Genomic DNA, 57,671 nt, shown 5'->3' on the forward strand with positions numbered 1-57,671 from the left:
TGTGCAAATATGCGAAAGCTCATTCATATATGTTTTGGTGTAATAAAAAACCAAGAAGCGTTTAAGCTTCAAGAAAGTTAAATACGGCCTTGAAGCTTAAAATGAGAGATGGTATCTACAGGTAAATTAAACTGCTGAGTGTAAGTTTTCCACGTAGGCGCAGAGCTTGCTCGCGCGAGAAGCGCAGCTTCTAATTACTTAATCAACCATCCTAAAAATTACGTTTTTAACCGCCTGCAAGCAGCGCGTCTACAGGTAAATTAAACTGCTGAGTGTAAGTTTTCCACGTAGGCGCTAAGCTTGCTCGCGCGAGAAGCGTAGCTTCTAATTACTTAATTACACAACAAAATTTACCTTTAAAAACAAAAAAAGGGCCAAGGCCCTTTTTTATGGTGTTGCGCCTAATCAAACAGGCCAAATTCTGAGTGCTTAAACAACTTCACCAGCCACTATCGTATTAAAGCTGTCGTTGTCATGCAGGCTTGCAAATGCGCTCTCGTGTAATAATTCATTACGTAAGTTTGGAGAGTATTCAAGTGCCATTTTAATATCGGCTAATGCATCAGCATGCTTATGTGTTAGTGCATAAGCACAGGCTCGTTGCCAATAGGCATAACCATAGTCACTATCTATATCAATAGCTTGATTACACAGCTCAATGGCTTGTGCTGTTTCATTAATTTCTAGTAGTGCATCGGCTTTATAAGCAATGGCTTCCACATCTTCTGGTTTGCGATTGAGTATTTCATCAAAAATTTCAATTTTATTTGCAAAATCACTTTCTAGGTTTGCGCGCATCCACAACGAATGAACTTCGTTAGTCACCGATATGCGTTCTTGGTTGCTGAGTATTTCTTCTGAGCGGACGCGTAGTTTTTCTTCAAGAATTTTTAATCGGTCTTCATACTCGTCTGTAATTACACTCACACGCGTATTTACTATATCTTCTACTTTGTTTTTAACATCGCGCAACGAGTTCCAACCCACTAAAACTAAAATCGACGCCGTAGCGGTAATTATAAAAAACACATTATTAATGGTATCTGTAGTGTACGTTAATGCGCGATCGGCAGTATCAAGCTGCGCATGAGTAACCTGCTTAGTTACATCTTCACGAAGCTTTTGCTGATCTTGCCTAACTGCTTTTAGCTCATCTAATATGTAACGCTCCATTAGCGGCTTATACATAGGCTCTTTGAGTTGTTGAAGAGCTTGTTGCTCTTGTTGTGCTGTAGGTGAAGCTGGTTGCTTTTCAGCAGAGTTCACTATGCCCGAAAACAAAGTTAAACAAACAAAAAGTACAGATAGGTAATAACGCATTGGTACGCCTAATTAAATTAATTACTGTAATAACTTTAACATGCAGGGCTTAATGGCACTAGGGCGTGTTGTTCTTTGTGGATTAAAATTGACCTAATTTAGATAGGAGCAATAGTTGTGAGAATTTTTTAGCCTAGTGAGCTTAGCAATAATAGGGTTAAACCTGAGCATATTACCCATGCTCAGGTAATTTGAGTAAAAATAGGCAAAAAAAAACCAGCTCAAGGTGAGCTGGCAAAAACTGCTTAAAACAACAATATGTCGTAGGGGTTCACAGGAGAACAACTTCATACTAACTGAATCTTTATGAACAAATACTTAATTCAATTCAACTAGTTAAAAATATAAGAATACTCAAAGTATTCGGTTTATAAAGTAAAGGTGCATTGGGCTTAAGTAATGCACCTTTATCATTATAACTATCTAACTACAATTTCATGGTGAAGGGGGGTATTCCAATGTGCGCTTTAGTAAACTAAAGCCACTTTCAAACCCTTCAAATACCATTACGCCGAAATTTTTCAATTCGATCACAGGTCTAGTAAAAAGATTAAGGTTAATTCACCGATTTTGTATTTTATTTTGCGTAATACTTTATATGAGCGCCATCTGACTTTTTTACTATTATTTTAAACGCGACTTTAAGCCTATTGTTAAGTACATCATTAACGTAAGGGCAATCAAAAATATAAATTGGAGCAATCGTTTTAAATAGTATGTTGAGGCTGGCGTAGCATAATTTATACGCCTATATTAAGGATACGTAAGCACTTAGGTAGGCACGCTGAGTAAAAAGTAAGCCTATTAAATAAAAATAACCGTTACTTTTTAAAAAGTTATAAACATATAAGCAATAATACTGATTGATTAAGTATTTTATTTTTCTATTTTAAGGATTTCACAATGAGCAAGCCAACAGCGGGTAAATGCCCTGTTATGCACGGTAGTAATTCAGTTGTTTCTAAAGTAAACACCGATTGGTGGCCAAACACACTCAACTTAGACATTCTTCATCAACACGATACTAAATCAAATCCATACGGCACTAATTTTAACTACGCAGAAGCATTTAAATCTCTAGATTTAGACGAAGTAAAAGCCGACTTAAAAACCTTTATGACCGACAGCCAAGATTGGTGGCCTGCCGATTGGGGCCATTACGGTGGTTTAATGATTCGTATGGCATGGCACTCAGCGGGTACGTACCGTTTATCTGATGGTCGTGGTGGCGCAAGTACCGGTAACCAACGTTTCTCGCCTTTAAATTCATGGCCAGATAACGCAAGCTTAGATAAAGCACGCAGACTTTTATGGCCACTTAAGAAAAAATACGGTAACAAACTTTCATGGGCCGATTTATTTATTCTTGCTGGTAATATGGCATACGAATCAATGGGTCTTAAAATTTATGGTTTTGCGGGCGGCCGTGAAGACATTTGGCATCCAGAAAAAGATATTTACTGGGGAGCTGAAAAAGAATGGTTAGCACCAAGTGATGAACGCTACGACAATGTAGAAAAACCAGACACCATGGAAAACCCATTAGCCGCAGTACAAATGGGCCTAATTTACGTTAACCCTGAAGGTGTTAATGGTATACCCGATCCACAAAAAACGGCAGATCACGTACGTGAAACATTTGCTCGCATGGCGATGGACGATGAAGAAACCGCAGCATTAACAGTGGGCGGCCATACAGTGGGTAAAACTCACGGTAATGGTAAAGCAGAGCACTTAGGTCCAGAGCCAGAAGCAGCAGACGTACACGAGCAAGGTTTAGGTTGGAACAGCACCAAAGAAGGCGGCTTTGGGCGTCATACTGTAACTTCAGGCCTTGAAGGCGCATGGACCACACACCCAACAACATGGGATAACGGATACTGCCACTTACTTTTAAATTACGAATGGGAACTCACTAAAAGCCCAGCTGGCGCTCATCAGTGGGAACCTGTAAATATTAAAGAAGAAGACAAACCAGTAGACGTAGAAGATCCATCAATTCGTTTAAACCCAATGATGACCGATGCCGATATGGCCATGAAAGTGGACCCTGCGTACCGTAAAATTATTGAGCGTTTTTATAACGACTTTGAATACTTCTCTGATGTATTTGCACGCGCATGGTTTAAGCTAACTCACCGCGATTTAGGTCCTAAAGCATGTTACTTAGGTAAAGATGCACCAAGCGAAGATCTAATTTGGCAAGATCCTATTCCAGCAGTTGATTACACATTATCAGACGATGAAATCACAAGCTTAAAAGCACAGCTACTTGATTGCGGTGTAAGCGCGAGTGATTTAATAAATACAGCGTGGGATAGTGCGCGTACGTATCGTGGTTCTGATAAACGCGGTGGCGCAAATGGCGCACGTATTCGTCTAGCACCACAAAAAGATTGGCAAGGTAATGAGCCAGAGCGCTTAGCAAGTGTGCTTAGTGCTCTTGAAAAAGTACAAGCGGGTTTATCTAAACCAGTAAGCATGGCCGATTTAATCGTATTAGGTGGCACAGCGGCTGTAGAGCAAGCTGCAAAACAAGCCGGTGTTAATGTAACAGTACCATTTGCACCAGGACGAGGAGACGCAACAGACGAAATGACTGATGCAGAATCGTTTGATGTACTAGAACCAATTCACGATGGCTTTAGAAACTGGCTGAAAAAAGATTACGCAGTATCAGCCGAAGAGTTATTACTAGAGCGCAGCCAATTAATGGGCTTAACAGCACCAGAAATGACTGCACTTATGGGCGGCATGCGTGTACTAGGCACAAACTACGCAGGCACTAAACATGGTGTATTTACTGATAATGTAGGCACGCTATCTACCGACTTTTTTGTAAACCTAACCGACATGGCTAACAACTGGAAGCCACTAGAGCCTGGTATATATAATATTGTTGAACGCAAAACAGGCACCATTAAATGGACTGCCACACGCGTAGATTTAGTGTTTGGTTCAAACTCTATTTTACGTGCCCTAAGTGAGTTTTATGCACAAGACGATAATAAAGAACGTTTTGTACATGACTTTGTAAATGCATGGGTAAAAGTAATGAACGCAGACAGGTTCGATCTTAAATAATCTGTACGCTAAATAAAAACGGGGGAGTATTGAATACTCCCCCGTTTTTTATGCGTTTTAATTTCACGGCTAGATAAGCCCGCTTTTTCTAAAGCAATAAAACTTATAAAAGTGCAAAAAGCTTTTGTAGTTGTGGCATATATTCGCTCACAAGTTCAAGGTTGTTTTCGCTTACTAAAGATTCTGTAGACTCCTCAGCTGCGCTTGATGACTTACCAAACGAACCCATTAACGAGCTAGCGCCTTTATCTTTAGCACTTTTCATACTTTGAAAACCGCCCATTACTTTATTAGCAGTTTCTTGATTATCAGCAGAAAGGCCCGACTTAAGATTTTCGATATAAGCCATTGATACTTCAGAACCTACAGTTACTAGCTGCTCTGGCGTAAAACCGTAACGGTTTGTAACACTCGCAAAGCTTTTGTATAGGTCTTGTTCTTTAATCATGCTTAATGCACTGTTAGCTAAAGAGCTTTGTTCGCCAACACTTTGATCTGCAGAACCACCTAGCATACTTGCTAAATCTAAGTCTTTTAACGACTCTTGGCTGCTTGCCCAGCTAGTCACAGCTGGCAGTGCTTTCATATAGCTTTGAAGTTGACCCTCGTTAATATCCTCTGCAAGGCTTGAGAAACTCATCGCTAATAAGCTAAGTGATACAAGTATTTTTTTCATTGAGCATTTCCTAGTATTAAAGTAGTGCCAATTAGAAACTAATAAGCAACACTTGCCAATACAAAATAAAATATTGGCTGATTTATAGTACAATTTATGAGAATTTATTTAAGTTCTAAGAATTTAGTCGATTCACCACAAGCTAATGTACTGATGATATAATGTATTTTTGACAAATAGAGCTGAACACAATGTTAACAATTTCAAATGCTGTCACTATCGATGAATGGGAACTAGAGCTCACAGCTATTCGTTCGCAAGGTGCCGGTGGTCAAAATGTTAATAAAGTAGCAAGTGCAATTCATTTACGTTTTGACATTAACCGCTCTAAACTACCTGACTTCTACAAAGAACGCTTACTTGCATTAAATGATACAAGAATTACCAAAGACGGCGTCTTAATCATTAAAGCGCAAAGCCACCGTACCCAAGAGCTAAACAGAGAAGATGCCCTTAAGCGTTTAAAGGATTTAATTCTTAGTGCTACGGTAGTTAATAAAGCGCGTCGAGCCACCAAGCCCAGCCGTAATTCACAGCGAAAGCGCATGGACAAAAAAACCAAGCATGGGCAAAACAAAGCGCTACGCGGCAGCATAAAGTTTTAGCTTTAAATGATATTAATAAAGTAGATAAGGGGCTTGATGTTTACATGCAGGCACTATTTTTACACCGTATTGCTTGTATAAAAATATAAGTGAGGGCTAGCCTCACTTATAATAACTATTAATATTTACTTAGCCATCTCTAAATCAGATTCTGCATCTGCCAACATTGCAAACTCTTCATCAGCGCTTTTAGCAACTAAGTGTTTTGAGCTGTAGCCAAAGTAATATACGGCGCCCACAATAAACAGCATCATAGTGTATAAAAATGCACGAGGGTCGAACGCATACACACCGGTTAATGCTATAAGCGAAAGCACTAAAGCAATACTTGACGTTACTACACCACCAGGGGTTTTATACGGGCGAGGTAAATCAGGTTGTTTAACGCGTAGTAAAATATGGCTCAGCGCCATTAATGCATACGATACCGTTGCACCTACTACAGCCATTGCAAGTATTAAATCACCCTCGCCACTAAGTGATACTAAAAAACCAAATACGGCAGGTACAATCAACGCACGTGCTGGCACTTTGCGATTAGTTGTAATCGACAACGAACGCGATAAATATCCGGCTCTAGATAAAGCAAACACTAAGCGACTATAGCCATAAATAATAGAGAAAAACGAAGCAACTAAACCCGCAAGCCCTAATATATTTACTACAGTTGCTAAGCCCTCACTACCCGATGCATTTAATGCATCAACCAAAGGTACAGCACTTGCGCCCATTGCAGCAGCGCCGCCAGCGCCAGGCACTAAAACAACAACTAAAAAAGCAGTAAATAACAAAAAGATCATTGCACCAATAATGCCTTTTGGCACATCTTTAGCGGGATCTTTTGCCTCTTCTGCAGCAAGCGGTACACCTTCCACCGCTAAAAATAACCACATGGCAAACGGTAATGCAGCCCAAACCCCGTACCAACCTAAAGGTAAAAACTCACTGGCTCCCACTGCATCGGTTACGGGGACGTCAAATAAGCGTGATGCATCAAAATTTGTAATTAAAACAAAAGCCGTTGCAATAATAGCTAATACTGCTAAACCACTTATTACCATCATTACTTTAAGTGCTTCTCCTACGCCTGCTAAATGAATTCCCACAAATAGTAAGTAAAATAATGCATATACCCATGGTCCATTAAATCCAGTGAGGGCTTCAACTGCAGAGCCTATAAAAATAACAATAGCAGCGGGTGCTAAGGCGTATTCAATTAATACCGCAAGCCCAGTTAAATAGCCTCCCGCAGGCCCCATAGCTTGGCGCGCAAAACTATAACCACCGCCTGCTGCAGGTATTGCAGCTGACATTTCAGCAAGCGACAATACCAGCGCTAAATACATAACTGCCATTAACACTGCAGCAATGGCAAAGCCACCCCAACCCGCTTCGGCAATACCAAAGTTCCAACCTGCAAAGTCACCCGATATTACATACGACACACCCAAACCTGCGAGTAATAACCACCCCGCAGTACCTCGTTTTAACTGTCTTTTAGCAAGGTACTCTGTATTATTAGTAGACATAACCCTTCTCCGTTGATGTTTAGTTTTTATTGTTTTATTTCATGTGTTTTTAATTAAAATTACTCAGCAATTAAAAAGTTAGTAGTTGAAACCTGATGCTCAATTACATCGTCTTGTGTACGGTCTTTTAAATTAACCCCAGTTAGTTTTAGTTTTTTAGCTTCACGTAATAAGTACAGCGCACGCCTAGCCGCTTCTGTATAAGGTAGGCCAGCAGGACGAATATTCGATATGCAATTACGACATGCATCGTTAAGTCCTGTTTTAGGCTCCCATGTTAAATACAAGCCAAGGCTATCTGGCGAACTAAGTCCTGGGCGCTCTCCTATTAACACCATAACCACCTGCGCATTTAGCAGCTCACCTATATCGTCGCCAATTGCTACTCGCCCTTGCTCAACCAAAGTAATGGGGGCAATTTTAAATTGCTTGTCTGTTGTAAGGTGCGCTAATAGCTCTGTTATAAATGGACATGCATTTTTTTGTACCGCCAACGAGGAGAGTCCATCAACCACTACAATCGCTAAATCGTATTTAGCCTGCGTAGTGTGCTTTTGTTTATTCATATAGCTGAGAAGTATTTGCCTACCATTTTCATCAAGCTTGCGGCCTAAATCGGGTCGCTGAAGGTAAGTAACCCTGTCAACGGCTTGGCTGTGTAAATGCAGGGGAGGGGCAACCTCTTTTAGAGCACTAATACTGCCTAGTTGCTCAGTCATTTTGTTAATATCAAGCGGAAAACTCACCGCATCGCGTGCTTGTGCATGAGATAGCTGAAAAGCAAGCATTTCTGAGGTTGGTAAACTTATACCTGCACGACCAAGCCCAATACGCGCATCGGTAAAACGCCGTAAATCACTCCAAGGGTTGTGCACTACATTACCGTTATTTTTATGCTCGTTTACTGAGTTATCTAATGTAGTGCTCTGTTTTGAACGTGAGTTCATGAGCCACCTCCAGCAATTGCACCCAGAGATTTAGCAAAAGCGGGAGGCAAGGTATCTGAAAGTGTAATATCGGAAGTGTTTTGCATTATTTTCATTTTGCTTAGCCATGCTTCAAACTCGGGGGCAGGTCTAGAGCCAAGTACACGGCGAACATATAATGCATCATGAAACGATGTCGTTTGGTAATTAAGCATAATATCGTCAGAGCCCGGTATTCCCATTACAAACGAGCAGCCTGCAACACCTAATAGCGTTAGCAAGTTATCCATATCGTTTTGATCAGCCTCTGCATGATTGGTGTAACACACGTCGCACCCCATCGGTATGCCCAATAACTTAGCGCAAAAGTGATCCTCAAGTCCTGCTCGGGTAATTTCTTTACCATCAAACAAATATTCAGGGCCAATAAACCCCACCACGGTATTTACCAGTAACGGGTTAAACTTACGAGCAACGGCATAAGCGCGAGCTTCGCACGTTTGCTGATCAAGCTCATGATGCGCATTTGCTGAAAGCGAACTGCCTTGCCCAGTTTCAAAATACATTACATTATTGCCAACAGTGCCACGCTTTAAACTCAAAGCGGCATCTTGCGCTTCAGCTAAGGTATTTAAATTAAAACCAAAACTTGAGTTAGTAGCCTCCGTGCCGCCAATCGATTGAAATACCAAATCAACCGGTGCGCCAGCTTCTATACATTCAATAGTGTTAGTAACATGGGTAAGCACACAGCTTTGCGTCGGTATGGCGTACTTTTGAATAACATCATCCATTAACGTCATTAACTTAATGGCTTGGGCAACGTTATCGGTTGCAGGGTTTATACCTATTACTGCATCGCCATTACCGTATAGCAGCCCATCAAGCATACATGCAGCAATACCATTAATATCGTCAGTTGGGTGATTTGGTTGTAAACGTGTAGATAAATGTCCAGGGAGGCCAATAGTATTTCTAAAAGCACTCGTAACATGGCACTTTTTAGCAATTAATATGAGATCTTGATTGCGCATTATTTTGCTAACAGCAGCAGCCATTTCCGGCGTAATACCTTGCCTTATACTTGCAAGTACAGCAGGTGTTGCAAAGTCACTTAAAAGCCAATTACGAAAATCGCCTACGGTTAAATGTGCAATAGCCATAAAGGCATTTGCATCGTGCTCGTCAATAATTAAGCGTGTAATTTCATCATCTTCGTAGGGAATAAGTACCTCATTTAAAAATGTTTTAAGAGGTACATCGGCCAATGTCATTTGTGCCACAGCACGTTCTTGTGCTGATTGTGCAATTACGCCCGCTAAGCGATCACCCGAACGCTGAGGTGTAGCTTTAGCCATTAACTGGGCTAAGTTCTTAAATTTATAAGTATGTGTACCTAAAGTGTAACTGTACGCTTGCCCCATGATTTACTCCACATAACTAATATGATCAACCTTGGTATAGGTTTTGCTGCATCTTTAGCTATAAATCAATTTTGAATAGTTACAAGACAGCTTATTTTGTACCAAGTAACTATCGAATTTCGGCAAAAGATTATTTATTAATCCAATTCAATTGGTTACATACGTAAAGCGGTGTTAACTTAACCATAATAAAAGTGTAACGAAAAAGAGCATCCCCTATATGGCGCAGCAAAATAGCTACAATGCACCACTAAAGAGCAAGGTGCAAACACACGATATAGACGAGCAAGCGCATAGCCTTACTCAATGGCAGCAAAAATACGATCAAATGAGCGACGGCAGCTTTTATGGTTGTATTGAAGAAACGGATTACGTCAATATTCATGTGTTTAAAGAATACACTGAGCGAGCGCTTCGTCAGCAATGTAACATAGCCCCTAATTCGGTTTGGCTTGGCATTCCTTGTCTGTCGCAGCAAAGTAAAATTAATGGTTTAGGTGTGGCAAGTAATCAATTTATGTGCCGTACAAGTGATAACGACTTTGAGCTGATAACCCCTGAGCAATTTAATATTTATGGTTTGGTAATCGATTGGAACTCAATTGAATATATGGCGCAGCTTCAAGGCGTAACATTGAAAAACCTCGTATCTGCACAATCAGCTCGTTTATCAGTGAGCAACTCATCTTTGCAAACGGCAAGACAAATAATTAATAGCATGGTTGTAGGCAAGGGCTTCGGACTTAGAACCGAATCACAGCAAGATATGCTAAACATGTTGGCACTACACTTATTACAAGCAGACAATCCGCAGCAAAATATTGCGCCAAGTTATAAACACCGAAAAGCCGTAGTAGATAAAGTAAAAGATTACGTGGCCACAAATCCACAAAACCCAATAACAATAACCGAGCTGTGCGAGCTTTCCTTTGTAAGTAGGCGCACACTTCAGTATAGCTTTGAGAGTATTTTAGGAATTAACCCTTTGCGGTTTTTACGTTTAACACGCTTAAATAATGTAAGGCGAGAGCTAAAAAAACCAAACCAAGATAAGCCCATTTCAGTAATAGCAGCCAATTGGGGATTTTGGCACGCGGGACAATTTGCTAAAGATTACACGCAACTATTTGGTGAAAACCCATCACAAACAGTTAAAAATAATAGTTTTAAAGGTTAAAAATGACACTTCTAACTTGAGTATAAGCACCTGTAGACGTGCAGCTTGCTGGCCTTTAAAAGCACCGCTTTTGCATTTAGTCGGCTGCATTAGTAACAAGTAACTTAATCACCACCGAAAAGTGAAAGAGAAAACAAGGACCAGTGACTAACATTACTCGTGTTTTCTTTGTGTAACGCACAGCGCCTCGATGGTGAAATATCATATAGCTTAAAAAAATGGACTTTGTCTGCTCATTTACTCCTCTTTTTCTTCTCTTTGTGCATTCATATTTTAAGGGCTGTTATTCACAAAGAGGTTTAGAGGCGCTGCGTTTTTAGAGGATTGCTTGGGAGTGAAAATAATAAAGAACTAAAAGTAAAAGCGAGGTATAAAACCTCGCTTACTATATTCAAAAGCCCTATTTGATCGGTGCTAATTAAGCCGCGATTAAATAGGACTCTTGTCCTGAATGCTTGTTGTTGCGTTTAAACGAGCCTTTGCCTTTTTTAGCTTTAACCACTTGTGGTTTAAATAATTTAGAGGTGACCATCGCCGCTAGTGCATTGTGGTTTATAACGCCTCGTCCTGTGTCTACCGCGCTGGTGTTTACGGTTTTTGCTTTAGATTTTTTAGTCATATATTTCCTATCAACTAATGGTTATTTTAAGTTAAATAATAAAGAGGCTTTTATATTGGCCTATTTAAGAGATGGCGATTGTAGGCTTAATTTTCAACCGCGCAAGTATTTTTAACATCCATTTGGTAGTTTTTTAATAATAAAAAAGCATAAAAAAAGCGCAGTTAATAACTGCGCTTATAATTACTTAGTTTACTTTATAAATTAAAAACTAAAGCTTACTTTTGCATAGTACGTTCTGCCGTCAAAGCCGTATGGCAATGCACGTACAGGGTATTTAAATGCGCCGTTGGTGATAAAATTAAGTACTTCGTCGTCGCCTAATTCATCTGGCGTTTCGTCAAATACATTATCGGCACCCACCGAAAGCGCAAACATGTCGTTAATTTGGTAGCTAACATTTAAATCAACTAACACAGCAGACTCAACCGTACTTGTTGGTTTAAATGACCCCGTAGGCGAAAGCTCACCAGGTAATGAAATATGGTCGTTACCAAAGTATTTTACATCTGTTTCGCCAAAGTAGTTAAAGCGAATGGTTGATGTGTAGGCATCGCGTTCGTAGTCAAACGTAAGCGTTGCACGTTCGCTCGGTTGTCCGTCGGTAAAAAAGCTGCGTTGTAAATCATCAAAAGCAACCGCTTCAGGAATACCGTCTTCAGCGTTTACGCCGTCAATTTTGGTATCGTTTAGGTTACCTGCAAAAGTTACTCCTAAATTACCGCCTTCAACTTCAGTGCGGTACGATGCAATAATATCAACACCTTGCGTAGTAGAATCAACTGAGTTTGAGAAGTAGTTAGCTTGCACAGCTCCCGTTGCTTGTAGCGCTGCAACTGCATCACCGCTAAACGATACGTCGTCAGCGGTAAGTAAGCTGCCAAGCGTTATACGGTCTTCAATTTCTACACGGTAAAAATCAACCGTTAACGAAAGCTCGCTTGTTACATCGTAAACAAAACCTGCACTGTAGTTTGTTGAGGTTTCAAGCTCTAAGCTATCTACACCTAACGCACTTGGGAAAGCGGTCCCTGTGTTTGCAGTGAACGACTGCGTTAAGGTACCGTCTGAGCCTAAGTTAGTTGTAAACGCTGTATAACCACTTTGTTGAAGTGATGGTGCTCTAAAACCAGTAGATACTGCACCACGTACTGCAAAGTCATCTGAAAATTCATAACGTGTTGCTAATTTACCAATTAAATCATCCCCAGCATCTGAGAAATCTTCATAACGTAGTGCACCACTTACGTTCCATGCATCGGTGATCATAGTTTCTACGTCTACATAAACTGCGTAGCTGTTACGGTCGCTGTCGTTAGCTGCTTCAGGGCGTAGGCCGTTATAAGCCTGAAAACCACACTGTGCAAATTGATCCGGATCGTTTACTGATGGGTACGATGTATCCATATTTGCTAAACCACACGCGTATGATGCTTCATCGCCAGGCACTATTTCGTAGTTTTCTTTACGGTATTCGGCGCCTACTGTTACATATAAAGGTTCACTACGGCCAATATTTACAATACCGTTTACATCAAGGTTAACCGTTGTTTGATCGAATCTAAAACCACCTGAGTAACCGCCAGTAGGCCCTGAGTTTGCTGCAATGTCGGCGTCGCTTGCATTTGGGTTATTAAATAAATACTCAGCCGCGTAAGAAGCATTTAATGTATTGCGTGATGTAAAATCGTATTGGTTTTCACCATAAACGGCCGATACATCGTAAGTCCAGTCTGTGTTTATATCGCCTTTAAAACCAAGCGCTACTGAAATATCTTGTGCTTCGTTATATATGCGCGGTAAAAAACCATCGCTGTATACTTGTGTTACGTTTTTAGAGGCTTCGTTAAAGTTACGGTAAAAACCATTACCCAGCGCCGTGCGCTCAGAGTAGCCACCAAACGAGTAAAGCTCGCCGTCGCCCATTGGTAATGCCATGTTGTAAAATAACGACGTAAATTCACTTTCTGAGTTACCTTGGCCCCAGCGTACATCTTCACTTAGCGTACCTGGTTCAACATTAAGCGAACCACCCGTATCGCGCTCTGCACGGTTAGTGCCGTCGGCATCACGGTACTCAAGCGATAGGTTAATAAAGCCGCCTTCGTTACCTAATTCAAAACCACGGTTTAAACCTGCTGAAATAGTGTCGCCGTCACCTTCACTTGTGCCGCCGTATTGTACAAAACCCGTTGTAATACCGGTTGAGTTATTAAGAGATAAGTTAATTACGCCTGCAATAGCATCAGAGCCATATTGCGCTGCTGCGCCATCGCGTAATACTTCAACGCCTTTAAGGGCCGTTAGCGGAATGGCATTCATATCGGTACCCGCAGCGCCTGCGCCTACTGTACCGTTAAGGCCAAAAATCGATTGGTTATGACGACGTTTACCATTTACTAATACAAGAGTTTGATCTGGCTGTAAGCCACGAAGTGTGGCGGGTCTAAATAAATCAGAACCGTCTGATACTTGTGTACGCGAAAAGTTAAATGAAGGCGCTGTCGCTTGCAGGCTTTGGCCAAGCTCGGTAAAGCCACCTTTGGTTAAATCATCTGCGTCAATTAAATCAATAGGAGAAGAAGACTCAGTAGAAGTACGGTTAGATACACGCGATCCTAATACAGATATTTGCTCTATGTTTTTAGCAGCTTGCACTGGTGCTTCTTCAGCGTTAACAATGCTTGGTGCGCTAAACGCGAAAGCAACGGCTACAACAAGTGTGTTTAAACGGTATGTTGGCATAGTGACGACCCTGTTTTTTTGTATTCTTAATAATATGTGTGTGGTTATGATGCTCATAACCTGTTGCAAACATCCTAGCAACATATGCAAACAAAAAGAAATGAAAAAAACTAAATATTTGGTCTAAGTATGCAAATAAACTTCAAGATAAGAAAAAACCACATCAAATCGGTTAAAATATATTCTAAGAAGGGATTGAACATCAAAAAATAGAATGTTTAACACTTTATTTACATTGTGGTTTTGTTCGTTAGTTTACGCTTTTAAAGGTAATAGGCAGCGAATGGTCGTACCTGTGCCTAATGTACTGTTAACTTCTATTTTTCCATCGTGATCGCTCACCATAGCGTATACAAGTGTCATACCCATACCGGTGCCTTTTCCGACTTCTTTTGTTGTGTAAAAAGGGTCAAACATATGCGCTATTGTGTCTTCACTCATTCCACAGCCATTATCTTTTACCTCAATACAGATATTTGTGTCTAGTTCAAAAATATTGACTTCAATAATGCAGCCTTTTTCTAAATCAAGCTCGCATGCTTGCCAAGCATTCATTAATAGGTTTACAAAAATCTGATTAATTGACGATAAATTGCACCAAATAAGTGGTAGTGGTTCAAACCGCGTTTTTATCTCGCATAGTTTGAGTTTGTTACTTAATAATCTTAAAGCATTATTAGCACCCGTTGTTACATCGGTTAGTTGCTTATCTTGCGAGGAGGATGGGTGGGCAAAGTTTAATAAGTCATGCACAATTTGTTTTATTCGTTTGAGTCCTTCAACGCTGTCGTTAACTTGTCCCTGCAAATTGTTATAAAGCCACGCATACGGATACTGTAAATTGAGTATGTCTATTTCGTGTTTAAAACGGCTATCTTTAATTTCATTGTTTAAGTATTGCTCGTTAAGTTTTAGCAACGTGATAAGCAAAGGGGTAGAATTTTGTAAGCTTTCTATATTACTCATTGCATAGGCAAGCGGGGTATTTATTTCGTGGGCTACGCCTGCACAAAGCGTTCCTAAGGTTGCCATTTTTTCGGTTTGCACAAACAGCATTTGCTGGTGTTCTAAATCGGCTACTTTTTTTTGTAGTTCATTATTTATGGCAACTAAAACGCTACTTTTATCTTTGAGTAATTGCTCTGCAGCTAAGCGCAGCTTTTGTTCGTTTAAAAAAGCACGTTCAAAATTACCATCTGATCCATCCATTCCCTTCATCCATATAGATAACTTTATACTTAACGTTTAGTCGTCTGTATGCAAATTTGCAACTTTAGTGCAGCCAAGGCCTAATATTATGCATAAGTAATTATCCACTTATTGCTAATAACCCCATTATATAAATACCACTTAATATAAAGGTAGTCACAAACACACCATAGAATATTTTTTTAAGCTATTATTTAACCTGAAATAATTTAAAGGCGATTCAATGACTCAAGTAACACCAAGCACACCAATAAATCAGGTTGATGTACTTTGCATTGATGATGATGAAATAGTACTACGCACGTTAACACGGCTACTTGAAGTAAATGGCCTGTCGGTTATTGTTAGCGATAACCCGCAAAGCGCACTAACGCTTTTTAAAAATCATGAGTTTGGTTTAATTATTAGCGATATGCGTATGCCGGTAATGAACGGCGCCGAGTTTTTAGAAAAAGCACGTGCGCTGGCACCCGACACTCAACGCATTTTATTAACCGGCTACGCCGACATACAAACCACTTTAGCGGCTGTTAATCAGGGCCAAATAAATGGTTATATTCAAAAGCCTTGGCAAAACGATTTATTACTTCGTAGCATTAGAGATAGCCTAGAAAAATTTGCACTAAAAAAACAAAATAAAAAATTAGAGGCACAAGTTAAAGCGCAAAACCAAGAGTTGCTAGAGCTTAATAACTCGCTTGAACAACGAGTAGAAAAACGCACCTTACAAATCAAACAGGTTTTAAAAAAGCTTGAAGACGCCAACGAGCGCGAAAAACAAGAGCATAAATCGACCGTAGAGCTGCTATATAATTTTGTTAACGCAAACCCTTACCTAGATGGTAACAAAGCACAAAATATTGCTAATACCTGTACACAAATAGCACTTTATTTAAACTTGTCGCAGAAAAGCATTGATCTTGCCCCTATGGCTGGTTACTTGGCGCAAATAGGCTTGCTTGCTATGGATCCTGATCTTTATAAAAAACCAGTTAACCGCTTAAACGAGCAACAACGCAAAACCTTTTATACTCATCCAAGTACTGCACAATTAATGTTAATGCCAGCAATACATTTACATGACTTGTCGGATGCTATTTATTATCAGTTTGAGCGCTTTAACGGAAACGGAATGCCCAAAGGCCTTGCCGGAAACGACATACCAATAGGCGCTATGGTGCTAGGTTTAGCGCGCGACTATTGGGATGCGTTTGAGCAGAGCAATGCAAGTGATGAAAAGCAGCGCCACGATGACGCACTCGAAAGTGTAAAACTTTATAGTGGATCGTTTTATCATCCTAAAATTGTACGTGCACTTGAAGCAAGCCATGCAAAACTACACGAACAAAAAAGTTCAGCAGGATCAGTGCTAATTTGTAACGCCCATGAACTCAAAGATCAAATGGTACTAGGCCATGCTCTACACAGCCATACGGGCATAATGTTGCTGCCCAAAGGTCATGTATTTGGCAGTAAATCGATAGAAAAACTCCAACAGCTAGAATCGAAAAAACCAACTCCGTTCAGAATAATGGTGAAAACTGCTAAATGATTGATCTAAACCGCAGTTTTTTTCGTTACAATGTGCATAAAATAGATTATTGAATTTGCTTGAAGGAGCACTCTGTGTCGCGATTTTCTGCGGTTACTGACAACCCCCATGATGGGCGTTTTAACCAAAAAACGGGAATACTGCTAACTAACCTAGGCAGCCCTGATGCACCAACAGCGGCTGCGCTTCGTACATATTTACGCGAATTTTTATCAGATCCACGCATTGTAGAAATACCACGCTTGGTATGGATGATAATTTTACATGGCATTATTTTACGCGTACGCCCAAAACGTTCGGCTAAATTATACGAGAGTATATGGACCGAAAACGGCTCACCACTGACCCACATTACTCGCCAGCAAAGTGTAAAGTTAAATGCCTTATTAAAAGAGCAAGGTTATACCAATACTGAAGTCGTAATGGCAATGCGTTATGGCAACCCTTCAATAGAGGCAGGCCTTGAAGAGCTTCGTGATAAAGGCTTAACGCGTATAATTATTTTACCAATGTACCCGCAATATTCTAGCCCAACTACGGGTTCTACGTTTGATGCTGTATCGAGCGTACTGCGTAAATGGCGCTGGGTGCCAGAACTACATTTTATAAATGGCTATCATAAAAACACCCGTTATATTGAGTCGCTTGCTAATAGTATTAGTGAGGATTTAGAAGCGAATGGTATGCCACAAAAAATTGTTTTTTCGTATCACGGTATGCCTAAATTGTTTTTAGATCGCGGCGATCCGTACCATTGCCTATGTTTACAAACCACGCGTTTAGTTGTCGAAAAACTAGGCCTTGATAAAGACAAAGTAATTAGTACTTTTCAAAGTCGATTTGGTAAAGCAGAGTGGTTAAAGCCTTATACCGACGCAACTCTTGCAGCCTTACCTGATGAAGGTATTACCGATGTAGCTATTATAAGTCCTGCTTTTAGCGCCGACTGCCTAGAAACACTTGAAGAGCTAGAAGGTGAAAACCGTGAAATATTCGAAAACGCAGGCGGCGAAAAATACCGTTACATAGCGGCACTAAACGACAGAGACGACCATATAGAAGCTGTGTTTGATGTTATAAAACCTATGTTGTAACCCAAGCTTACTAAAGCTAAATATATTACGCATTAAGCGGTGTTAAAATTAACACCGCTTTTTTGTTTTTAATGCTTTTAAAATATTTAGTTAATTAATTCACAAAGAGGTTAAGAGGCGCTGCGCTTTTAGAGTAGTGATAAAACATAAAAATACTGGTTTTGGCTTTTCTCATTTATCCCTCTTTTACTCCTCATTGTGCAAATAAAGGCTTTTAAAGAGCTAATTATTCACAAAGAGGTTAAGAGGCGCAGCGCTTTTAGAGTAAATGATACATATTGGCTGATCTGGTTTTTCTCAGTTATTACTGATTACCTTATCTTTGTGAAAGAAATTATTTATATTTTTAATAGTAATTAAAATAAATAAAAATGTACGTTTAAGGGGAGGCAATACCTAAGCTACAGCAATTAAACGCTATCGCTTAAAGTATAAATCAATCGCTTTTGTGAGGAGCTCGTCGAGTTGTTCTTCAAATTCTTCAATATTAATATCAAAGTGCTTTAAGTAAGCCCGAGCTTGAGCAAGTGATAAATTGCGGCTGTTAACGCTGTATTGTCGCTCGTCTATGGTTTTATCGTAACGTGGTAAAAATACAAATTGGCCATAAAAGGGGGATTTAATATGCTTGTTTGCAAAACGACAAAAATCTTCAATATGCTCAGCACCCTTAGGTCCAAGGCAACCTGGCTCAATGCGATACATTAAGCGAATTTTTTTGTCGTCATTTATTTGCATTTAAAGCCTTTATCTAAAAAACAGTACGCGTACTATTTTCCCATCTTTAATTTGATAACTCGAAATAAGTTCTGAGCGTTTATCAACTACGTTTTCGTCAGTTGAACAGGTTTCTGAAAGTTCGTGATCAATCACTATATCACCGTGCACTATGCGCTTAATTGGTGATGAGTGAATACACTTTAACTTTTTAAACATTAGCCCGTAACGTTCTATTAGTTTTTCTTTACCTTTAAATAATAGCTCATTAGGGAAAATATAAAACTCAACATCTTCGGCATATACACGAAGAAACTCTTCAATGTTACGTGCGTTATATGCTTTAACTAGCTGCTCTACCACAGCAAGTGATTCGCGCGATTGTTTAGCTTTAGTCTGCTGCTTAACTGTAAGTGCTTCTTTTGCTTGCGTTACTGCTTTTTCAGCTTCCGCTACAGCCACTGCTTTTTCTATTTTATTTTTAGGCTTTTCAGCAGGTTTAATTTGCTCGTCACCTAATACTTTTGAATCGTCTGGTTTAGTCGCATCAATTGTTGGCTTTTTAAGCTCTGGCGCTTTGTATTCAAGCGTATTTACTTTGTCGTCAGTGTTGGTTTGAGTTACTGATTGCTCATTTTCAACTTTTGGCTTTTCAACGCTTGCTTGAGCTTCAACTTGCGGCTCTTTTTGCTCAGGCTCGCTTTGCTCTGCGGCATAAGTAATTAGCGCAACGGTAGTGACTAATGAGGCTAAAATAATAGATAACGGTTTCATAACTTTCCTAAAATGAACACTAAATACGTGTAATACCAATTACATTAAATAGGCGATCTATTATAGCGTTAAAAAATAGCACAATAACAAGGCGAAAATTGTGACATATAGTTGTTCTATATGAATAACCTTTAACGCAGTTAGTGAGTTATTTAATACGATAGAATGATCATATTTTTGATAAAATTGGTATAAGGGTGCAACATAGCAAATTTTAACGTTATCGGGTAGTTAATACCACTACTGAAGCCTACCAGTACTGCTCTACCGTAATATTGCCGGGGTTTTTACGGCGGTTACGCGTAAAGTTTTTATCGAGAAGTAGCGCGGTTGTGTCTTTTACCATTTGTGGATTTCCGCAAATCATAAATTGCGCGTTACTGGGCTTTGGGTTTAACTTTACATATTCAAACAAGCGGTTGCTCTCAATTGCGTTAGTAATTCGCCCACTTAAGCCTTGTAATGGCTCCTCTCTACTTACAACAGGAATATAGTTGAGTTGTGCTGGGTACACTCTTAATAGCTCGTTAATAAGTGCCTGATAGCTTAAGTCGTTATTAAACCGTACGCCATGCACTAAATTTATAATTTTGTATTTTTTCCATACATCGGGCTGTTGTAATATCGATAAAAAAGGGCCTATGGCAGTGCCAGTCCCTAACATCCAAAGCTGATCACTTTGTGGTATTTCATCAAGGGTAAAAAAGCCGGTTGCGTGTTGTTCTATTAATACGGTGTCGCCAGGTTGTAAGGTAGCTAAACGAGGAGAAAGCAAACCGTCAATTACGTTAATAAGATAAAACTCGAGATCGGGGTTTTCAGGGGCATTCACATATGAATAAGCCCGAGCAATACGTTTGTCGCCATCCATTATTGAAAGCTTTGTAAATTGACCAGCTTTAAACGGCTCTACGTTTGCATTAACGGTTAAGCTAAAGAGTGTATCGCTCCACCACGTGACATTTTTTACTGTTGCTTCAACCCAATTAGACATAGTTACCTCTTGGTTTAGCTATTAAAGTTTTAAATAATTCACTCCATCAACATTAGCATTAAGTGACAAAGACTTACAGGAGAATATGACTAGATTTAAAGCAGTGATGTGTGCAGTAATTACCAATAAAATAATGTGAATAATCAGCTCTGCGATAAGAGTCATTAATTGTATAAGAGAAAGCGATGCTGCAGTAACTAAGAAAAATTAAGTCAAAAAACAGTGTTTTTTATTTTATCACTTACTTTAAAAGCGCTGCGTCTTATATCACCATTAGTGAACTATTTACTTGAAAAACTATTGCACTAGGAGAAGCCAAAGAGGAGTAAATGAGAAGAGCCAAGCCAGAAAACGAGTATTTTATCACTGACTCTAAAAGCGTAGCGTCTCTTAACCTCTTAGTGAATTATTTATTTAAGCCTTTATTAATTAATTTTATAGTTAAACTCAAATTCCACACATAAAAAAACGGCGCTAAATTTAGCACCGTTTTTATAAGTAATAAGAAAAAGTTTACGCTTTTTTCTCTTCACAACTTGCTAGGTATTCGTCAAACGTACCTTGGAAGTCGATTACTTTTTTATCTTTAATATCAATGATACGTGTAGCTAATGACGAAACAAACTCACGGTCATGGCTTACAAAAATAAGCGTACCTTCAAAGTCTTTAAGCGCGTTATTAAGCGCTTCAATAGCTTCCATATCCATGTGGTTAGTTGGTTCGTCCATAACAAGCACGTTAACGTCTTGCATCATTAACTTACCAAATAACAAACGGTTTTTTTCACCACCAGAACAGTTACGCGCTTTTTTGTTTGAATCGTCTGCTGTAAACAATAAACGGCCTAACATGCCACGAACCATTAAATCGTTGTGCTTAGCTGTACGCCATTGCGACATCCAATCAAACAACGTTAAATCGTTATCAAAATCTTTAGTGCTGTCTTGCGGGCAATAGCCAAAGCTCGCATTTTCAGACCATTTAATTTCGCCTTCATTACTTTTAAGCTCGTCTACTAAACAGCGTAAAAATGTAGTTTTACCCACACCATTTTCGCCAATTACGGCAAGCTTAGCGCCTGCTTCAAGTAAAAAGTCGCCGCCGCTAAATAACGTTTCGCCATCAAAACCATGGCCAAGCTTATTAACTTCAAGCGCCTGACGATACATTTTTTTACCTTCGTCAAACGAAAGCGATGGGCTCATACGGCTTGAAGATTTAACTTCATCAAGCTTAATTTTATCCATTTTTTTAGCGCGCGAACTTGCTTGCTTAGCTTTAGAAGCATTAGCACCAAAACGGTTAACAAAGTCTTGTAGCTCGTCAATTTCAGCGCTCTTTTTAGCGTTTTCAGCTAAAAGTTGCTCGCGTTGTAAGCCCGCAGCTTCTAAAAATTTCTCATAGTTACCAGGGTAAATACGCAGCTCACCGTAATCAATATCGGCCATGTGTGTACATACCGAGTTTAAAAAGTGACGGTCATGCGAAATAATAATCATCGTACATTTACGTTTGTTAAGCTCGTTAGCAAGCCACGTAATTGTATGAATATCCAAGTTATTGGTAGGCTCATCAAGTAGCAAAATGTCAGGGTTTGCAAATAACGCCTGCGCTAAAAGCACACGTAGTTTCCAACCTGGAGCAACGTTTGCCATTAAACCGTAATGAAATTCTTTATCGATACCCGCTTCAAGCAAAATTTCTTCAGCGCGGCTTTCTGCCGTGTAACCGTCCATTTCAGCAAATACACTTTCAAGATCGGCAACTTTCATACCGTCTTCTTCGCTCATTTCTGGTAACGAGTAAATACGTTCGCGTTCTTGCTTTACTTTCCAAAGCTCCACGTCGCCCATAATTACCGCGTCTACAACGCTGTATTGCTCAAAAGCAAACTGGTCTTGGCTTAGGTTACCTACTTTTAACCCTGGAGTAATAGACACATTACCCGCACTTGGAACAAGCGCACCGCTTAAAATTTTCATGAAAGTCGACTTGCCGCAGCCGTTAGCGCCAATTAAACCGTAACGGTTACCGTTACCAAATTTAGCTGAAATGTTTTCAAACAACGGCTCTGCGCCAAACTGCATCGTAATATTTGCGGTGGAGATCAAAAAAGGTAATCCTAGATTAGTACTGACAGGAGTACGCTGCAGCAAAACGCCACAAACAAGAACCAGACAATAGGGTAAATTAGCTGGCGAATTATACAGATCAGCCACAACGAATGAAAGATAAAAGGCAGCTAATTTATAACCAAGTAAAAATAACGGCAATTCTCGGTTTTAAGTCACTATTTTTAACGTATGTAGCGTTGAATGTGCTTACAGCCACAATGTAAATAATTACTAATGCCAAGCAATATTAAAGAGGGGGCGCCAAATAGCCAAGTTATTAGCCATGCTTTAATGCACAGGTTGATAAATTGACTTTATAGCCGCCGCATTTTTAGTAATTAATTGATTAACGGTCGCCACGTCATCGAGTGTTAGCGACTCCTTGCTTAGCATAAAGTGCACATTGTTAACGTTAATCGGTGTAATAGTTTTTACCTGCGAAATTGAGGAGTGTTTTTTTACAAAGTACTGCGCAACCACCGAGTCTTCAATAACATAGTCGATTCGTTTTTTATCTAACATGCTAAATCGATTATTTGCTTGAGCAGTAAGCACGACCTGTTTTGAATACTTGGTTGTGAGTTGTTCAAGCTCATCACCAAAAAAGCTTCCTCGGTTAATACCTGCTGTAAAATCTTGACTAAAAAGATCAGCCAAGCTGGTTACATCAGCCGAATCTTTATGTTTATAAAGCTGCATTATTTCTTCGCGATAAGGCAAACTAAAGTGCGCATATTGAGCACGTTGCTCTGTATAGCTTGCCGCGTAGGTTATATCTACTCGACCATTTTCAAGCTCAGCTTGAACACGCGAAAAACTCGGAAAATAAGTCCATTTAATACAAAATTTTGAATCTTTAAAAATAGCGTTTACAGCATCCACTTCTGTGCCTAAAAATGTATCACCTTGTTTTACAAGGTAAGGCGGCCAATTAGTTTCGTTAGTGCCCATTACCAATGTTTTTGAACACGCAAGGGCATTAAAGTGAGTAAATAGCAGTGTAGTAAATGTTAAAAATAAAGTTTTCATTACACTCTTAGTATTTAAACAGCGCATTAAGTGCTGTTTTGTTTTTGTTTATGTGCTCATTAATTATTGCAAGCTCAGTAACCGACACCGTTTGTTTGCTAAACATTAAATAAATATCGTCTTTATTTACATACTCAATGTTGGTTACTAATTTTATATTTGAGCCCTTTTGGCCAAAATAAGCACCCACTAACTCGTCTTCAATAGCAAAATCAATACGTTGTTTATTAAGCATTTCAAAGCGTTTACTGGTTGCACTGGTGTATTCAATCTGCTTTTTATATTTAGTTTTATATTGCTCAAATTCCTCGCCGTAATAGCTTCCAAAGTTAGCGCCAACCATAAAGCCTTGTTTAAAAATGTCTTCGAGGTTTTTAACGCTATGCTGATTATTTTTGTTTTCGTATAAGCGCATAACCTCAGTTCGGTAGTTATCACTAAAGTGCACATATTTAGCGCGTTCATCTGTATAACTTGCAGCCCACTCCAAATCAATACGGCCGTATTTAAGCTCAATAAAAGCCCGCTTAGAATTTGGTAGCAACTTAACTTCAAAACAAAAAGGGGAGTCAGCAAATATAATGTTGAGTGCATCAACCTCCAAGCCTTGCAGCTTACCGTTAATACCCATTACATAAGGCGGCCAAAAAGCATCGTGCGATGCCACGCTAAAGGTTCTTTCACAAGCAAATACATTAAATGGAGCCGTAAACAGCAAACATAAAAATACGGTAATTAATTTATTCATTACGCCTCATAGTTATTATTTTGCTCATTATTACAACAGTATAAACCAGGTTTTGTATTTTAGCGGCACGGGTTTGTGTGAATATGTAAAAACCATCCGTAATGATGAGAATGCCCAGTATGCAGGTGTTTATAGAGTGGGTATTACATTCGCGTTTACTGCTCAAGTGAGGTTGCCGAAGTTTGAACTTATGTTTTTAAATATATATTAAGAGCTTGTACTTAGCGTTTGAAAATTAAAGTAAAATTACATAATTGTTAAACTAGCCATACATTAATGCTAACTGCATCGTTTTTGTTAGTTATATAACTAATAAGCCTATATTTATTTTTAACAATCATGTAGATTGTTTCTATATGAATACTAACTTAACGAAAGTTGGTTATAAACAGATAAACCAAGGATCGGTATTATTGAGCCGTTCCATATGGAAATACTATTATGCGGTTGAAAGAAGCCCTCAGCGTTTTATCAAAGTCATCTCCTTATGCTGTATCTACAGAGCGCAGCACAAAGAATCAGAATGTTTTAGATACTATAAAGTCTTATTTATATATCCAAATGCCAATTGAATTAGCAGTAAATAAAGTTATCTCCTCGTTTGGTGCTAACGATAAAAAAGTGCTTTTTCTATGTGGCAGTAGTGGCGATGGTAAATCTGAATTACTCACAAAAGCCAAAGTTGACTTTGGATCGCGCGTTAAATTCCATTTAGATGCAACGCATAGTTTTGATCCCCATGGTACAGCGATTGAAACATTAGACAAAGTATTTAATGAGTTTGAAACAGCAAACACATCCTTAGTGGTAGGAATAAATGCCGGAATGCTAGGTAATTACGCTGAGGAAGGTCAAAACTTATTAATTCGTAGCAAAATTAGTACTTACCTTAATAATAAAAATGAGCCAGATGAAGCCGTAACTTTTATAAATTTTGAAGACTATCCAAAATTTGAAATTAGTGACGAAGGCTATAAGTGTGATTTTGCTAAAAAATTATTAGAAAGAATCACGCAAAGAGAAAACAATATAATTCGCCAGCTCCTTGAAAAGGAAAAGCTAGAACAAAGCGATCCTGCATCTTTACGATTAATTGCTAACTTTGAACTGCTTAGCTTACCTTCCGTACAAAAAGTAATTATAGATTTGCTATTTAAAGCTCGCTTAATGCGAGATCAATTTTTAACAGCTCGTGCATTACTCGATTTTGTTCACGAGCTTTTATTAGGTAATGGGTATTTATTCGATAATTTATTTGCCGGTGGTGACAATGAGCTAGCAAATAAAATTGAAAACTTTGATCCAGCTCATCTGCGTACTAAAGAAGTAGACCGCTTTATTCTTGCTTATGATCTAGGTTTGCCAGATATCGAGTTTATGGGTTTTAAAAACGCATTACATACTTTCGGAATTAAGCATATAAATAGTGGTGCCCAGTATCTTCGTTTGTTTTATCTGCTTAAATACGATGATTTTGCTAATAATTACCATAAAAAGTATTTAGAAGATTATAACGAGTCATTAATCGAAAGCTATATCAAGGTATATCAGTTACATAAATCTTATAACGGAGATAGTAAGCAAAAAATTAGCTTAAAAGAGTTTTATAGAGATACTTTAATTTCCGCTATAAGAACCTACATAAATCGGAATGCACCAAAGCTGGGTAAAAAATTCTACTTACTCTCGGATTTCGGAGATTATCAAATAGCAGCTCCAGCTGAACTAGCAATGGATATCAAATCTATCATTGCTTCAACGACGACTAATAGTTCGTTTTTTAATGCGAAACTAAAGTTACAAGATAAACAGTTTAAGCTACCAATTAATATAAATCTGCTTTCTCTACTTATTAATATTAACAATGGCTATCGCCCTAATAAGCACGATAAAAACTCCGTGATACTTTTAGACGAATTAGCTTCCGAAATAATTCAACAAGCTAAAGCTGCTACAGAAATAGTTATTACAGGCTTAGATGGTAAATACCACTTAGAGCTTGATGATGACGATATTATGGTAAGTGAGGGGTAATAGATGCCATTATTAGAAGAGTTAAAACCAAAAAATAATAGTGCCGCTAGTTATTTTCCTGTTTCAGCTAATAGCGCGAATAATAAGTATGACTGGGAAACCGTAGTTGGCTTTTTCATTAAGTCTTTGCATAGCCTTAAGCTTGAAAAAAATATCGTAGCACTAGACGATTTCAAAAAGTTATGTAAAACGCATTTTGTAGATAAATTAGACGGCGAACCTTTTTGGCATGTCATTGAAAAAATATATTTTGATAACTTACAAGTTTTAAATATAGCACCTGAAATGCAAGTGCTAAAAGTGTTAGACAGTGACTCAAGTAACTCAGGAGATGAGCGTTTAACGTCATTGTTTAATGGTTTAATGGGGGAAGTAGAAGTAAGTAACGCACCAAATGCGCAACTCAACTTTTTAGAGCAAGAAGTAAAGAAGGTTTTTGACTCACCACTCGTTACTAATCGCAACCAAAAAGTACGTAAACAACATATTGCTTATCTGCCATTTTTGTCAGAGAAATTTCAGCAAGACTTAAAGTTTTTAGTTAGCTACCCAGAACATTTTTTACAAAATATCAAAGCATTTTTAAAACTGTATGGTTTTTTATATACAGCACAATTATCTCTAAATATAAAAGGTTGGGCACAAACACCTGAGGTAAAACCTTGTTACTTTATTTTAGATAGTGAAAAAGCGAGTAAAGAGCGAACTAAACTGCAGCTTCATGGACACAAACAAGTTGTTGAATCTAGCTATGCATTATTTCCTTACTTGGCATTAAACGAAAGCTTACAAGATACAAAAAAGCGAATTTGCCCATTATGGAAATTAATTAACGAGTTAACCGATACCGATATTGAAATCTTAAATAACTACGCCGTTGCTTTTCATGATGATAGAAATTTAACGAGTCAACAACGCTTTGGATCTACAAGAAGTGAGTCAATTAATAATTTAATAAACCTATTTACAGAGCAATTTAAGAAAGGAGCCACTCGTGAGACTGCTTTTAACAATTTTGTAAAAGCGACCAGAGAAACTCTTATTAGACCATTTGAACAAAACCGACGTCGAGCAGGCTCATTTTTAGTATTAAACCAAGACTACCTCCTGTTGCTTACTAATTTGTGTATTGGTGAAAACGAAAAATTAAGACTCCATGAGTTACTAATCGAGTTTCAAAAACGCGGCATATTTTTCGATAAAAGTAGTGAAGAGTGTTTAATAGAGTTGTTTGAAAGAATGGGTAATGTAGAAAGAATGAGTGACAGTGGAGATGCAGTTTATGTCAAAAAAACTATATGAAGACTTTTTAGTTGAACACTTTTGTCAGTGGGCAACTAAAGGTTTTGAGGGCGAAAGCCGTTTTCAGTTTCGCTCGCCAGATAGCGATAACAGTTTAAAGCTTTATGAAGCAATGCTTCATAAAGCCGATACAACCGTTTCATTAGTAACAGATGACATAAATCAAATGCTTCCAGCAATTACGTTTGGTAATACAACGCTAATACCTGTTGTACATGGAGATAGTGACAAAGCATTAAGTGAAAACTTCATATCACACTTGCGTGATTTAGTATCAGCGCAGGATGGTCCTCTAAAAGATTGCGTGCTGTTAGTTATACACAACTCATACCTAGATACACTAATAAACTCAGCACGGGATTTAGGTAAAAATGGAGAAGTGTGGCACCCCTCTACAATAAAAAAATCGTTAAGTGAGCTTATTTCGTCAATTAGTGGTACCGATAAAGTATCGCAGTGCTTACTTGATCACCGCTTTAAACTAATCATTGAAGATGGTGCAACCATGTTTGGTTTTACTGAACTGTATGATGCGTTAGATGACGGTATTATTCAATTTAGTGAGTTAGGTCTTTTTAACGATAATACGATTGTGAATTGGGATGATACAGATCAGATAGATAATCGGTTATCGCAAAATCATCAGTTGTACGGCAATATTAGTGAGATTGTAGAAAAGTATCCCCAAGAGCTTGTAGAAAAGTTAGGCGATTTAGACCTTAGCGAAAAATTTGTAAACAGTAATTTTGGTGATGATCAAAATTGGGAAAAACTTGATTTTGGTGCAATTATTAAAGAGCGCCGCGACAATAAAGAAAACTTACTTGCTTTTGAAGATGAAACAATTGTAGGTCTAGGTTTTATAGTACGCGAAAACAAAAAAGAACGTCACTTAATAATTGAAATGCCTGCTGATAAAACAGAATTTAAAATTGAAGCTAGTTTTGTTGGCGGGAAAATTCAAAAAAATGAATTAAAACTACAGCATACAAAAGAGCCAATAGTGCTTGATGTAAATAATCGCTCTCAAAAACGAAGTGTTGCTGAAATTTCAGGTTTTTTTAATAATCAGCCACTTTATTTTAGTGTCGATTTTAAACGTGAAAAACCGCAAGAGCGTTTTAAATATAGAGTATTAGTTATACCACAAGGTAGTTTTTATCTTGATGACTTAACTGATAGCTTTTTACTTGCTACACACCCTAAAAAACAACTTATTACACTACAAACTAATGCCGGCACTTTAAAAATTGCAGAGCACGGAGAACTTGCTACTGTAACGCAATCAAATCAAACATTTTCAGTTCAAGATGTTCAAATTGTCGATTTTTCAAAGTTTGCAAACGAAACAGACAGTTTAACGTTCGCAGTACAAAGTGGTTCTTATGTGCTTAATTTTGAGGTGGATGGCGCTGTATCGTCAGACACATTAAGCTTACCGTTGATTTTAGATACAAACCTTTTTAACCGTTTATACAACGATAACTTTAATGGTTTATATAACCGAGCAAAAGAAAAAGTTGTAATAGATGGAAAAGACCTGACCCCAACAGGAATGCGTAAATATTTGTTAAATTGGGAAGCAAAATTACAGGATGAGCGAATACTTGCAACTCAAGTTGCAAATAGACCAGAAGTCACTTTAGATAATATTAAAAACGCTTTCCCAGAATTATTTGCAGCTTATGATTCATTATTTAATTACCTCGACGAAAAAAAGGCGCTCATAAGTACTTGTTCTTGGGGCTCTGAATTTTTGGGTTTAGTGAATAGTATTGTTAAGTGTTATTTATCTGAGGTTGAAAAATTAGAAACCAAATTACTGTTATCTCCGCAAGCTTTAATGCTAGTAAATATAGGTATTGCCGAGTTTGATGAGCAAGAGTATTTAACGCCATTACATCCACTTACATTGGCTTATTTTGCACAACTGGTTACACGTACTAGTGATGAAAATGACAATAGTTTTAATAGCTTACCTAAAGCGACAATTAAGCGATTAAATGCAGAAGGTTTATTGCCTTTTATATGGCACCCAACAGATGGCTTTGCTTATAACCAAGCGGTTGCTGATAATCGAATGTGGTGTAAATTTGTTTCAAATAAAAAAGCCGCTTTAACATATGTACGCCCGTTAGTTAGACAAAAAGTAAGTGAGTTTACAAAAGCATTTGATGTACTGTTTGATAAAGGTGGTAAAGAGACCGTTTATATCAATTCAATTAATAATGGTAATAACACATCGTTATTTTTGGGCTTAGTCGACTATTTAAAAAAGAAATCGCTTGATGAAGCAAACCGAATTCATGTAAATATTTACGATAAAGAATTACAACGCACTTATTTTGATGACTTTGCTGATGCTCCAAGTTACGACGAGTTAAAAAATATAGCAGAGCTAGGTAGCGAAAAAGATAAAGCAGATGCCATTGCAGATATGCTTAAAAGTCGTATCACCTATAGTAAATTTAGGTTAAGTGAAGACGATCCAATTTTTAAGTATGCCCATGTTAGTTTTGTCCGAAATGACACAACGGTAGAGCCTGTGCCTGTTGATGTACTTTCAGAAAAAACAGGGGTAGCGTGCCATGGTCTATTAGCCGGAGAAACTGCGTACCAAGAACAAAATACTTATTTTACAACATTTGGACTTAATAAACTGAATGTTGAAAGTACTTCAACTTTAAAACTGAGTAGCCAGTTTAATAGTTTAGCTAAAGCAGCTTGGTGTGGACAAAAGTACGAAACCAATAACGGATTAGCTTTAAAAGTCGCCGGTAAGCTATCTGAATTGCTCGATAGCGTTTATGAAAACTCAGTGTGGACAATTATAATAGACCCTAAAGTCACTTTAGACTTTTTTAAAGGTCAAAAAGACACTGTACTGATCCATTACTCTGATAATTTTACAAACTCAGCAAATTACGATGCAATAACAGTTACTAAACGACGCGACTTATACGATCAAGTACTTTCTCAAGGTGTCGCGGGATTAACCGATGAGTTTAATGCGTTTAATGGTGAATGGTTACTCAAAATGATCACCAGTAACGACAACGACCGTAAAGAGAAAAAAAGCATTATTGGTGCTTATAAATACGTAAATTGTTTATTGCATCAAAGCGATATTACGTGGGTGCCAATGAGCGTTGCTGAAATGATTCGTGTGGCTGGTAATATTGGCTTAAAAATGAGTGATAGTGACTTCTCTCGTTACTCACAAAACATTAAAAGTGGTGCTATATCCGACGACGTTTTATTTGTTGGTTTTAAAGGCACCAACATGTACTTATTACCGCTTGAAGTAAAAATTGGTAAAAAGCGAACTCATAGTAAAGGTATACAGCAAGCTAAAGAGCTTAAACGTTATCTGATAGAAAACTTGTTTGGACGTGATGACTTAGCAGGGCATTTATACCGAGGCTTGTTTATTCGCCAAGTATTAATGCAAGTTGATAAGTTTGAATTATACAAAGTATACGAGGGGGACTACTTTAGCGAGCTGCAAAACAATCGTGAATGGTGGTTACAAGGTGATTATCAAATTGCAGACGTAGAGAATTACCCGCAAGGCTTTATGATGGCGTTTTTTGAAAATGCTGACTTTGCTAAAGAAGAGTTCATGCTTGAGGACAACATTCTGCAAATCATTTTGCCAAGTGCCAATTTAAACCGTTTTATAAGTACACCACTTCAAGATCTATTTAAAAATATTAAAGTAGAGTATTTATCATACATAGATCAAAAGTACATATTAAATGGAGCAATAACACCTATAGAAGTTATTTTCAACAAAGATACAAACGATAGCTCTACTGATGATATTAATAAGCCAATTGAAAATGAAGAAAATACAACACCAAAACCAGCTAATGAAACGTTAGTAAATACAAAAGTTGTTGAACAGGAAAAGCAAAACCCAGCTAATCAAAGTTTAATAAGTACAAAGATTGTTGAGCAGGAAAAGCCTAATTCAGATGCATTAACCGATCGTGGAGTTGAGTTTTTAATATCTAAACTAAATATAAAAATCTCTAATAAAATACCTAAAACAATCTCATACAATATTATTAAGCTGCTCATATCTGATGAAGTGAAATCTTTTGAGATTGATAAAATCTATAACGAACACGTGGCTGCTTACAAAGATATTTTATCTTTAGCAAATAAAACGGATGTTTTAAGTTACGCAAAACTTAAAAGCAAAGCGAAAGAAGAATATAAATCTAACTATGTTGAACAGTTAAAACTCATCAGTACTGAGCTCGGTGTTGAATCAAGCCCTACTGAGATAAAAAAGAAAGACATATTACCAATTATAAATACTGTATCTGTGACAGAAAGTACCAATAAATATGAATTGTCTACATTTTTAAGTGATACAGAAGAGGCAAGTGGTGAGTTCAAATTTATTATTGATAGAATTAAACAAGCTAAAGGCCGCACTATAACGATAAAAGAGCTTTTAGCTCTCGATGAATCATGGTTTATAAGATTGCATAGAGTGCAGCTTAGCCATCTAAGGGCTCTGCAGCGCCTACAAAAGATATATAAAGAAAAGTTAGATTTTACAAATGAGCCAACTCAAAAGATTGAACCTACAACTACTGTTGAGCAGTTAAATAGTCATAGGCAGGAAAATAAGACATTAACTCCTCAAACACTTGTTTCAGATCTTGTGATCCCTCAAAAGTGTCTTTTAATTATTGAGATTCTTGCCAAGTTCTATAATAAACCACTAATTGTTAATGACTTACTGACGATATCAACTGATCGTTTAGAGTGGAAGAGTGGCGTAAATAGAGAAATGATTTCAGAATTTAAAAGCTTTAAGAAAACGATACTAACGGCTTTAAACTCATTGAGTCATACTGCTTTTAACTTATTTAAAAGCGATGATGCTAGAGATAATAACCTTGTAGCTGAACATAAAACGAGAAAAGCAGATTATTTATCAGATAACCAAAGTAATGATTCTAATCAGCATGTAAGTATGAAGATAGAGCCACCATTAAAGAGCGTTATCGAGAGCGAAGCTGAACCAGTTGTTAGCAATAAAATCGATAATCAAGATATTCCAGTCCCTTTATTAAAAGAACAAGCTGATATACCAAAAGAAATTTCTGTAGAAATTCATGAGTGGGCTAAAACTGCTTATTTTGATGACCCAGAAATGTTTAATATATTTGTCAGTGAACAAAATGAAGGGTATTTAACATTACTGCGTTTAAATTTTGATAATGTTCCCAATTGGTCACTCGAAGCTATCAAGGACCATGCTGCAAATAAATACGCTGAAGATTATGCTGCTCAAGTTCGGGAGATTAAAAGACAAGTAAAGTTTTTTATTGAGATAGATAGCTTAACTTTATCGAGAACACCTGAGCAATTACGTGAGTTTAAACAACAAGCAAGAGAAGAATATCCTGGCAATTATAGTGAGCAGCTAAGTTTTATTAAAAGGCAGCTAGACTTATCAGAAAAATATAGTCTACCGAAAAAGGATGATATATCTGATGAAGAAAAAATGGAAACAAACCTGCTACCAACTAATCTTACTGCTAATACTCAGATAGAGGCGTCATCCTCTAAAATTGTTACTCATTCAAACACCAAGGATTCATTAAAGGTGCTTGTTGGCCATGTAATACAAAACAACGAACCCGTTTATTGGGAGCCAACAAATACGGCTAAGTTTATGAATACCAATTCAGGCATTATTGGCACTATGGGTACAGGTAAAACTCAGTGTACTAAATCGGTAGTGACTCAGCTTTATCGTAATCAGCATAATAATGTTGATGGTAAGCCAATTGGTATACTTATCTTCGATTACAAATCGGATTATGTAGACGACAAGTTTATAAAAGTTACTAACGGTAAAAAGTTTAACTTACATAAACTACCTTACAACCCGCTTAGTTTATTTGGTGATACGCCAATGCTGCCTGTGCATACTGCGCGTGGCTTTTCTGAAACCATGGGTAAAGCATTTAATTTAGGGACTAAGCAGCAGCTTAAGTTACGTAAGTTAATTGGCGATGCCTACGATTTGGCAGGTATTCATAAAGCGAATAAATCTACATGGAGTAAAGCTGCACCTACTATGGCTGATTTGTGGTCATTATTTTTAGATAGTGACCCAGCAGAAGATTCACTTTACGCAGCGCTTGAGAGCATATGTGAGCTTGAAATATTTGAAGACGATACTAGCAAGTGTATGTCGCTTTACGATCTTGTAGATGGCATTACCGTAGTTGAGTTGGCAGGCTACCCAGGAGAAATACAAAACCTGGTTGTAGCGCTTACACTCGATTTGTTCTACTCGCAAATGCAAAAACAAGGCAAGCCAGAAGTACAAGGCGACTTTAGACAGGTTACTAAACTAGTACTGGTAGATGAAGCCGATAACTTTATGTCGCAAAATTTCCCAAGCCTTCGCAAAATATTAAAAGAAGGTCGTGAATACGGTGTTGGGGTAATTTTATCAACCCAAGATATCACCCATTTCAAAACCAGCGAAAATGACTATTCAGCGTACATTTTAAGCTGGATTGTGCATCGCGTAGCGCAAATAAAAACCCAAGATATTAAAGGCATATTCAATAAAGATGATAAATCAGAACAAGAACTACTGATGAAAAACATCCGCGAGCTTGAAAAGCACACCAGCCTTTACATTGATGGCGAAAAACAGATTAAACGTATTAAAGATAAGGCGTTTTGGGAGTTGCTTAATGATGAATGATTCAACAGTTTTAGAGAAAAAGATGCTAAGCCGAAAATCTCCTGAGGTCGTTGCATACATACAGATGGTTGAAAAAGCTAAACGTGACGCTGAAGTGGTTACGTTACGCGAGTGGTATGACTCGACATCTGCTCACCAACAGGAAATTATTGATTATATGGCTACTCATAAACAATTAGGTCCACTCGGTAAAGAGCTTCACAAGCGTGGAGTTAAACGAGTAACTGAAAGGTTTGGCGATAATGTACGCACTTTAGTTGAAGCAACTTATCAAAGAGAGCTGCTTGATACAGTCGCGCCTTTATGTGCTTTGTCATGTTTAAAAAAGCTACAATCTAAAAACTCCTAGATTGTTAAGTTTTTATGTATATCATTAAATTTAAAGGAAAGTAAATGAACCCAGTGTATGCAAGCGTGTATTCATTATTTGAGTATAAACCGTGTTATTTTATCCCCAAGTATCAAAGAGCTTACGCTTGGAAAGAAGAGCAGGTTAATGATTTTACTAAAGACATTAAGTCGTCTTTTAACAAACGTTACCAAGGGCGACCGAAGCAACATTTCTTTGGAGGGGTTATTAGTGTTATGTCTCAATATCCTAGGACTAATAATGTAAGTCAATTTGAGGTAATTGATGGACAACAACGGTTAAGTACTTTTAATTTACTGGTTAATATTATTTTGAGTAAATATAAAGACCTGGATACAAAAGCAAAAGAAGCTGAAAATAATGAATTATCAGAAAGATGTTGTACTCAAATTAATGATCTAACTCCTCGGTTTGTTGAATTTAATCAACTGATTGGAGAGGATACTACTGTGGTCAAAACTTTCAAAATGTCACGAAGGGATGATGATTATTATTCTGGCTTGATAAGAGGCCGAAATCCCGTAATTAGTAGAGATTCACATCAAAGGTTAAAGTTCGCGTATGACGAAATAACCAAAACGGTTAGTGATTTGATTGAAAGTGATTCATTAGATGAAATTTTTACAAGACTATCTGTATTAGAAAGTGTTTTAGCAGCTGATTTCAAAATATTGCACTTAGTTACAACTCAAAGAAATGATGCATACCAGCTTTTTCAAGTTATTAATGATCGAGGTACCTCATTAACAGACGCAGATTTGTTACGTTGTAAAATATTAGAGTTCATGGAAGGGAATAACGAGCAACAAGATGAGGCTGAAACAATTTTAGATGAAATAGTCTCACATTCTAAAACTGAAGACCATCTTGGTTGGGCTTTTGAAGCTAAGCTAGGCTTGAGGCCTAAATCAGGTGCTTTGTTTGATGAGTTTATGGAAAGTTATTTTGAGTTACAAGGGCTTGAAGAAATAAATATTACTCAACTTCAAGAGCTTTTAAATAGAACTAGAGCTTTAGGTGAAAGTATATCTTTAATAAGAAATCTAATCTTATGTGAATGGCCTTTTGAACGACAGTTACCAGTTGAAGCTTGGGATCGAGACCGTTTGCAAGTACTTATTGAATATATGGGAAATACGGCAGCTCTTCCCTTGTTGGTTACTGCTAACAAATTATCTCAAACTCAATTTTCAGAAATAGTTAGTATGCTAGAAAGATTCTTTTTTAGATTCAAAATGATGTGTAATGGTCACAATTCATTATTGAAAGCTATTTATATTAAGCATTCATCATTAATTCTTAATGACCCTGAGTCCTATAATGTTAACCAGTTAAGAGAAGATTTAAATACCCTCATAGCTAATAAGGCAAGTGAAGATATTTTTGGCATAGCAATTGAAGAGTTGCTTTATTCACCAAAAGGCAATAAGAAAAAGTTGAAACACATGCTAATTATGCTTTCTCAGTTTGGACGTTGGTATGATAATGGTGCTCAAGGTAACCCTACATGTTTAGATAAATCAGTCATTATTGACAGAAAAGAAGGTTGTACACTAGAGCATATCTACCCTAAAGGCCTTGATTCTGAAGCCCCTAACTTCGATATTGATCTTGAACCACTCAAGAATACAATTTTTAATCTGTGTTTACTAAGCTCAATAGATAATCGAATAGTTGATACTTCACCCTTCGAAGAGAAAAAGCAAGTTTTCCTAAATTCTTCACTATATATAACGAGAAAAGTTGGAGGCTATGATGAGTGGAACTTGGATTCATTAAATGATTTTAAAGCCTATATTAAAGAGGCTGCATTTAAAATTTTTGTTGCTTAGTCAATTATTGTTAAGATTTTTAAATTAGATATAGCCAAGTCTCGAAAGAGCTTGGCTTATTTATTTTCTACTTCGCCTTTTAAATTGAACTTGATAGTGTGTGCAGTGTTTTATAGTTCCTTAGCGCAGCAATTCCATCCTCAACATGCGCTGCCCATGCTGTTTGTAATTCTTTATCAGAATGCTCAGGGTAGCGTTGTTTAAGTAATAATTCAGTCACCATTTGGGTTTTACCTAACCAGGTGAATTTATCGAGTTTAAGGCTACCAGAGAGCTTATAGTCTTTTTCTTTATTGAACGTAAACCCCTTTTCGATAGAACGAAAAAACGCGATACGGGCGGCTACGTTGGGTGTAACGCCTGTTTTGCCTTTAAGAGTTTGTAGCTGCTCTTCAACGGCTTTATTAAGCCACATAGTTTGTGGGAGCATGTTATTTCGCCTCCTGTGCAAGCTCTGCCCAAAAATAACCTTCTCGCAGGGTTGAACAATTAGTATGTTGGTTAAATTCAATCTCGAACGCATGAGACACTTTATGCTCAATAGCTTGATAAAAGTCTTCGTCTACTTCGGTATCGGTTGAAAGCAGTATCACTTGCTCGCTGGCCTCTGGGAAATAGTGCCTAATTAGCTTATCGCGGTGCTTTGAATCTAAGCGGCCAAGTGGTGTGTCTACCACTACAGGCAGTACTTTACCCGAAAGTTTGCCAAGTGCCTCTAAAATAGCGAAGGCAAATATTTGCTTTTCGCCTGCCGACATAGATTTACGGTTAATAATAACGCCTTCGGCATCGACTAGGTTTACGTCAAAGCTAGTTGGGTCTATTTTAGCAGAGAGCTTTAAATCTTCTTTACGGGCAAGCTTACGGTACGCTTTTATAAATAGCTCTTCTAGCTGGGTTACGCGCAGCTCTGTAAGGGCGTGTTTAAAGTCTTGCAATACATATTGGCTTAGCTCAACACGCTCAACGGCTTTGTCGGCTGAGTGGTTATTTTTAAGCTTGGCGTAGTCTTTTTCAAGACGCTTTGCCAGCTCTAGCTCTTTAGCCTTATGATCTTTAGCTTTAAGTAGCTCGCTTATATATTCTTTACTTGTTGTATCGCGTTGTTTTTCAAGCTCGCGCAATGAGGTATACAGCTCATGTAAATCGGCAGCATCGGGGGCACGTTCAATATTTATTGAAAGCGAGCTTAGTTTATTTTGTGTTTCGCTAAGAGCTGTTGATAGCTCTTTTATTAATGCTTGCGACTGCGAAGCCTCTGTAACTTGTGCGTTTATAAGTGCAAATTCAGAGTCTGAAATATCAAGCTTTGGTTGTGCAAGTGCGGTTTGATTTACAAGCTGACCAAAGTAACTATTTACAGTTGCCATTATATCGCTGCTTTGGGCATCAAACTTTTGATTAAGCGCACTTTCAAGATTAGGTAGCGCTTGTACGAGCTCATTACCAAAGGCTTTAGCTTGCTTGATTTGTTGATCGCTGGTTAGCTGTTCAATTAAATTTTGCATTGCCGTTGGCGCAAGTGCCATTGGTAAGCTGCCGCTCAGCTCTTGGCGTATTTTTGCGGTAAGCTCTTTTTCAAGCTCTATCAACTCTGAGGCTTGTGCTTGCTCTTGATCTTTGGTTTTAGCCCATGCGCCACCTTGTGCTTGTATTTCGTGCTCTTTAGCGGCTATTTTGTTTTTAAGCTCTGTTAACTGTGCACCAATACTATCTGCTTTATCTCTTGTTGCATTTACTTGCTGGGTTATTTGGTGTTTTTGCTCTTCTGCCGCTTTAATTTTTTTAAGCGTATCTTTATCAGCGGTTTCAGCACCCAAGCCTTTTAAGTAAATATCAAGGTCGTTACTTAAACGATTAATAATATCGATACCTAGCAGTTTTTGTACAGCCTCTTTTAAGTAAGAGCCGGTATCGTCTTCTGCAAGCTCTGCTATTTTTTCACCATCAAAAAAGAATAAATCGCCAATTCCAGGCGGTACTATTTCGTGTAAAAATGCTTGTACTTGTTCTGAGTTTAACGAGTTATCTTGCTCGCCATTAATAGTAAGCGTTAACTTTTCATCGCCCTCAAGTTGCCATTTACGGGTTACTTCGTAAAGGTTATGCACGCCTTGATGCGTATGAGAAAAGCTAAGCGTTATGCAACCCTCAGCATCTTGCTTTTCTTTAGTGGCTGTTTTATTTGTTTGCTCGTTTAGGTAGCTTAGGTAATCTTTTTTAGTAATTACGGCACCAAGTGCACGCTTACCTAATAATGCTAAGCGAATCGCGGTTAGAATAGAGGTTTTACCTGCACCGTTTAAACCACCAAATAAAATAATAGGGCGTTCAAATACGCCTTCTTTACGCGGGTTTAAATCTATAGTGGTTTGGCCGTTAAAAACTCGAAAGTTATTTAGGGTCAGTGTTTTAAAAATCATTCTATGCCCTCTGCTTTAAGCAGTGCAGTAATTTGTTTAAGGTCGTCTTCTAGCGCTTTTACTTCGTTACTTTGGCGCATTTGGCTTTGGCGAATATCTAAATTAGACGCAATAATAACTTCGGCACTTTCCCAATCTTGCTGAATTAGACGACCAATACGATTAAAAATACCCGTACGACGAGCAAGGCCGCTCATTTGGGTTTCAACGTCTATTAGCTTTTTGATCATGTGTGGAGACACGCCATGCTTAGGTGCTATATCGTTCAGCAGCTGTCCTTCGCTTAAGCTAAATTGGTTAGAGTCGTCTATTGTCCAGTCGAGCTTTACGCCAAGTGCATCAAATACAATGCCTGGTAATGTGTCGTCCCAATCTGGCTCGTTAGGATCGTTTAACCATTCGTGCCTCACTGCATGTAATTCTTCAACGGTTATTACTTCTACATTACGACCTTGATCGTTAAACTGCTTTTGAATATTAAGTAATAAACGCATAGCATGTTGCCGATATTTTAATTTGTAAGGACCCGTTGTGTAGTCGTCTGTAAGTACGCGCTCTTTGTCTTCTTTTAGCGTTTTAAATGCTAAACGACCGTCGCGCCTAATGTGGTTACGGTATTTCTTTTTAAGCTTAGGCGATGTGCTACGCGATAAAATATTACGGTACTTAAGCAGTGGCGTCATCCACTGCTCGCCATTTTGAATGAGGCTTTCCATTGCTCGGTCGCGGGTTACTACGGTGCATGTCCAACAACCAAAACGAGAATTACCACACGATGGTGTAGTTTCATCAATAACCATTGGACACTCGCCCTGACCCGATGAATCTTTGTATAAATTCCACAATATGAGGTTTTTACCACCCCATGGGTTTTCCCATTCTAGGTCGTATTTATCAAACCATTTATTTTTAATGCCGTATGGCGTTTCTTCGGTTTTTAAATGGCATAGGCGCAGTATTTTCCACACATCGTCAACACTCCATGTATCTATTGGTGTATAAATAAAAGCGTTGCTTAAGGTTGTGTGTACAGCTAAGTCTGAGCCATCAATTTTATGTTTTTTAATTACCTGCGCACGTGATGCGCTTTCTTCTGAACGTGAGCCTAATACCACAATTACTTCGTCGTATTCGCTTACGCGCTCTTTAATAAACGAGCTTACAGGGTCGATTTTCATTCGCTCTGTACACCAACGAAAGTTACGCGTTGGAGCAGGGTAGCCTTTACCTAATAAGTTAGCCCAAAATGTATTATTCGATTTTGGTACTACTTTATGAGAGGTAATTGGAAGACCTTCACGTTTAGCGCCTTCTTCAATTAACCTTAGTGATCTATCTACGTGATCAACCACCATTGGGGTTTCTACTAAGGTGTCTGATGCAACAACAAATACTGGCTTGTGGCGATCTTCTGGTTTTAAGCCAAGCAAAGCAAAATAAATTAGGGTCATTACTGCTGATGAGTCTTTACCACCGCTATAGCCAAGTACCCACGGACGTTTGTCGGCAAGGTATACACGTTGTGTGTCGGCTACAAAGTTATGTAGTTGGCTGCCTGCAAACGATTCGTTTTCGATAAACTCGATGTAATCTTGTAGGTCGTGCTGGTTTAATAATTTCATGCGTTCAAATATTCTTTTTCTTTTAGTACATCGTTTTTTGAAAGAGGTAAGCCTATTTCACGTTTAATTTGCATGCTTGTAAGGAAAATATTGCTCATTGCTTTTGATAACCTGCCATGTTGCATTGCTCTGTGAGCCCAAGCTTGATTGCTTTTAAGCCAGTTAATATTGGCTATTAATTTAAGTTTTGTTTGTTTTTCAGAATCGCTTAGTTTGATTAAGTCTCTACCAACTAAGGCTAATGCTTGAAGCCCAATACCATGAGCTGAGATATATTCTTGGCGAAATTCTGCAGCAGAAAGCTGTTTGTTTTGTACTTGTATCCATTCAGGCATATAAATATTTAGCAATTCCCAAAACTTTGCGGCTACTTGCCTTTCATCTTCATTAAAGCCTTCTTTAGTACCTTTACCAAGTAAAACTCGGTTTGCTTGCTTGATACCACTAAGGGTAAATAGTTTACTACTTTTAACGGCAATTGTAGAGCGTTCAAATTCGGTAAAGCCAGCAAAAGGCTTTGTATTTAAAGCTAAATACCGTGCGAGCTCTGATGCTTGATCGCGGTGATCGTACATTGTGCCAAGCGATGGGCTTGGGCGTACTGCATATTTATTTAAATCGGCAAACATTTGCTGGCTTCTTTGGAGGCCTTCGTCTACAAAAAACAAAACTGCAATGTTGTCTTGGCTTAATTCTGGGCGCTCTTTTAGGGCTTCTTCAATAGCTGCGCGACGGTGTTGGCCATCATTTATTAATATTTGCGCGTCCATGGGGACTTTTAAGCTACCAATATTGCTATTTTTTTCTACTTCTATAAAGTCGATTTCGGCGCCAATAGAAGCTGTGATTGCAGAAAATACATAATCATGAGGTGACTCAACTAAGTAACGAGCCATTTCGGGAATTCGACCTTTGTTAAGTGTACGTTGGGCTCTTAGCTCAACAGGGACTTCTTCTTCGTCATACATAAAGATTTTTGGTATGAGCCTCAAAGGGCAAGTTGCTATGTAAAAAGGTTTGCCCGCTTGCTGACCGCGAACTGCGGGAAAACTGTAGCAGTAGTTGTTTTCAAGGTTGCTCATAATTCAATCTCATTACGTAAGGTACGTAATATTATTACGTACCTTACGTAATAAATACAGTTTTTATTGTTTTGTTAAATGCAACTTTTTACTAGTTCCTTGTTATGAAAGAATTTATTTTTTAAAAAACTTATCCCCTTTTAATTCTACAGCCCAATATTCAAACACCTTTTGGAGTATAAGCCAATTGGGCCATTCTTTTTTGGGTACGCCCTTGAGCATATCAGTTAGCTTTTTATCAAATCGTTGTTGGCTTTTATACTCATTACTGCTTTTTAGTAAATAATCTAGTTTGTTATAAAGCGGCTGTAGCGGGTAGTCACTTCCGTAAAAAAAGTAGTCGATATCTTGCTCTAGCATTTTAACTTTTATTCGCTCGGTAAGTAGTGGGAGCTTTTTATTAAAATCATCGTATTTTAAAAAAGTAACTTTACCGGATCGCATGTGTACTTTTACTAAATCTACGTCGTCAATATCGCCATACAGTTGTACAGCACAGCCTATGTAAACACGCAGTATTGCCGGAAGTTGGTTTAAAAAACGGGTAGGTAAAATATATGAGTGGTTGTCGTACATTTCCCCTTGCTGAATTTGCTCATACGCTTGGTAACATGCATTGCCAATATTAGTAGGATCAGCAATTGAAAAAAGTAGTTTTTTAGCTTGCTCAAGCGCTTGGTTATAATCGTTAAAGTGAACTTTTAAATCCCGCGTTAGCCTTGCAGGCATATGACTTTTAGCTTGGCGTCTACCAAATAAGCTAAGTGCAAAGTAAACGAGTAAATCGTCTTTTCGTTTTTGCAGTGCTTGCTCAAATTCATTTTGTTCATAGTAATTTTGTAGCAAGTTAAATGCTTTATTATGGCTGGCGAAATACTTACGCAGTGTTGTACTTTGCTCAAACTCGTCGTTTGCAGGTAAACGACCAAAGTGAAGGCAGTGCTGCCAAAAATCATCAAGTAAGGTTTGGTGTTTTTCAAATAAGGTTTTTTGTTGAGCTTTAGGTAACGCCTTTGATTGCGCTCTTTGTGTTATATGTTGCCAATTATAATTTTGAAATTGTAGCTCTAGGTGGTGTGCTTCTTCTAACTGTGGGCATTTAAAAATAGCAATTATGCCTTGCCCAAACGCCATGGTTTTAACGTTTAAAGTTTGCTCTATGTAAGCTCTAATTTGAGCCTGGCTATAGTATTTTTGAAAGGTATTCCATTTAGTAATTATGCCGTCTTTATAGGGTTTAAAATGTTCTTGTTTAGCCTCGTTGGCGAGCATTACCGACACTAAAAGGAGTTGATTTGTGTACTGGTAAGCGTTTTTTAGTGTTTCGGTACGCTCATGTACGTTTTCGATTACGTTAAGTACAAACCCTAAATTAACTATATCGCTATTTTGTTTACACCCATTAGGGCGGTGCACTGGGTCCCATGCATTTATATTTAATCCATGAGCTTCAAGCTCTGTAGCATCGTCTGCTAGCCCGCAACCATAATCGAGTATTGAATAGTCTCCATTTAAATAACCGTACTTAGCAAGCTTTTGAAAAGGGGCAGAAAGCCTATCGCGATTTATTGCAGTTAAATGGCGTTGTATTTTTTCTATTTTTTGCTCTTTTTTGGGTTGTTTAACCTCAGCAACTTTATGAAGCATTCCTTTCTCGTCTAGCTTGTAACCTTTACGCTTTATTAAGTTTTTCCACTGTTGTTTAAAACCAATGTTTTTAGTGTTTTGGTATAAGCCTATTTGTTCACCTTCATTTGTTATTTTTTTATAGGCGTTGTAGTTATTGTTGGAGGGCAAAACAAATGTTTCTTTTCGATGCAATATAGGTGGGTTATCCGAATTGCTATAGTTTGTTGTTTTTATTGTTAGTTCTGCCGCGTCGATTGTATAACTAGTATGAAGTGCAGGGTAAGCGTAGTTATCAAAGTCGGGATAGTTTAATAAGGTGAACTTTAAATCGCGTTTATAGAGTTTTAGTAAGTTCCACGGCTCATTAATATTTAATTGGTTTATAGTGCTCTGAATAAAACTTAGTAGCTCTGGCTGAAGTGCTGTTTCAAGCGAGCTTTGATGTAAGTAAATAGCGGTAGGTAATGATTTACCATGCTTAAGTTTTTTAACTAAGTCACGGTATTTAGGAAAGCTTAATGATGAGGGTAAATTGGGATCCATTAAATTGACTCGAGCAGCTAAGATAATTAAATATACATAACGCTATAACCAACGACAAACATGAAAGCAGTTGCTGAGGCAATTTCCCCGTGATCACATCCGAAATTTAATTAATGATGAGTAATTAACAGCATGGATGCTGTTAAAAGCGTAGCTTGGCCATGGATGGCCTATCTACGCTGGTTACGTTCATATCATTAATTTAAATTGAGGAAATAATGTGATCCTCGGGGCGCCGTGGGGTTCCAAGGGGCGGTCGGCGGTATCCGCCCCTTGGTTGCCATCGCCAACGCGATATAAGTAAATTATTTTAAAAGCTTCGCTTTTCGCGCGAGCAAGCTGAGCGCTTACAGCCAATTTTAAGGCTGCTGCTCAGACATTTCCCCCTTCAACTTCACCTACAAACACATAATTAATGAGTAATTACCTCGCATGGATTCGAGGAAAGGGATGCTTGCACATGGATGTGCTTTCATCGCGTTTACGTTCATATTAATTTAGTGTTTAAAGATAAGTGAAATTGAGGGGCGCCGTGGGGTTCCAAGGGGCGGTCGGCGGTATCCGCCCCTTGGTTGCCATCGCCAACGCGATATAAGTAAATTATTTTAAAAGCTTCGCTTTTCGCGCGAGCAAGCTGGGCGCCTACAGGTGTTTAGGTGGGCTTTGTAGTGTGGGTTTGAATGATGCGACATGTACCTGTTTTTAAGGTATAAAGTAAACATTGTGATTATAGGAACTCATCATGGATGATTTATTAAACCAAGGTTTAAGCCTTTTATTTGTTATTGGTAGTGTTTATTCACTATTAGGTGTTTTGTTTTTCAAAATATGGCTTCATCAGAAAAATGCAAAACTACCTGTAGATCGTAAAAAGCTTAAACGTGTTGCAGCGCAGACACTTAATGAACAAGTTAATGATAAAGTTTTAGATGTAATAGGCTTAGTCTTTTTGTCTGCTTTGATAGTCACCATGCCTTTTGCTTTGAAAGGAATTGCTGAAATGTTTGCCAGCGGCAAGCTCAATTACTTTTTAATTATCGTGATTGCATTGGGACTAACGTATGTGGCACGAAAGCTTTGGGTTAAATCTAACGACTTAATAAAGCTAAAACTAGGACGTGATGCAGAATTAGCAGTTGCTTCAGAGCTTATAGAATTACAGTCACACGGTTATCAGGTATTTCATGATATACAAGCAGATGGTTTTAATATTGACCATTTAGTTGTTGGGCCAAATGGGATATTTGCTATTGAAACCAAAGGCAGACATAAACGAATAAAAGACGATACAAATTACAAAGTTAAATTTGAGAATAACCATTTAGCATTTCCTTCTTGGTTTGAAAGTAAGCCATTAGAGCAAGCTCAAAACCAAGCTAATTGGGTGAATAAATGGCTTTATGAATCTACCGGTTTTAATACTCCGGTTTTACCTGTTTTATGTTTTCCTGGTTGGTTTGTGGAACTAAAGCAGAGACCAACCTTTCCAATCGTTTCTCATAAACAAATAGTTAAAACTATCCTTTCAATGCGACAAGTTAGCTTAAATCAAGAGCAGCAGCGTGCTATTTGCTATCAAGTGGTGCAGCGAGCCTTAAACGATAGTAAGGCAATTTAAAAGCTTCGCTTTTCGCGCGAGCAAGCTGAGCGCCTACAGGTGTTTAGCTTGTCTATTAAGCTCAAAATGTCATTAACTTTCCATAAGTAACTTATGCTTTACTTATGGGGTTGTGTTTTATTTTACTTCCTATAAGTAAAGTAAGGTTTACTTATAGGCAGTAAATATACGTTCAAACTTAAAAGTAAGTTATATTTGACTTTTGGGTGGGCTACCCTAAAATAAATTGTATAAGTAAACTATAGTTGACCTTTAATGAGTGAATTACCAGCAAAAAAAACACTTGGAAGAGTTGTTAAACGCACTGAAATGCCTGATCTATCAAAGCCGTTTTCGTCGGTGCGGCTCGCTAAAGCGATTACTTCAAAGCGAACTGGCATGAAGCTTACATTGGTTGATGTATCGCAAGCACTTAATATTTCAAAGCCTACGCTGATAAAAATAGAAAAAGGTGATGTGAATGTGCAGTTTTTTAATGTACTCAAAGTGATGGAATACATGGGGCTGTCGTTTAGCCTTGTCAGTGATGACGAGTCGCACCACAATAACAAGGATGAGGTGAGCGATGCGCAGTGGTATTAAAAAAAATAGCTTAGATGTATTTATTGGGCATACGCAGAAGATAGGTGCGATAACTCTTGATATAGGCTCTGAAAATGAAATTGCATTTACCTATGAGCCTGAGTGGATTAATAAGGGTTTTGCTATTTCACCACACTTACCGCTCAATGGTGATTTTGACTCACGTGATGTGCGTAATTATTTACAAAACTTATTACCCGAGGGCAAAGGTCTTGATGAAATTATAAGTAGTACTACTATCTCTAAAAATAATACGTTTGGTTTGATTAAAGTAATTGGCGAGGAAACGTCAGGCGCTTTGTCGTTTAGAGCAAGTAACAGTACTTTAAAGCAAACATTTTTTCGTGAAGTAACTAATGATGAGCTAAGCCAAAAACTTAAACGCTTTGTACAAGTTGGAGAGCCAATTACTCATTGGGATGGCCGAACTCGGCTCTCTGTTGCTGGCGTTCAAGACAAACTAAACCTACTCGAAATCAATAATAAATTAGGATTTGGTGAAGGGGAGCTATGTTCTAATAAAATTTTTAAATTCGAAACAGGTACCGCGCCTTTCATTGCAGTAAATGAACTTTTTACCATGCTTTTGGCAAAAGAGTCGGGGCTCAATGTTCCCCATGTTGAGTTGCGCACTTATGCAGATGTAAGAGTATTTGTAATAGATCGCTTTGATAGGCGCGTTACACAAGATCAAAACCGTGTATTACGTCGTCATATTATTGATGGTTGCCAAGCCACTAATTTACCTCCTTCTTATAAATATGAGCGTCAGCATGGTGATGATGGGGATGGTATTTATATTCGAGATGGCGTTTCTTTTGCAAAACTATTTAATGTTAAAACAACGAATGTACAAGCGTATGAGGCTCAGCTTATTCGTTGGATGACATTTAATATTTTAGTACGTAATTACGATGCTCATGGCAAAAACATTAGTTTTTTTGTTGGTAAAAATGGTTTAGAGCTTACGCCGTTTTACGACTTGGTAAATATAGAGGCTATTATTGAGCAGGGAAGCATTGACCGTGATATGGGCTATTTACAGCCCAAAATATCAAGGTGTTATGCTATGTCAGTGGGTGAGCATAATTCGCAAAGTGCAGGCAATTTTACTAATGAGATTACAGCTTATATGTTAGCTGATTTTGCTGATGAATTTGCTATTTCACTACCACGGATGCAACTACTTATGAGTCAAACCGTTGACTCTGTATTAGCCGCAATTGATACTGCTAAAGTTTCTGCTGTTAAAAATAACTTGTCTACTGCTGAATTAGCACACATTGATTTGTGCATAAAAATAATTAATAAAGCTGCAAATAAGCTGAGTGAGCAAATAATACAACTACCAAATATGGATGCATTTATTTAAATATTAGAAAATAAATACACGTATTTTGAGTAAGTCATTCATATTTTGGTTGTCAGCATCAACGCGATATTTACAAATTAAAATTAAAAGCGCGAGATAAATTCCGGCTTACAATTTAAAAGCTACGCTTTTCGCGCGAGCAAGCTTCGCGCCTACAGATGTTTAGCTTGTCCTTATTTAAAAGCCAAAGCGCAATATAAAATCGCACCTACGCTTTTGTTAAGAGTGGTGTTTGCATTATTGTAGGTGAGGTTTTATACCTCGCATAAAAATACATTTTTTACCACAGGAAAGTGAATTACTGTTCAATGTAGCGCTTAAAAGTAATGAGGCAATTAACCCTGCTATTCGCCTCATTGCATGAGGCAAATAAATAACATAGACTGAAGCTAATTACCTTTAGGACTAAAGACTATGTGGATATGGCAACAGCAAAACTGGCCAAACTTTACGTGGGATGCTACAGCGCTTGCTCCTTTACTAAGGGATCTTTCATATAATCAAGGTTTACTAGTAGGGCGTATGGGCGTGCAAAGTGCTCAACAAAAGCAGCAAGCCCTTGATACCTTACTTGCAAATATTATTCACTCCAGTGCGATTGAGGGTGAAAAGCTTAATGCATTTTCGGTTCGCTCTTCTCTTGCTAAAAGGCTCAATATTAATGAGCAACCTTACCCAACAACAGTGCAAAGCGATAATCTTGCTGAGATTATGCTTGATGCAATAAATAACACAGACTCACCGCTTAATTTAGAGCGAGTGCTTCATTGGCATCGCTTATTGTTTGCAGGTGAGCAAAGCTTATTTACTAAAATTGAGGGCGGGCAATTGCGTGGTGACGAGCCAATGCAAGTGGTATCGGGGCGCTTAGATAAACCGGTATTACATTTTACGGCGCCTCCTAAAGAGCGAGTAAATAAAGAGCTTTCGCTATTTTTTAACTGGTTTAACAAAACGCAAAACGAACCTCAAATAGATCCTTTTATTCGGGCAGCTATCGCACATTTATGGTTTGTTACAATACATCCACTTGAGGATGGTAATGGGCGTATTACACGCCTTATAACCGACCTGGCATTAGCGCAAGAACATGCTGAGTCAATTCGATTTTACGCTATGTCGGTGGCTATTTTAGAAGACAGAAAAAGCTACTACGAGGTGCTTGAAGCCACTCAACGTGGAGATCTTTGTATTACAAAGTGGGTTAAATGGTTTTTATGTACGCTTAATAATGCGATACACCATACGCTTAATAATATTGAGCAAACAATTTTTAAAACCAATTACTGGGCAAGTAAAGATCAAACAAAGCTAGGTGAGCAGCAAGTAAAAGTGCTTAATAAGTTACTTGATGGCCAATTTGAACAGGGTATTAGTGCGAGTCAGTATCAAAAGGTAGCTAAGGTTAGCCGTGCAACCGCAACACGCCATTTATCGGACTTGCAAACGCTTGGATTTTTAACGAAAACCGCCGCAGGTGGGCGTAGTACACGTTACAAAATTGCCTAATGAGGCAATTATACATATTATTCGCCTCACTATGTGAGGCGAATAGGTATTTGAATTGTTGTAGGGGAGGTTTTATACCTCGCGGGTGTTTTTATAAGAACAAAGCGCGATGTAAAATCGCACCTACGGTTTTGTTCAGTGCAGTGGTTTAATTATTGTAGGTGAGGTTTTATCTATGAATCTTTGTTTAGCTCTGTAATCGCTTTAATACTAAATGCGTGCATAGTTGTGTAGTGTTGCTTTTTAATGATTGTTTTAACGATACTTTGGTCAATATTTAAGTAATCGTGAACAAGAGCATTTCGTAAGCCTATAATTTTACGCCATGACAGTAGTTCTGCCTCGCTCAAAAAGCCCAAATTAGTAAGTTCGCTAAATGTTTGATAGGCGTTGCTACTGGTACTACTTTTGTGCTGCTTTAGCCAATGCTTTGATAAACCAATACACACCTCGGTCATTAACTGTAGTAATCGCTCTGCAGCTCGGTAGTCTCTACTATTAAGTGAATCGATTTGACTGAGTTCGTCGAGTTCTTGCATATATTCGTCAATATGGCGTGTTACTTCACTTAAATAAAGTGTAATTCCGGTATCAGTCATGTTTACTCGCTATGGTTTCAAATTCGAACTGGCTATATATACGCTGCTGCTCTTTCATCGCTCTAACACTATTATTGCTTATAATTATTTTTCCATATTCAATAACGTTGAAAGCTAAATAACTTGGAATAATATTTATATCAACAATCGAAATAAGTTGTTCGTTAAGATTAAGTGCATTACTTATTTCAAGCTCAAGCTCTTTTGGCCTAAGGCGCTTATCGAACGATTCCAGATCAAAGTTTTTAAATGCTATGGCTAAGTCAATGTCACTATGAGGCTGAGCTGTCCCTTTTGCATGGGAGCCATATAGCCAAACTACATCAATGTCGGTGTTTTGATGTAAATACTCAATTATTTTTTGTATAACTTCATTTGCCACGAAAAAGTAACCATTGATAAAAACAGTAATAATAACCTATCAGTTTTATAGTGAACATTAAAACTGATATTTGTTTTATTTAATTTAAAAGCTTCGCTTTTCGCGCGAGCAAGCTTTGCGCCTTGTATCTACAGGTGTTTAGGCGGGCTTTGTAGTGTTGATTGTGGTGTTTGAATTATTGTAGGTGAGGTTTTATACCTCGCATGGTGTTTTTTATAATGCCAAAGCGCGATGTAAAATCGCACCTACGGGTTTGTTGAGTGTGGTGTTTGAGTTGTTGTAGGTGAGGTTTTATACCTCGCATGGTGTTTTTATAAAGCCAAAGCGCGATGTAAAATCGCACCTACGGGTTTGTTCAGTGCAGTGGTTTAATTGTTGTAGGGGAGGTTTTATACCTCGCGGGTGTTTTTATAAGAACAAAGCGCGATGTAAATTCCAGCCTACAATTTAAAAGCTTCGGTTTCCTCTTATTCCAATCGCGTTACTTTTACTTTTATTTTACCTGCATTAGCGCCATAAAAGCGGCTTAGGTCGTTTGCGAATGGGCAAAACTCGCCAGATTTATCCATTTTAATGTCGGCGCCGTTGGCTATTTCAAAAAGGTGGTCGTCGTTTTTATTTATAGCACCAATAAGTGAAAACCATTGTGCGCGAGGGAATCGTCTAAATGGTTCAAGCACAGCCATTGGGATTTCTTTTACGCCAAGTTGTACGTTATCGCGGTTCCAGCCTAATGGCGTGCACTTTATGCCATCGTCAAACCAGTATTGATTTGGGTATGGGGTAAAGCGGTACGTAGCGCCTTGCTCTAGCATAAGGCCGGTTGCGTTGTATTGCTCTGAGGCAAATACCATTACATCTTGGCTTTGGTTAATGCTCAGCACATTCATGTTTTGATTAGCCAGCTCTATATGTTGGCTTAAACCAATAAAGCTAAGTGTGGTGTTGTCGTTGTAGCTAATTTTGTAATGCAGTTTTTTTAGCGATTCTGGGCGGTAACTGGTTAGCTTATTAATGCGTTCGGCTACGCTGTAGTGCACTAAAGGCTCAAGGTTGCTGGCTTCGTCATCAATTAATACATAGCACTGCCTATCTACTAATTTAAAAAATGGGTTAAACCAAAAGTAATTTTGTTGATGGCTTAATGCGAGCGGATCGGGCGTTACGGTTACGTCATCTTGTGCTACTAAGTTGCTATCGGGGAGTAGGGTTTCGTAATCTATATCGTGGCTAGTGAGTAACGAAATATTAAGCGGTTGCTCTATTAACCACTCAAGTGCGTAGCGCAAGCAAATATCGGCTAGGCCATCGCGGTAGTAACCGCCGCCAATGTCTGAATGCGCTCCTGCAAACCATAGCTCGGTAATATTGCTTTGATGGTTCATGAGTGTGGGTTCAAAGGCGCGGCGTTTTTCATCAAGGGCTACGCAGTGCAGCGCGTGAGTAATGTTGTTGGCAATGGTGTGGTTTTCAAAAATAACGTGCTCTGCGCCGCGTGTAGCTTTACTTACTTTTGATAAGCCAATAGAGGCGACAGTATCAAACACACATACGTAAACATTATCAGCAATTAAAGGCTCTAGGATTTTGGCAAAACGCCTAGCGAGTGCACCGCCTCGGCTAAAACCCGTTAGCAGTATGGTATCACCTATTAGGTAGTGAGCTTTAAAGTCGCTTAATGCTTGATTTAAGATACTGGCTACGTCGTCGCCACGAGGTGCAAGGGTTTGGTTTAAAATGCGTTTAAGGCGGCTGCCTTTAGTGCCAATACCTTGATAATAAAAACTGAGTTGGTTAGCAAAAGGAGTAATGGGGGAGTCTTCTAATTTACCGCCAAGCAGTAAATGCAATTTTAGAATGTTGGTAATATTAGAGTCTTCTTTAAAATGCTCTGAGCTAAATTGCTCTGCATCACGGGGCTCGTTTCCTGTGCCGTCAAAGTTAAGAATTAGCGTTTTACCCGTCATAACCCAATTTCCTTAGTTGTTTTAAATACTCTACACAGACAATGTTAAAAATTAAAGACAATATTCATCAAGTAATGGCTCGCCTGTTATGTAGATCAGTGATTATTAAAAATATAGTGATTTAGCTCTGTGCCCTCAGCGGGTTTTAGTGCAGGGTTAAGTTGTACTAACTGCTGATAAACTTCAGGATAAAATGTTTTTAATCGGGCAACGCGAGAAAAGTGGTTTGGTTCAAATTTTTCTACAAGCTGCAACGCTAAAGGGACCATTGGGCTCAACTCACCTTGGGTGTAGCTTTGTTCTAGCGCTAAGTCGAGTATATCTACGCCAAGTTTACTGGGAACAGTCGGTATTTTATTATCAATTAGAAATTGGACTACTTCGACAGAAGATGATGCAGCTTGTATATAAACGTCGCGTCCACGTATATCGGTAATCGAAAAATCAAAACCAAGTTGTGCAAGTTCTTGCCATTTTTTTAGTGGAAACCAGCTTAGTCTAACCAAATCCTTTGGAGGGACGGGTAGTGTTCGGCTATTCCAAATAGGAACTAAGTCATATGGATTTTCAAGTAACCTAATAAATAGCACGTTTGTTTCTGTTTGGTTTAGTGGAGTTGTTTGGCTGTATTCAAGTGCTTTTTTAAATTCTTTTTTAGCTAAATACTCACGAAATACATTATCGCTTCTATCTGAAGAGGTACGACCGGCAAGAGTGTTCCACCAATAATTCACTAAAACAGGGTCTATATCTTGTAATACGTCTTCAAAGTTGCTGCCATATTCTTTTTCAATTTCGCGAACTTTTGCGTAAGCGTCTCTATCTTGTATGAGCTTTTGGGCTGCAAATAGCTCCTTTGGTAGTTGACTACAATTGCTTGAGTATGAATCTAGTTCTTCTTTTTTAAGTTGTATTTCTTGTAAAAATTGAGATATTTCAGAACTATCTGGCTCAGTTACTTGTGGCAATGTGGCGTTGTCTATTTTACCAATAGGGCTAAAGTAAGCATATTGCTCAGGGTTTTCCTGCCCATTAATATAGGCGCCTTGCTGGTAAATAAAATCACTTACAAAAGAAACGCCTTTGCCATTTAGGTCGTCATTAGCATTGCCGCTATGAGCTTTATAGCCCTGCTCTGTGAGGTAGTCCAACATTTGAGTATGCTTTGCATCTAAAGGGGCTGGCGTTAAGTTACCACTTTTAGGCAGGTTTACTATTGCAACATCTAAACCAGTAAATAAGCCAGGCCGATTGGTTGGTGTTACGCCTAGTTGTTGTAGTGCTTTTACAAGCGGTAAATTAAACTGGCTTACGGCAATATCAGCCATGTTATACAAAACAGAATTTTCTTCGTACAGCGGCATAGCATCCAGTGCCGGCACCTGCTTCATAAGTGCAAAAATATACTCATTAGGAATGTTGTTTTTAATTGCAGTAGCTAACTCATTAACTGTAAATTGGTTAGTTGAAATTGCCTGCTCAAACTCTTTTGGCGTAAATTTATTTGCATTAAGCACAAACAATGTCGCCGGGGAAATAACTTCACTGCCCTCAAGTTTAATAAACGTTTTAGAGTAAGTGGTAAATGTATCAGTGTTGTTTAATAAAGCATAAAGGGTTTCTTTTTGTACATTTTCATCAAGGGGTACACTCAGAGTCAGTCCTGAAGGGCTATGTTTATTATCTCCAAGCTGTTGAATCATTTCTTTTACTTTTTCATTGGTGAAGCCTTTAATTGCCTCAATGCCTTGCCAATTAGCTAATTCGTCTAAAGAGCTAGTAATACTAAGCTGCTGCTTTTGCTCAGCAACTATGGCATCTCTTAAAAAGGCAATATATTGACGCTTATAGATTCCTGATAGGGTTGCATACTTTAAAAGCGTGGGGACCGACGTCCCTTTTTTAAGCTCACTCACAAAAAATGAAACAAGCGATTGGTTTAAATTATTTATTTTTATATGTTGTTGCTGTGATTGATCTCTACAAAGGCGAATATCTTTTTTTAGATCTGTGACTATTCTTAGCGGTGTGCCTTCTACGGGCTGCTTTTTATTAACTAAATTAGGCTCAGTGGCATTTGGTGCAGCCACGTTGGTCTGCTCTACAGCGGCTGTGTTAGGCTGGGTTTTAAATAGATATACTGCCAAAGCCGCTATAATTATAAGTCCGAGAAGTCGCTTTTTCATAACCGCCAATCCTTTGATGTTATTAAAATATTCTCACATCGTACTACTTTAGGTACGCAAAGTGCAAAAAGCCTTAAGAGATAATACTTATTAACTCTTGAAGCTTTTTAGTGGTTTGCTGAGCGTACTTAATTTATTAGTGCAACTTCATTTTAGGGCGCACTACACGCAGCACTTTTTCGCTTATCCATAATGCAAAGGTTTTTGCGCTACCGTGTATGGCGCGTTGGTGCATACGGTATAAAGATATATACATAAAGCGGGCAATTTTACCTTCAATAAAAAAGGTATTGCTGGTTAGATTGCCCATTAAGTTACCTACAGTGCTGTAGCTTGATAAGTTAACAAGTGAGCCATGGTCGCTGTATTTAAAGCCGCGCAGTGGTTGCTGCTTTAGCGTTGCGATTAGATTTTTTTCGACGCACTGCGCCATTTGATGCGCCGATTGTGCGCGTGGTGGTACTTGCTTACCGTCGGCTTGGGTAAATGCGCAGCAATCGCCTAATACAAAAATGCTTTCGTCTACGGTGCTTTGTAAAAACTCGTTTACTTGAATTTGGTTGCTGCGCGTCAGCTCAAAAATACCTAAGTCTTTAATAAAATCAGGTGCTTTTACGCCTGCTGCCCACACCATAATATCGGCATCAATGTGTTCTTCGTCTTTGGTGATAAAGCCTTGTGCGGTGCCTTCTTTTACTTGTGTTTGCTCGCGCACGTTTACGCCAAGTTTTAATAGCTCACGTTTTGCACTTACGGCAATACGCTCAGGTAATGCTGGTAAAATACGTGGTCCGGCTTCTATTAAATGAATATGCAAACGCTTAGACGACATATTTGTTAAGCCATAAAGTTTTAATAGTTCAGACACATGATAAAGCTCAGCTGAGAGTTCAACACCGGTAGCACCGCCGCCTACAATGGCAATATTAAGTGATTGCTGTTGGTTATCGTCTTGGTGAAGGCGTGTAAAGCTGTCGAGTAATGAATGCTGAAAGCGCTCTGCTTGTTGGTTTGAGTCTAAAAAGTAGCAGTGATCTTTTATACCTGGGGTATTAAAGTCGTTACTTACGCTGCCAATGGCAATTACTAGGTGGTCGTAGCGCACGGTGCGCTCGGGTAAAATTGTGTGGCCTAGCTCATCTAAAAGTGGTGCAAGGGTAACTGTTTTATTGCTTTGATCTATATTGCAAAAAGTACCAAGTTGAAAGTTATAGTGGTGTTTTGCAGCATGGGCTGAATACACAACGCCATCTAAATCGGGGTCAATAGAGCCTGTCGCTACTTCGTGCAGTAACGGCTTCCATATGTGGGTACGGTTTTTGTCTATTAGTAGAATTTCAGCTTGTTTTTTCTTTCCTAATTTATGACCTAATTGCGTTGCGAGTTCTAATCCGCCAGCACCACCGCCAATAACGACGATTTTAGGTGTAGTAATATTCATAACGTTGCCCTCAAAAATAATATACCCAAGTGATCTGTATTTTTATTAGTTTTTTAAGATGACTTGGGTATCAATAAATTATTTTGGCAACAAGCAGTTACTACTCATTTTATAGTGCTCTAGTTTGCGCTTAAATAAAGGTGATGTCAGCAATAAATAATGTTATTTGTTGTATACTTATACCCAAACCGTCTCAATATGCAGAATTCAGCGTTTCACAGGGGCTTAATATCAAGGCGTTACTTTGCAAGAATGGCAGCCCCCTTTTAAGAAGTAACAACGATGAGAGTAAGTGCCTGTGAAACGCCCAATGGGTTGGTTTAAAAGCGATTTATACTGCGTTATTGATTTTAACAATAGAACCACTATTATTTGCAATCAATGCCTTGCCTAAATCGCTTTTAACTCCAACTGAAACTCTCATCTTGAGATGGTTTGGGTATACATGCAAATATTTCATCTACACCAAGCATGACTATTGTTTAGCCATCAAAAGGACATTTATGACCACGCCACTAATTCAATCACTTGAGCAGCACTTTGGTTTTAGCCAATTTAGAACAGGGCAACAACAAACTATAGAGCAGCTTTTAAATGGTCAATCGTCGTTGGCTATATTTCCGACCGGCTCGGGTAAATCGTTGTGCTATCAATTAACTGCGTTGCATTTACCAAACTTAACGTTAGTGGTTTCGCCTTTACTTGCATTGATGAAAGATCAAATTAGCTTTTTAAATAGCAAAGGTATTTACGCGGCAAGCCTTGATTCGAGCCAAGATCAAATGCAAAGCAGCACCGTAATGAATGATGTGCGAAATGGTAAAATTAAAGTGCTAATGGTGTCGGTTGAGCGCTTTAAAAACGAGCGTTTTAGAGAGTTTATAAGCCAAGTGGCGCTTTCGATGTTAGTGGTAGACGAAGCGCACTGTATATCTGAATGGGGCCATAACTTTAGACCCGACTACCTTAAACTGCCACGTTACCGCGAAGAGCTTAATATTCCTTTAGTATTGCTGCTTACGGCAACGGCGACTAAAAAAGTTAAACGCGATATGGCAGAGCGATTTGCTATATCGCCTGAGTGCATTGTGCAAACGGGCTTTTATCGCGCCAATTTAGATTTAAGTGTGTTGAGCGTTAAAACCGCCGATAAAAACACCGAGCTTACCAACATTGTGCTTGCGCAAAATGGCCCTGGTATTGTGTATGTAACGCTACAGCAAAGCGCCGAGCAAGTTGCTAATGTGCTAAGTGCACAAGGTGTGCACGCGGTGGCGTATCATGCGGGGCTTGAAGATACGCTACGCTGGCAAATTCAAGATGATTTTATGGCGGGTAAAATTAACGTAGTGGTGGCAACCATTGCCTTTGGTATGGGCGTTGATAAATCGGATATTCGCTTTGTTATACATTATGATTTACCAAAATCGATTGAAAACTACAGCCAAGAAATTGGCCGAGCAGGGCGCGATGGCAATCCATCAAACTGCTACACCCTTGCCAATTTAGATGGGCTAAATACGGTTGAAAACTTTGTGTACGGCGATACTCCCGAGCTTAGCGGCATTGAATACGTAATTAACGATATTCGCCAAAGCCACCAGCAATGGGAAATGCAAGAATACAGTCTTTCAAGCGAAAGTAATATTAGGCAGCTAGCGCTAAAAACCTTGCTGGTACAACTAGAAATGCAAGGCGCAATAACGCCGCAGTATGCCTACTACGCTGATTTTAAATATAAATTTTTGGTTGATAAAAACGAGCTACTTAGCCAGTTTGACGAGCAACGCCAAGCATTTTTAACACAAATATTTAGCCATACCGATTTTAAAAAAATATGGGGCACGCTAAATTTTGACTCCCTTACGCAAGCCGCGCAGGTTGATCGAAAACGCGTAGTGGCAGCCCTTAATTACCTAGCCGAAAAAAACCTAATAACGCTCGAAACCAAACGTATTACCCAAGTATACAAAGTGCATAGCGAGGTTATAAATAACCCAGAACTTGCCCAGCAACTACATGACTACTTTAGTGATAAAGAACAAGCCGAAATTAAACGTATTGCTGCACTGGTACGCTTTTTTGAGCTACAA

At 38.4% G+C, this 57,671-nt stretch carries 39 protein-coding genes (1 of these 39 running past the window's edge); 15 read left to right on the forward strand and 24 right to left on the reverse strand.

The genetic code is table 11. The features are described 5' to 3' along the window. Nucleotides 1-429 precede the first annotated feature (429 nt). Entirely contained in the window at nucleotides 430-1,320 is an 891-nt protein-coding gene (locus H5115_RS13670) for a TPR end-of-group domain-containing protein (protein ID WP_002959108.1), read from the reverse strand. A 903-nt stretch (nucleotides 1,321-2,223) separates the two neighbouring features. On the opposite strand from H5115_RS13670, the gene katG reads away from it, so the two are divergent. Next, nucleotides 2,224-4,404 carry a catalase/peroxidase HPI gene (gene katG, locus H5115_RS13675; protein WP_182755786.1) on the forward strand — a complete coding sequence of 727 codons (2,181 nt, stop codon included), beginning with the start codon at nucleotides 2,224-2,226 and terminating at the stop codon, nucleotides 4,402-4,404. A 103-nt stretch (nucleotides 4,405-4,507) separates the two neighbouring features. On the opposite strand, the gene H5115_RS13680 is transcribed toward katG, so the two are convergent. Continuing rightward, nucleotides 4,508-5,080 (reverse strand): hypothetical protein, encoded by a 573-nt coding sequence (locus H5115_RS13680; RefSeq protein ID WP_002959106.1) that lies wholly within the window; start codon nucleotides 5,078-5,080, stop codon nucleotides 4,508-4,510. Between the two features lie 191 nt (nucleotides 5,081-5,271). Between H5115_RS13680 and arfB the strand changes: the two genes are divergently transcribed. Continuing rightward, the gene (gene arfB / locus H5115_RS13685; protein WP_182755788.1) at nucleotides 5,272-5,685 is read left to right on the forward strand and encodes an alternative ribosome rescue aminoacyl-tRNA hydrolase ArfB; all 414 of its coding nucleotides are present in this window, start codon (nucleotides 5,272-5,274) and stop codon (nucleotides 5,683-5,685) included. Nucleotides 5,686-5,810: 125 nt separating this feature from the next. Here arfB and eat read toward each other — a convergent pair whose 3' ends face one another. Genes eat through H5115_RS13700 form a run of 3 tightly spaced genes read right to left on the reverse strand, consistent with a single transcriptional unit; the run spans nucleotide 5,811 to nucleotide 9,564 of the window. After that, nucleotides 5,811-7,214 (reverse strand): ethanolamine permease, encoded by a 1,404-nt coding sequence (gene eat / locus H5115_RS13690; RefSeq protein ID WP_182736600.1) that lies wholly within the window; start codon nucleotides 7,212-7,214, stop codon nucleotides 5,811-5,813. Between the two features lie 59 nt (nucleotides 7,215-7,273). Continuing rightward, nucleotides 7,274-8,161, reverse strand: coding sequence for an ethanolamine ammonia-lyase subunit EutC (gene eutC / locus H5115_RS13695; RefSeq protein ID WP_182755790.1), 888 nt, complete (start codon nucleotides 8,159-8,161; stop codon nucleotides 7,274-7,276). After that, on the reverse strand, nucleotides 8,158-9,564 hold the full coding sequence (locus tag H5115_RS13700) for an ethanolamine ammonia-lyase subunit EutB (RefSeq protein ID WP_182755792.1): 1,407 nt from the start codon (nucleotides 9,562-9,564) through the stop codon (nucleotides 8,158-8,160). Before H5115_RS13700 ends, eutC begins: the two co-directional genes overlap by 4 nt. Nucleotides 9,565-9,784: 220 nt before the next feature. On the opposite strand from H5115_RS13700, the gene H5115_RS13705 reads away from it, so the two are divergent. Next, nucleotides 9,785-10,741, forward strand: a complete 957-nt coding sequence (locus tag H5115_RS13705) for a helix-turn-helix domain-containing protein (protein ID WP_182755794.1) — start codon at nucleotides 9,785-9,787, stop codon at nucleotides 10,739-10,741. A 418-nt stretch (nucleotides 10,742-11,159) separates the two neighbouring features. Here the strand turns inward: H5115_RS13705 and arfA are convergent, their stop codons facing one another. The 3 genes from arfA to H5115_RS13720 form a co-directional block, all read right to left on the reverse strand. Next, entirely contained in the window at nucleotides 11,160-11,360 is a 201-nt protein-coding gene (arfA, locus tag H5115_RS13710; RefSeq protein ID WP_138490164.1) for a ribosome alternative rescue factor ArfA, read from the reverse strand. A gap of 204 nt (nucleotides 11,361-11,564) precedes the next feature. Beyond that, on the reverse strand, nucleotides 11,565-14,105 hold the full coding sequence (locus tag H5115_RS13715) for a TonB-dependent siderophore receptor (RefSeq protein ID WP_182755796.1): 2,541 nt from the start codon (nucleotides 14,103-14,105) through the stop codon (nucleotides 11,565-11,567). 255 nt (nucleotides 14,106-14,360) lie between these two features. Next, nucleotides 14,361-15,314 carry a sensor histidine kinase gene (locus H5115_RS13720; RefSeq protein ID WP_182755798.1) on the reverse strand — a complete coding sequence of 318 codons (954 nt, stop codon included), beginning with the start codon at nucleotides 15,312-15,314 and terminating at the stop codon, nucleotides 14,361-14,363. A gap of 223 nt (nucleotides 15,315-15,537) precedes the next feature. Between H5115_RS13720 and H5115_RS13725 the strand changes: the two genes are divergently transcribed. Then, a complete protein-coding gene (locus H5115_RS13725; RefSeq protein ID WP_182755800.1) occupies nucleotides 15,538-16,866 on the forward strand; it encodes an HD domain-containing phosphohydrolase in 1,329 nt (442 codons plus the stop codon). A 74-nt stretch (nucleotides 16,867-16,940) separates the two neighbouring features. After that, on the forward strand, nucleotides 16,941-17,960 hold the full coding sequence (gene hemH, locus H5115_RS13730) for a ferrochelatase (RefSeq protein ID WP_182755802.1): 1,020 nt from the start codon (nucleotides 16,941-16,943) through the stop codon (nucleotides 17,958-17,960). 417 nt (nucleotides 17,961-18,377) lie between these two features. On the opposite strand, the gene H5115_RS13735 is transcribed toward hemH, so the two are convergent. From H5115_RS13735 to H5115_RS13760, 6 genes are all read right to left on the reverse strand, one after another. After that, a complete protein-coding gene (locus H5115_RS13735; protein ID WP_002962108.1) occupies nucleotides 18,378-18,698 on the reverse strand; it encodes a hypothetical protein in 321 nt (106 codons plus the stop codon). Between the two features lie 9 nt (nucleotides 18,699-18,707). Next, complete coding sequence (locus H5115_RS13740; protein WP_182755804.1) at nucleotides 18,708-19,451, reverse strand: nuclear transport factor 2 family protein; 744 nt, start codon at nucleotides 19,449-19,451, stop codon at nucleotides 18,708-18,710. Nucleotides 19,452-19,701: 250 nt separating this feature from the next. After that, a complete protein-coding gene (locus tag H5115_RS13745) occupies nucleotides 19,702-20,445 on the reverse strand; it encodes a ferredoxin--NADP reductase (protein WP_182755806.1) in 744 nt (247 codons plus the stop codon). Between the two features lie 513 nt (nucleotides 20,446-20,958). Further along, on the reverse strand, nucleotides 20,959-22,557 hold the full coding sequence (locus H5115_RS13750; protein WP_182755808.1) for an ABC-F family ATPase: 1,599 nt from the start codon (nucleotides 22,555-22,557) through the stop codon (nucleotides 20,959-20,961). Nucleotides 22,558-22,848: 291 nt separating this feature from the next. After that, the gene (locus tag H5115_RS13755; protein ID WP_182755810.1) at nucleotides 22,849-23,589 is read right to left on the reverse strand and encodes an ABC transporter substrate-binding protein; all 741 of its coding nucleotides are present in this window, start codon (nucleotides 23,587-23,589) and stop codon (nucleotides 22,849-22,851) included. A 7-nt stretch (nucleotides 23,590-23,596) separates the two neighbouring features. Continuing rightward, nucleotides 23,597-24,337 (reverse strand): ABC transporter substrate-binding protein, encoded by a 741-nt coding sequence (locus H5115_RS13760; protein WP_182755812.1) that lies wholly within the window; start codon nucleotides 24,335-24,337, stop codon nucleotides 23,597-23,599. Nucleotides 24,338-24,778: 441 nt separating this feature from the next. On the opposite strand from H5115_RS13760, the gene dptF reads away from it, so the two are divergent. From dptF to H5115_RS13785, 5 genes are read left to right on the forward strand one after another with little or no spacing between them, the layout of a single operon-like run. Then, nucleotides 24,779-26,371, forward strand: coding sequence for a DNA phosphorothioation-dependent restriction protein DptF (gene dptF / locus H5115_RS13765; RefSeq protein ID WP_182755814.1), 1,593 nt, complete (start codon nucleotides 24,779-24,781; stop codon nucleotides 26,369-26,371). Between the two features lie 3 nt (nucleotides 26,372-26,374). Beyond that, a complete protein-coding gene (gene dptG / locus H5115_RS13770) occupies nucleotides 26,375-27,673 on the forward strand; it encodes a DNA phosphorothioation-dependent restriction protein DptG (protein WP_182755816.1) in 1,299 nt (432 codons plus the stop codon). Then, entirely contained in the window at nucleotides 27,654-34,421 is a 6,768-nt protein-coding gene (dptH, locus tag H5115_RS13775; protein ID WP_182755818.1) for a DNA phosphorothioation-dependent restriction protein DptH, read from the forward strand. Before dptG ends, dptH begins: the two co-directional genes overlap by 20 nt. Then, nucleotides 34,411-34,770, forward strand: coding sequence for a hypothetical protein (locus H5115_RS13780; protein WP_220487263.1), 360 nt, complete (start codon nucleotides 34,411-34,413; stop codon nucleotides 34,768-34,770). Before dptH ends, H5115_RS13780 begins: the two co-directional genes overlap by 11 nt. Nucleotides 34,771-34,814: 44 nt before the next feature. Beyond that, nucleotides 34,815-36,623: a DUF262 domain-containing protein gene (locus H5115_RS13785; protein WP_182755820.1), complete on the forward strand. Its 1,809-nt coding sequence runs from the start codon at nucleotides 34,815-34,817 to the stop codon at nucleotides 36,621-36,623. Nucleotides 36,624-36,702: 79 nt separating this feature from the next. On the opposite strand, the gene dndE is transcribed toward H5115_RS13785, so the two are convergent. The 5 genes from dndE to H5115_RS13810 all read right to left on the reverse strand — a co-directional run bounded on the left by dndE (nucleotide 36,703) and on the right by H5115_RS13810 (nucleotide 43,922). After that, the gene (dndE, locus tag H5115_RS13790) at nucleotides 36,703-37,053 is read right to left on the reverse strand and encodes a DNA sulfur modification protein DndE (protein ID WP_182755822.1); all 351 of its coding nucleotides are present in this window, start codon (nucleotides 37,051-37,053) and stop codon (nucleotides 36,703-36,705) included. A gap of 1 nt (nucleotide 37,054) precedes the next feature. Next, complete coding sequence (gene dndD / locus H5115_RS13795) at nucleotides 37,055-39,046, reverse strand: DNA sulfur modification protein DndD (protein ID WP_182755824.1); 1,992 nt, start codon at nucleotides 39,044-39,046, stop codon at nucleotides 37,055-37,057. Beyond that, nucleotides 39,043-40,668, reverse strand: coding sequence for a DNA phosphorothioation system sulfurtransferase DndC (locus tag H5115_RS13800; RefSeq protein ID WP_182755826.1), 1,626 nt, complete (start codon nucleotides 40,666-40,668; stop codon nucleotides 39,043-39,045). The genes dndD and H5115_RS13800 overlap by 4 nt, the downstream gene beginning before the upstream one ends. After that, a complete protein-coding gene (gene dndB / locus H5115_RS13805; RefSeq protein ID WP_182755828.1) occupies nucleotides 40,665-41,750 on the reverse strand; it encodes a DNA sulfur modification protein DndB in 1,086 nt (361 codons plus the stop codon). Before dndB ends, H5115_RS13800 begins: the two co-directional genes overlap by 4 nt. Nucleotides 41,751-41,864: 114 nt before the next feature. Continuing rightward, nucleotides 41,865-43,922, reverse strand: coding sequence for a DNA phosphorothioation-associated putative methyltransferase (locus H5115_RS13810; RefSeq protein ID WP_182755830.1), 2,058 nt, complete (start codon nucleotides 43,920-43,922; stop codon nucleotides 41,865-41,867). A gap of 742 nt (nucleotides 43,923-44,664) precedes the next feature. Between H5115_RS13810 and H5115_RS13815 the strand changes: the two genes are divergently transcribed. From H5115_RS13815 to H5115_RS13830, 4 genes are all read left to right on the forward strand, one after another. Continuing rightward, complete coding sequence (locus H5115_RS13815) at nucleotides 44,665-45,540, forward strand: nuclease-related domain-containing protein (protein ID WP_182755832.1); 876 nt, start codon at nucleotides 44,665-44,667, stop codon at nucleotides 45,538-45,540. Nucleotides 45,541-45,795: 255 nt separating this feature from the next. Beyond that, nucleotides 45,796-46,122: a helix-turn-helix domain-containing protein gene (locus tag H5115_RS13820; RefSeq protein WP_182755834.1), complete on the forward strand. Its 327-nt coding sequence runs from the start codon at nucleotides 45,796-45,798 to the stop codon at nucleotides 46,120-46,122. Beyond that, nucleotides 46,106-47,494 (forward strand): HipA domain-containing protein, encoded by a 1,389-nt coding sequence (locus H5115_RS13825; protein ID WP_182755836.1) that lies wholly within the window; start codon nucleotides 46,106-46,108, stop codon nucleotides 47,492-47,494. Before H5115_RS13820 ends, H5115_RS13825 begins: the two co-directional genes overlap by 17 nt. 414 nt (nucleotides 47,495-47,908) lie before the next feature. Then, entirely contained in the window at nucleotides 47,909-49,003 is a 1,095-nt protein-coding gene (locus H5115_RS13830; protein ID WP_182755838.1) for a Fic family protein, read from the forward strand. A gap of 173 nt (nucleotides 49,004-49,176) precedes the next feature. On the opposite strand, the gene H5115_RS13835 is transcribed toward H5115_RS13830, so the two are convergent. From H5115_RS13835 to H5115_RS13855, 5 genes are all read right to left on the reverse strand, one after another. Then, entirely contained in the window at nucleotides 49,177-49,602 is a 426-nt protein-coding gene (locus H5115_RS13835; protein WP_002962076.1) for a type VII toxin-antitoxin system HepT family RNase toxin, read from the reverse strand. Continuing rightward, the gene (locus H5115_RS13840) at nucleotides 49,595-49,984 is read right to left on the reverse strand and encodes a type VII toxin-antitoxin system MntA family adenylyltransferase antitoxin (RefSeq protein WP_002962075.1); all 390 of its coding nucleotides are present in this window, start codon (nucleotides 49,982-49,984) and stop codon (nucleotides 49,595-49,597) included. The genes H5115_RS13835 and H5115_RS13840 overlap by 8 nt, the downstream gene beginning before the upstream one ends. Before the next feature lie 467 nt (nucleotides 49,985-50,451). Then, a complete protein-coding gene (locus H5115_RS13845; RefSeq protein ID WP_182755840.1) occupies nucleotides 50,452-51,951 on the reverse strand; it encodes a DUF2235 domain-containing protein in 1,500 nt (499 codons plus the stop codon). A 95-nt stretch (nucleotides 51,952-52,046) separates the two neighbouring features. Continuing rightward, nucleotides 52,047-54,137: a cupric reductase gene (locus H5115_RS13850; RefSeq protein WP_182755842.1), complete on the reverse strand. Its 2,091-nt coding sequence runs from the start codon at nucleotides 54,135-54,137 to the stop codon at nucleotides 52,047-52,049. A gap of 136 nt (nucleotides 54,138-54,273) precedes the next feature. Beyond that, on the reverse strand, nucleotides 54,274-55,578 hold the full coding sequence (locus tag H5115_RS13855) for an NAD(P)/FAD-dependent oxidoreductase (protein ID WP_002962796.1): 1,305 nt from the start codon (nucleotides 55,576-55,578) through the stop codon (nucleotides 54,274-54,276). Nucleotides 55,579-56,081: 503 nt separating this feature from the next. Here H5115_RS13855 and H5115_RS13860 point away from each other — a divergent pair. Beyond that, on the forward strand, nucleotides 56,082-57,671 hold the 5' portion of the coding sequence (locus H5115_RS13860) for an ATP-dependent DNA helicase RecQ (RefSeq protein WP_182755844.1). 339 nt of this gene lie beyond the right edge of the window; the window shows 1,590 of its 1,929 coding nt (coding positions 1-1,590); the start codon lies at nucleotides 56,082-56,084; its stop codon lies beyond the right edge, outside the window.

The sequence above is a fragment of the Pseudoalteromonas sp. SR44-2 genome (assembly GCF_014163745.1).
Classification (GTDB): domain Bacteria; phylum Pseudomonadota; class Gammaproteobacteria; order Enterobacterales; family Alteromonadaceae; genus Pseudoalteromonas; species Pseudoalteromonas distincta.

Bases quoted from the DNA above. Each gene is read 5' to 3' on its own strand.
- H5115_RS13670 (WP_002959108.1), bottom strand. From the start codon at position 1,320: ATGCGTTATTACCTATCTGTACTTTTTGTTTGTTTAACTTTGTTTTCG.
- katG (WP_182755786.1), top strand. From the start codon at position 2,224: ATGAGCAAGCCAACAGCGGGTAAATGCCCTGTTATGCACGGTAGTAAT.
- H5115_RS13680 (WP_002959106.1), bottom strand. From the start codon at position 5,080: ATGAAAAAAATACTTGTATCACTTAGCTTATTAGCGATGAGTTTCTCA.
- arfB (WP_182755788.1), top strand. From the start codon at position 5,272: ATGTTAACAATTTCAAATGCTGTCACTATCGATGAATGGGAACTAGAG.
- eat (WP_182736600.1), bottom strand. From the start codon at position 7,214: ATGTCTACTAATAATACAGAGTACCTTGCTAAAAGACAGTTAAAACGA.
- eutC (WP_182755790.1), bottom strand. From the start codon at position 8,161: ATGAACTCACGTTCAAAACAGAGCACTACATTAGATAACTCAGTAAAC.
- H5115_RS13700 (WP_182755792.1), bottom strand. From the start codon at position 9,564: ATGGGGCAAGCGTACAGTTACACTTTAGGTACACATACTTATAAATTT.
- H5115_RS13705 (WP_182755794.1), top strand. From the start codon at position 9,785: ATGGCGCAGCAAAATAGCTACAATGCACCACTAAAGAGCAAGGTGCAA.
- arfA (WP_138490164.1), bottom strand. From the start codon at position 11,360: ATGACTAAAAAATCTAAAGCAAAAACCGTAAACACCAGCGCGGTAGAC.
- H5115_RS13715 (WP_182755796.1), bottom strand. From the start codon at position 14,105: ATGCCAACATACCGTTTAAACACACTTGTTGTAGCCGTTGCTTTCGCG.
- H5115_RS13720 (WP_182755798.1), bottom strand. From the start codon at position 15,314: ATGGATGGATCAGATGGTAATTTTGAACGTGCTTTTTTAAACGAACAA.
- H5115_RS13725 (WP_182755800.1), top strand. From the start codon at position 15,538: ATGACTCAAGTAACACCAAGCACACCAATAAATCAGGTTGATGTACTT.
- H5115_RS13735 (WP_002962108.1), bottom strand. From the start codon at position 18,698: ATGCAAATAAATGACGACAAAAAAATTCGCTTAATGTATCGCATTGAG.
- H5115_RS13740 (WP_182755804.1), bottom strand. From the start codon at position 19,451: ATGAAACCGTTATCTATTATTTTAGCCTCATTAGTCACTACCGTTGCG.
- H5115_RS13745 (WP_182755806.1), bottom strand. From the start codon at position 20,445: ATGTCTAATTGGGTTGAAGCAACAGTAAAAAATGTCACGTGGTGGAGC.
- H5115_RS13755 (WP_182755810.1), bottom strand. From the start codon at position 23,589: ATGAAAACTTTATTTTTAACATTTACTACACTGCTATTTACTCACTTT.
- H5115_RS13760 (WP_182755812.1), bottom strand. From the start codon at position 24,337: ATGAATAAATTAATTACCGTATTTTTATGTTTGCTGTTTACGGCTCCA.
- dptF (WP_182755814.1), top strand. From the start codon at position 24,779: ATGCGGTTGAAAGAAGCCCTCAGCGTTTTATCAAAGTCATCTCCTTAT.
- dptG (WP_182755816.1), top strand. From the start codon at position 26,375: ATGCCATTATTAGAAGAGTTAAAACCAAAAAATAATAGTGCCGCTAGT.
- dptH (WP_182755818.1), top strand. From the start codon at position 27,654: ATGTCAAAAAAACTATATGAAGACTTTTTAGTTGAACACTTTTGTCAG.
- H5115_RS13780 (WP_220487263.1), top strand. From the start codon at position 34,411: ATGATGAATGATTCAACAGTTTTAGAGAAAAAGATGCTAAGCCGAAAA.
- H5115_RS13785 (WP_182755820.1), top strand. From the start codon at position 34,815: ATGAACCCAGTGTATGCAAGCGTGTATTCATTATTTGAGTATAAACCG.
- dndE (WP_182755822.1), bottom strand. From the start codon at position 37,053: ATGCTCCCACAAACTATGTGGCTTAATAAAGCCGTTGAAGAGCAGCTA.
- dndD (WP_182755824.1), bottom strand. From the start codon at position 39,046: ATGATTTTTAAAACACTGACCCTAAATAACTTTCGAGTTTTTAACGGC.
- H5115_RS13800 (WP_182755826.1), bottom strand. From the start codon at position 40,668: ATGAAATTATTAAACCAGCACGACCTACAAGATTACATCGAGTTTATC.
- dndB (WP_182755828.1), bottom strand. From the start codon at position 41,750: ATGAGCAACCTTGAAAACAACTACTGCTACAGTTTTCCCGCAGTTCGC.
- H5115_RS13810 (WP_182755830.1), bottom strand. From the start codon at position 43,922: ATGGATCCCAATTTACCCTCATCATTAAGCTTTCCTAAATACCGTGAC.
- H5115_RS13815 (WP_182755832.1), top strand. From the start codon at position 44,665: ATGGATGATTTATTAAACCAAGGTTTAAGCCTTTTATTTGTTATTGGT.
- H5115_RS13820 (WP_182755834.1), top strand. From the start codon at position 45,796: ATGAGTGAATTACCAGCAAAAAAAACACTTGGAAGAGTTGTTAAACGC.
- H5115_RS13825 (WP_182755836.1), top strand. From the start codon at position 46,106: ATGCGCAGTGGTATTAAAAAAAATAGCTTAGATGTATTTATTGGGCAT.
- H5115_RS13830 (WP_182755838.1), top strand. From the start codon at position 47,909: ATGTGGATATGGCAACAGCAAAACTGGCCAAACTTTACGTGGGATGCT.
- H5115_RS13835 (WP_002962076.1), bottom strand. From the start codon at position 49,602: ATGACTGATACCGGAATTACACTTTATTTAAGTGAAGTAACACGCCAT.
- H5115_RS13845 (WP_182755840.1), bottom strand. From the start codon at position 51,951: ATGACGGGTAAAACGCTAATTCTTAACTTTGACGGCACAGGAAACGAG.
- H5115_RS13850 (WP_182755842.1), bottom strand. From the start codon at position 54,137: ATGAAAAAGCGACTTCTCGGACTTATAATTATAGCGGCTTTGGCAGTA.
- H5115_RS13855 (WP_002962796.1), bottom strand. From the start codon at position 55,578: ATGAATATTACTACACCTAAAATCGTCGTTATTGGCGGTGGTGCTGGC.